Annotated in this window: 43 protein-coding genes and 1 pseudogene (1 of these 44 only partly in view); 14 read left to right on the forward strand and 30 right to left on the reverse strand. The window is 67.3% G+C overall.

Annotation, left to right across the window (positions count from 1 at the left end):
- A protein-coding gene (locus tag AC07VS_RS07600; protein WP_494750605.1) for an SOS response-associated peptidase crosses the window boundary here: on the forward strand, positions 1 to 13 show its end. The gene continues 713 nt to the left of window position 1, outside the view; the window shows 13 of its 726 coding nt (coding positions 714-726); its start codon lies off the left edge, out of view; its stop codon occupies positions 11 to 13.
- A gap of 16 nt (positions 14 to 29) precedes the next feature.
- On the opposite strand, the gene AC07VS_RS07605 is transcribed toward AC07VS_RS07600, so the two are convergent.
- From AC07VS_RS07605 to AC07VS_RS07675, 15 genes and pseudogenes are all read right to left on the reverse strand, one after another.
- A complete protein-coding gene (locus AC07VS_RS07605) occupies positions 30 to 1,052 on the reverse strand; it encodes a tRNA dihydrouridine synthase (protein WP_494657524.1) in 1,023 nt (340 codons plus the stop codon).
- A gap of 158 nt (positions 1,053 to 1,210) precedes the next feature.
- The gene (locus AC07VS_RS07610; RefSeq protein WP_494750606.1) at positions 1,211 to 2,287 is read right to left on the reverse strand and encodes a Fic family protein; all 1,077 of its coding nucleotides are present in this window, start codon (positions 2,285 to 2,287) and stop codon (positions 1,211 to 1,213) included.
- Positions 2,288 to 3,034: 747 nt separating this feature from the next.
- On the reverse strand, positions 3,035 to 4,165 hold the full coding sequence (locus tag AC07VS_RS07615) for a zinc-dependent alcohol dehydrogenase family protein (RefSeq protein ID WP_494657527.1): 1,131 nt from the start codon (positions 4,163 to 4,165) through the stop codon (positions 3,035 to 3,037).
- Positions 4,162 to 5,412, reverse strand: a complete 1,251-nt coding sequence (locus tag AC07VS_RS07620; protein WP_494750607.1) for an ABC transporter substrate-binding protein — start codon at positions 5,410 to 5,412, stop codon at positions 4,162 to 4,164. The genes AC07VS_RS07615 and AC07VS_RS07620 overlap by 4 nt, the downstream gene beginning before the upstream one ends.
- A 74-nt stretch (positions 5,413 to 5,486) precedes the next feature.
- Entirely contained in the window at positions 5,487 to 6,506 is a 1,020-nt protein-coding gene (locus tag AC07VS_RS07625; protein ID WP_492346268.1) for a tripartite tricarboxylate transporter substrate binding protein, read from the reverse strand.
- A 16-nt stretch (positions 6,507 to 6,522) separates the two neighbouring features.
- Positions 6,523 to 8,043, reverse strand: coding sequence for a class I adenylate-forming enzyme family protein (locus tag AC07VS_RS07630; RefSeq protein ID WP_492346267.1), 1,521 nt, complete (start codon positions 8,041 to 8,043; stop codon positions 6,523 to 6,525).
- Between the two features lie 6 nt (positions 8,044 to 8,049).
- Entirely contained in the window at positions 8,050 to 9,030 is a 981-nt protein-coding gene (locus AC07VS_RS07635) for a Bug family tripartite tricarboxylate transporter substrate binding protein (protein ID WP_492346266.1), read from the reverse strand.
- 27 nt (positions 9,031 to 9,057) lie between these two features.
- Complete coding sequence (locus AC07VS_RS07640) at positions 9,058 to 9,543, reverse strand: PaaI family thioesterase (protein WP_494750608.1); 486 nt, start codon at positions 9,541 to 9,543, stop codon at positions 9,058 to 9,060.
- Positions 9,540 to 10,706, reverse strand: coding sequence for an acyl-CoA dehydrogenase family protein (locus AC07VS_RS07645; RefSeq protein WP_494750609.1), 1,167 nt, complete (start codon positions 10,704 to 10,706; stop codon positions 9,540 to 9,542). The genes AC07VS_RS07640 and AC07VS_RS07645 overlap by 4 nt, the downstream gene beginning before the upstream one ends.
- Before the next feature lie 22 nt (positions 10,707 to 10,728).
- Positions 10,729 to 11,913, reverse strand: a complete 1,185-nt coding sequence (locus AC07VS_RS07650; protein WP_494657557.1) for a thiolase family protein — start codon at positions 11,911 to 11,913, stop codon at positions 10,729 to 10,731.
- A 126-nt stretch (positions 11,914 to 12,039) separates the two neighbouring features.
- A pseudogene (locus tag AC07VS_RS07655) lies at positions 12,040 to 12,354 on the reverse strand (Zn-ribbon domain-containing OB-fold protein); the annotation flags it as partial.
- Between the two features lie 27 nt (positions 12,355 to 12,381).
- Positions 12,382 to 13,287, reverse strand: coding sequence for an SDR family NAD(P)-dependent oxidoreductase (locus AC07VS_RS07660; protein WP_492346658.1), 906 nt, complete (start codon positions 13,285 to 13,287; stop codon positions 12,382 to 12,384).
- A 67-nt stretch (positions 13,288 to 13,354) separates the two neighbouring features.
- A complete protein-coding gene (locus AC07VS_RS07665; RefSeq protein WP_494750610.1) occupies positions 13,355 to 14,161 on the reverse strand; it encodes an enoyl-CoA hydratase/isomerase family protein in 807 nt (268 codons plus the stop codon).
- Positions 14,158 to 15,903 carry a long-chain-fatty-acid--CoA ligase gene (locus AC07VS_RS07670; protein ID WP_494750611.1) on the reverse strand — a complete coding sequence of 582 codons (1,746 nt, stop codon included), beginning with the start codon at positions 15,901 to 15,903 and terminating at the stop codon, positions 14,158 to 14,160. The genes AC07VS_RS07665 and AC07VS_RS07670 overlap by 4 nt, the downstream gene beginning before the upstream one ends.
- 45 nt (positions 15,904 to 15,948) lie before the next feature.
- Complete coding sequence (locus AC07VS_RS07675) at positions 15,949 to 17,490, reverse strand: AMP-binding protein (protein WP_494750612.1); 1,542 nt, start codon at positions 17,488 to 17,490, stop codon at positions 15,949 to 15,951.
- A 197-nt stretch (positions 17,491 to 17,687) separates the two neighbouring features.
- Here AC07VS_RS07675 and AC07VS_RS07680 point away from each other — a divergent pair, with 197 nt between their 5' ends.
- Entirely contained in the window at positions 17,688 to 18,101 is a 414-nt protein-coding gene (locus AC07VS_RS07680) for a DUF2306 domain-containing protein (protein WP_492346260.1), read from the forward strand.
- A 42-nt stretch (positions 18,102 to 18,143) separates the two neighbouring features.
- Here AC07VS_RS07680 and AC07VS_RS07685 read toward each other — a convergent pair whose 3' ends face one another.
- The 8 genes from AC07VS_RS07685 to AC07VS_RS07720 form a co-directional block, all read right to left on the reverse strand.
- Positions 18,144 to 19,301: an acyl-CoA dehydrogenase family protein gene (locus tag AC07VS_RS07685; protein WP_492346259.1), complete on the reverse strand. Its 1,158-nt coding sequence runs from the start codon at positions 19,299 to 19,301 to the stop codon at positions 18,144 to 18,146.
- 10 nt (positions 19,302 to 19,311) lie between these two features.
- A complete protein-coding gene (locus tag AC07VS_RS07690; RefSeq protein WP_494750613.1) occupies positions 19,312 to 20,148 on the reverse strand; it encodes an SDR family NAD(P)-dependent oxidoreductase in 837 nt (278 codons plus the stop codon).
- A gap of 26 nt (positions 20,149 to 20,174) precedes the next feature.
- On the reverse strand, positions 20,175 to 20,597 hold the full coding sequence (locus tag AC07VS_RS07695; protein WP_492346257.1) for a MaoC family dehydratase: 423 nt from the start codon (positions 20,595 to 20,597) through the stop codon (positions 20,175 to 20,177).
- Position 20,598: 1 nt separating this feature from the next.
- Positions 20,599 to 21,051 carry a MaoC family dehydratase N-terminal domain-containing protein gene (locus AC07VS_RS07700; protein ID WP_494657537.1) on the reverse strand — a complete coding sequence of 151 codons (453 nt, stop codon included), beginning with the start codon at positions 21,049 to 21,051 and terminating at the stop codon, positions 20,599 to 20,601.
- Between the two features lie 13 nt (positions 21,052 to 21,064).
- The gene (locus AC07VS_RS07705; RefSeq protein ID WP_492346255.1) at positions 21,065 to 22,267 is read right to left on the reverse strand and encodes a lipid-transfer protein; all 1,203 of its coding nucleotides are present in this window, start codon (positions 22,265 to 22,267) and stop codon (positions 21,065 to 21,067) included.
- Between the two features lie 70 nt (positions 22,268 to 22,337).
- Complete coding sequence (locus AC07VS_RS07710) at positions 22,338 to 23,315, reverse strand: tripartite tricarboxylate transporter substrate binding protein (protein ID WP_492346254.1); 978 nt, start codon at positions 23,313 to 23,315, stop codon at positions 22,338 to 22,340.
- A gap of 120 nt (positions 23,316 to 23,435) precedes the next feature.
- Complete coding sequence (locus AC07VS_RS07715; RefSeq protein ID WP_494657539.1) at positions 23,436 to 24,458, reverse strand: tripartite tricarboxylate transporter substrate-binding protein; 1,023 nt, start codon at positions 24,456 to 24,458, stop codon at positions 23,436 to 23,438.
- 225 nt (positions 24,459 to 24,683) lie between these two features.
- Positions 24,684 to 26,564: a methyl-accepting chemotaxis protein gene (locus AC07VS_RS07720; RefSeq protein WP_494657540.1), complete on the reverse strand. Its 1,881-nt coding sequence runs from the start codon at positions 26,562 to 26,564 to the stop codon at positions 24,684 to 24,686.
- 302 nt (positions 26,565 to 26,866) lie between these two features.
- Here AC07VS_RS07720 and AC07VS_RS07725 point away from each other — a divergent pair, with 302 nt between their 5' ends.
- From AC07VS_RS07725 to AC07VS_RS07735, 3 genes are all read left to right on the forward strand, one after another.
- Positions 26,867 to 27,502, forward strand: coding sequence for an NAD(P)H-dependent oxidoreductase (locus AC07VS_RS07725; RefSeq protein ID WP_492346251.1), 636 nt, complete (start codon positions 26,867 to 26,869; stop codon positions 27,500 to 27,502).
- A 164-nt stretch (positions 27,503 to 27,666) separates the two neighbouring features.
- Positions 27,667 to 29,214, forward strand: a complete 1,548-nt coding sequence (locus tag AC07VS_RS07730) for a Fic family protein (protein ID WP_494750614.1) — start codon at positions 27,667 to 27,669, stop codon at positions 29,212 to 29,214.
- 52 nt (positions 29,215 to 29,266) lie between these two features.
- Positions 29,267 to 30,571 carry a serine hydrolase domain-containing protein gene (locus tag AC07VS_RS07735; RefSeq protein ID WP_494657542.1) on the forward strand — a complete coding sequence of 435 codons (1,305 nt, stop codon included), beginning with the start codon at positions 29,267 to 29,269 and terminating at the stop codon, positions 30,569 to 30,571.
- A gap of 55 nt (positions 30,572 to 30,626) precedes the next feature.
- Here the strand turns inward: AC07VS_RS07735 and AC07VS_RS07740 are convergent, their stop codons facing one another.
- A complete protein-coding gene (locus AC07VS_RS07740) occupies positions 30,627 to 31,403 on the reverse strand; it encodes an IclR family transcriptional regulator (protein WP_492346248.1) in 777 nt (258 codons plus the stop codon).
- 152 nt (positions 31,404 to 31,555) lie between these two features.
- Between AC07VS_RS07740 and AC07VS_RS07745 the strand changes: the two genes are divergently transcribed.
- The 3 genes from AC07VS_RS07745 to AC07VS_RS07755 are packed head-to-tail and all read left to right on the forward strand — an operon-like array spanning position 31,556 to position 34,568.
- Positions 31,556 to 32,659 carry a porin gene (locus tag AC07VS_RS07745; RefSeq protein ID WP_494750615.1) on the forward strand — a complete coding sequence of 368 codons (1,104 nt, stop codon included), beginning with the start codon at positions 31,556 to 31,558 and terminating at the stop codon, positions 32,657 to 32,659.
- 14 nt (positions 32,660 to 32,673) lie between these two features.
- On the forward strand, positions 32,674 to 33,591 hold the full coding sequence (locus tag AC07VS_RS07750; RefSeq protein ID WP_494750616.1) for an N-formylglutamate amidohydrolase: 918 nt from the start codon (positions 32,674 to 32,676) through the stop codon (positions 33,589 to 33,591).
- Positions 33,588 to 34,568 carry a Bug family tripartite tricarboxylate transporter substrate binding protein gene (locus AC07VS_RS07755; protein WP_492346245.1) on the forward strand — a complete coding sequence of 327 codons (981 nt, stop codon included), beginning with the start codon at positions 33,588 to 33,590 and terminating at the stop codon, positions 34,566 to 34,568. The genes AC07VS_RS07750 and AC07VS_RS07755 overlap by 4 nt, the downstream gene beginning before the upstream one ends.
- Positions 34,569 to 34,604: 36 nt before the next feature.
- On the opposite strand, the gene AC07VS_RS07760 is transcribed toward AC07VS_RS07755, so the two are convergent.
- The 3 genes from AC07VS_RS07760 to AC07VS_RS07770 are packed head-to-tail and all read right to left on the reverse strand — an operon-like array spanning position 34,605 to position 37,894.
- Positions 34,605 to 35,678 carry an AraC family transcriptional regulator gene (locus AC07VS_RS07760; RefSeq protein WP_492346244.1) on the reverse strand — a complete coding sequence of 358 codons (1,074 nt, stop codon included), beginning with the start codon at positions 35,676 to 35,678 and terminating at the stop codon, positions 34,605 to 34,607.
- Entirely contained in the window at positions 35,678 to 36,673 is a 996-nt protein-coding gene (locus AC07VS_RS07765) for a tripartite tricarboxylate transporter substrate binding protein (RefSeq protein ID WP_492346243.1), read from the reverse strand. The genes AC07VS_RS07760 and AC07VS_RS07765 overlap by 1 nt, the downstream gene beginning before the upstream one ends.
- Before the next feature lie 54 nt (positions 36,674 to 36,727).
- Complete coding sequence (locus AC07VS_RS07770; RefSeq protein WP_494750617.1) at positions 36,728 to 37,894, reverse strand: CaiB/BaiF CoA transferase family protein; 1,167 nt, start codon at positions 37,892 to 37,894, stop codon at positions 36,728 to 36,730.
- Positions 37,895 to 38,159: 265 nt separating this feature from the next.
- On the opposite strand from AC07VS_RS07770, the gene AC07VS_RS07775 reads away from it, so the two are divergent.
- Complete coding sequence (locus tag AC07VS_RS07775; protein ID WP_492346241.1) at positions 38,160 to 39,293, forward strand: GGDEF domain-containing protein; 1,134 nt, start codon at positions 38,160 to 38,162, stop codon at positions 39,291 to 39,293.
- Between the two features lie 15 nt (positions 39,294 to 39,308).
- On the opposite strand, the gene cobT is transcribed toward AC07VS_RS07775, so the two are convergent.
- Positions 39,309 to 40,397 (reverse strand): nicotinate-nucleotide--dimethylbenzimidazole phosphoribosyltransferase, encoded by a 1,089-nt coding sequence (cobT, locus tag AC07VS_RS07780; protein WP_494750618.1) that lies wholly within the window; start codon positions 40,395 to 40,397, stop codon positions 39,309 to 39,311.
- A gap of 85 nt (positions 40,398 to 40,482) precedes the next feature.
- Between cobT and AC07VS_RS07785 the strand changes: the two genes are divergently transcribed.
- On the forward strand, positions 40,483 to 43,041 hold the full coding sequence (locus AC07VS_RS07785; RefSeq protein ID WP_494750619.1) for a DEAD/DEAH box helicase: 2,559 nt from the start codon (positions 40,483 to 40,485) through the stop codon (positions 43,039 to 43,041).
- A gap of 15 nt (positions 43,042 to 43,056) precedes the next feature.
- On the opposite strand, the gene AC07VS_RS07790 is transcribed toward AC07VS_RS07785, so the two are convergent.
- Positions 43,057 to 44,433, reverse strand: coding sequence for a glycerophosphodiester phosphodiesterase family protein (locus AC07VS_RS07790; RefSeq protein WP_494657549.1), 1,377 nt, complete (start codon positions 44,431 to 44,433; stop codon positions 43,057 to 43,059).
- A gap of 252 nt (positions 44,434 to 44,685) precedes the next feature.
- Here AC07VS_RS07790 and AC07VS_RS07795 point away from each other — a divergent pair, with 252 nt between their 5' ends.
- The 4 genes from AC07VS_RS07795 to AC07VS_RS07810 all read left to right on the forward strand — a co-directional run bounded on the left by AC07VS_RS07795 (position 44,686) and on the right by AC07VS_RS07810 (position 48,751).
- Positions 44,686 to 46,203, forward strand: a complete 1,518-nt coding sequence (locus AC07VS_RS07795; RefSeq protein ID WP_494750620.1) for a class I adenylate-forming enzyme family protein — start codon at positions 44,686 to 44,688, stop codon at positions 46,201 to 46,203.
- Between the two features lie 175 nt (positions 46,204 to 46,378).
- A complete protein-coding gene (locus AC07VS_RS07800) occupies positions 46,379 to 47,680 on the forward strand; it encodes a UDP-N-acetylglucosamine 1-carboxyvinyltransferase (protein WP_492346236.1) in 1,302 nt (433 codons plus the stop codon).
- A gap of 112 nt (positions 47,681 to 47,792) precedes the next feature.
- A complete protein-coding gene (locus AC07VS_RS07805; protein ID WP_492346235.1) occupies positions 47,793 to 48,050 on the forward strand; it encodes a DUF3297 family protein in 258 nt (85 codons plus the stop codon).
- Between the two features lie 17 nt (positions 48,051 to 48,067).
- The gene (locus tag AC07VS_RS07810) at positions 48,068 to 48,751 is read left to right on the forward strand and encodes a GNAT family N-acetyltransferase (RefSeq protein ID WP_494750621.1); all 684 of its coding nucleotides are present in this window, start codon (positions 48,068 to 48,070) and stop codon (positions 48,749 to 48,751) included.
- A gap of 60 nt (positions 48,752 to 48,811) precedes the next feature.
- On the opposite strand, the gene AC07VS_RS07815 is transcribed toward AC07VS_RS07810, so the two are convergent.
- Positions 48,812 to 49,090, reverse strand: a complete 279-nt coding sequence (locus AC07VS_RS07815) for a type II toxin-antitoxin system Phd/YefM family antitoxin (protein ID WP_494750622.1) — start codon at positions 49,088 to 49,090, stop codon at positions 48,812 to 48,814.
- Between the last annotated feature and the right edge of the window lie 131 nt (positions 49,091 to 49,221).

Consider the following 49,221-nt stretch of genomic DNA (forward strand, 5'->3'; position numbering starts at 1 on the left):
AAAAGCCCGATAGGCGCCCAGCCCTGGGCTTATCCCAGGCAGGCCTCGGCCATCAACTCGCCCTCAGCCATCGGTTCTGCCTGCACCAGCTCAGGGGGGGCGGCCAGGTGCTCGGCCATCCAGGCCTCGACCAGGCGAGCATCATTGATCAAGCGCAGCCCCTGGTAGGCCTGCTCGGCCTCGGGGTAGCGCCGGCGCAGGTAATTGAGCCACTGCTTGAGCCGCCCCGCCCGGTTGCGCGACTCCACCCGCAGCTTGACACGGGCCCAGAACAGGTGGAACAGCGGCTGCAGATCGGCCCACTGCGGGGCCTCGCCCTGCCCAGTTGCGCCATCCGCCGCCAGAATGTCCCAGGCCAGCCCGGGGTCAGACACCATGCCCCGGCCCAGCATCAAATCGTCGCAGCCCGATTCGGCGCGGCAGCGCTGTGCATCGGCCACCGTCCAGATCTCGCCATTGGCCACCACCGGGATGTTGACCACGCGGCGCACATCGGCAATGCGCGCCCAATACGCTGGCGGCTTGTAGCCCTGGGCCCGGGTGCGGCCATGCACCACCAACTGGTTGGCACCGCCATCGGCAATCGCCCGGGCACAGTCCTCGGCCGCCTGGTCGTCGTCAAAACCCAGGCGCATCTTGGCCGACACCGGCACCTCGGCCGGCACCGCGCGCCGCACCGCCGACACGATGCGGTGCAGCAGCTCCGGGTCTTGCAGCAGCGCCGCCCCGCCGCCATGCCGGTTCACCACCTTGGCCGGGCAGCCAAAATTCAGGTCGATCCCCGCCGGTCCCAGCCCCGCCAGCCGCGCCGCGTTCTCGGCCAGGCACTGTGGATCCGACCCCATCAACTGCGCCCGCACCGCCACCCCCGCCGCCGTGCGCCCGCCGTTGTCCAGCTCGGGCACGATGCGCCGGAAAGCCCGCTCAGGCAGCAGCGTGCCCGTGACCCGGATGAACTCGGACACGCACAGATCCACCCCACCCACGCGGGTCAGCACATCGCGCAACACGCAATCGAGCAGGCCCTCCATGGGCGCCAGAAGAATAGCCATGGCAAAAACGAGAAGAGAGAAAAGAACAAGATGGAAGGGATCGTGCCGCTGAAGAGAGCGCCGCTCCAGCGGCCAGGCCGATCAATGACTAAGCCTGGAAGGTGGGGGATTTTCGCCGACTTCGGATCAGAGGCCCGGCACTCGCCCAAAGCCCCGCTTCAGTCTGGGTGTGCGGCCCGCCAAGTGTTGAATTCGGAAGGTCGCAAGCCGTAACGAGCGAGCACGCCCACATGCAGGCGTCTCAGCTCTTCAATCAGCAAGGCCTGCACGTTGTCACGCTCAGGCTCAGGAACAGCCTGGGCAGTCGCCTTTCGGATGCTTTTGAGGGGGTCTTCGTCTGGGTTCTGCACCACCTCACGGAGGATCTGTCGGATGAAATCCCGCCAGGACAAGCGCAGAGGGTCAGGTTCAGCCAGTTCCTGCCTGAGTGCCAGGTATTCATGGCAGAAACGCTCGTACACCCATACATAAAGATCACGCAGCAATTCGATCCGGGTCATTTCGTACACGCCCAGCATCGCGCAGCTGTAGGCCTGTTCAGGCACATCCAGAAAGGTCAAGGGACAAAGATTGGCCCGAAACAAAGGCAGGTTGGCTGCCAGGCGTGATGTGCGCTTGTTGATGTCGGCGAAGGGCTGAAGGTAAGGCAAATGCACCATCAGGAAAAACGACTGCTCGAAGGAGTCGCCGATCTGGTTCACCTTGTGCAGCAGGGCGTCGAGCATTTCGTCAATGAGTTGCCGCGTCGACAGGGGGCGGTAAACGCTCTGACTGATGTCCACCGCATGACGGCGCAGGCGCCCTTCATCCGCTGGGTTCGGCAACAGATTTTCAGCCAGAGCACTGTGCAGGTTCATCAAGGTATAGCGATCCAAAGCCGCTTGGTCAGCGTTGTTCACCAGCATCTCGATCGCCGTTTTGTGATTCAGGATCATCTGCGTCTCGATGGCCGCCTTGCCTTGGGCCACCTTGCCACGCTCGATCAAGTCCCGGGTATCCAACCTGGAATAGGTATTGCCCTCCAGGTGGCTGGATGCCCAGGACAGATCAATCAACAAGCGATTCAAAATAGCGCGGCTGCAAGTGCCGGCAGGGGCCGCAACGGCCCAGGTGCGCCCCATCTGATGCAACTGACGGCGCAACGAATCCGACACAACGAATCCGACAAATACCAACTCTTGTTGGGCTGGTACGACTCCAGGAAATCTCGCTGGTAGCCCACCGGCCAGCGTCACTCAAGCGGCTGGTCGACATAGGCCCGTACATCGCGGCTGTCTGCGGACAGTGCCAGGCCGCGCAAAAAGCGCTCGCCAACGGCCCCGTCAGGGCCTGCCAACCCCATCAGCGCCCCCCGGCCTTCAGAAGGCCCCGCCCCGTAACGGCGAGCGCACCCCTGGCCCTGAGCAGCAATGAGCCCCTGGGCAAGCCAGCTGTTCAGAACGCGCTGCGCCGAGCGCCGAGCCCATTGCGGATGCAACACCAGCAAATCGGCCAGACCGAGGCCATGCGGCGCTGCCAGAATGCTTTGCAGCAAAGCATCTGCCTTGGCATTGCGATTGGCGGCAGGGGTGAGCGGGCTGGGAGAGGACGTGGCGCGATTTTGGCGCAGTTTCAGCACCCTAGGTCTCGCCCCGCTGAAAAGCCCAAGGGGAAAGCTCGCAGCCCGCCAAAGTCCAGAACGCCCAACTCAAGCCGATGGGCCCTTGCGCTGCCGAGCTCGATCTGCAGGCCCGTCGACTGGGCCTGGTGCTCCGCGATGGACGCCGATGTGTCAACGGCCCCCCCGGAATGATGGCAACAGGGCGTAAGCGGCCAGGGATTCGAGGGAGGAACGATGTTCGGTGAACATGGTGGTGATCTCCTGAAAGCCCGCGGTCACCGTGCCATCGATCGCAGCCACCGCAGGACGAGCGAATTCGCACTGCGTTTGACGACGTTTGATTTCATGGCACACAGCGGCTTCGACCAAGCCCCCCCTGCCCTCACCCTTCCATCATGATCACCTGCCGGATCGCCTCGCCCCGGGCCAGGCGGTCGAAGCCCAGGTTGATCTGGTCCAGGCTGAGGCGGCCGGTGAGCAACTGGTCGACCGGGAGTTTGCCCTGGCGGTACAGGGCCACGAAGCGGCCGATGTCGCGCCGGGGCACGCAACTGCCCAGGTAGCTGCCTTTGAGGGTGCGCTCTTCGGCCACCAGGTGCCACACGGGGGTGCTGAGGTTCTGGCTGGACGCGGGCAGGCCGACGGTCACGGTGGTGCCGCCGCGGCGGGTCACGCGGTAAGCCAACTCGAGGGCACGGGCCGAGCCCACCATCTCCAGGGCGTGGTCCACGCCGCCGCCGGTCAGCTCGCGCAGTTGCTCCACCGCGTTGTCGGCGCCGGCATTGACGACGTCGGTGGCGCCCAGGCGGCGGGCAAAGGCCAGTTTGTCGTCGGCCAAGTCCACGGCCACCACCCGGCCTGCGCCGGCGGCCAGGGCGCCCATCACGGCCGACAGGCCCACGCCGCCCAGGCCGATCACGGCCACGCTCTGGCCGGGGCGCACCTGCGAGGTGTTGACCACCGCGCCCACCCCGGTCATGACGGCACAGCCGAACAGGGCCGCGATCTCCAGCGGCAGCTCGCGGTCGATCTTCTGCACGCCGCGGCGCGACAGCACCGCATGCTGGGCAAAGGCCGACACGCCCACAAAGTGGTCCATGGGCTGGCCTTGCCAGGACAGGCGGCGCTCGCCGCCCAGCAGCGTGCCGGCCACGTTGGCGGCGCCCGCGGGCTCGCACAGCACGGGGCGCCCCTCCGAGCAGGGGGCACAGTGGCCGCAACTGGGCACAAAGACCAGGATCACGTGGTCACCGGGCACCAGGTCGGTCACGCCCTCGCCCAGGGCCTCCACCACGCCAGCGGCCTCATGCCCCAGCACGATGGGGGTGCGGCGGGGGCGGTCCCCGTTGATGATGGACAGGTCAGAGTGGCACAGGCCAGCGGCCACCACGCGCACCAGCACCTCGCCCGGGCCGGGCGGGGCCAGGTCGACCTCGGTGACTTCCAGGGGACGGCTTTCGGCATAAGGGGCCGGCGCGCCGATGCGCGTGAGGACAGCAGCACGGGTTTTCATGGGTTCTTCACCAGAGAGCACTTGGACTTGGACAGCGGCTGGAAGGCCTGCTCGCCCGGGAGGGTGGCCAGCACCTTGTAGTAATCCCAGGGCATCTGGGATTCGGCCGGCTTCTTGACTTGCACCAGGTACATGTCGTGCACCATGCGGCCGTCGACGCGCACCCGACCGCCCTGGGCAAAGAAGTCGTTGATGGGCAGGGCCTGCATCTTGCGAGCCACGCTCAGGCCTTCATCGCCGCCAGCGGCCTGGATGGCCTTGAGGTAGCTGGTCACGGCCGAGTAGGTGCCGGCCTGGATCATCGAGGGCATCTTCTTCATGCGCTCGAAATAGCGCCGCGACCAGGCCCGGGTCTCGGGTGTGCGGTCCCAGTAGAAGCCGGTGGCAAAGGTCATGTCCTGGGCTTCTTTCAAACCCAGCGAATGCACATCGTTGATGAACATCAGCAAGGGCACCACGGCCTGGCTTTTGCTCAGGCCGAATTCGCGCGTGGCCTTGATGGCGTTGACCGTGTCACTGGTGGCGTTGGCCAGGGCAATGGCGTCGGCCTTGGAGGCCTGGGCCTGCAGCACGAACGACGAGAAATCGCTGGCATTGAGCGGATGGAACACGCTGCCCACCACCTTGCCGCCGCTGGCCGTCACAAACTCGGTGATGTTGCCTGCCATGGCTTTGCCAAAGGCGTAGTCGGTGCCGATCACAAACCAGCTGCGGGCCCCCTTGGCCAGCATGCCCTGCGCCGCCCCGTTGACCAGGGCATAGGTGTCGTACACATAGTGGATGCTGGTGGGGCCGCAGTTCTCGTTGGTCATGGCCACCGAGGCCGTGCCGGTCAGCAACAGCATCTTGTTGCGCTCGCGGGCCAGGTTGCCCACCGCCACGGCCACGGCCGAGTTGTTCACATCGACGATGGCATCAACCCCCTCGCGGTCGTACCAGGCCCGGGCCAGCGAGGCACCGATGTCGGCCTTGTTCTGGTGGTCGCCACCGATCACCTCGATGGGCTTGCCCAGCACCTGGCCACCAAAGTCTTCGACTGCCATGCGGGCCGCCTCCAGCGAGCCCTTGCCGGCAGTATCGGCATACAGGCCCGACATGTCGGACAGCACGCCGATGCGCACCTTGTCGTCCGACAGCTTCTGCGCTGCTGCGGGGGCGCTCAGGCCGGTACCGCACAAGGCGGCGGCCAAGGCCAGCCAGATCGGCGCGCGCCGTCGCAAACAGCGGGCTTTCACACAGGGGTTCATGGTTTGTCTCCTTCTTGGTTTCAGCGTTGTGCACAACAAAAAGGCCCTCTGCGGGGCCCTGGATCACGTCAACTTCAATCCATGCGGATGTTCGCGGCCTTCACCACCTGGGCCCACTTCAGGCGCTCGGCGTGCAGCAGCTGGGCGAAGGCCTCGGGGCTGCCGGGGGCGGGCTCGGCGCCGGCGTCCTGCAGGCGCTGGCGCACCTCGGGCTGGGCCAGGGCGCGACCGATGTCGGCACTCAGGCGGGTGACCAGCTCGCGCGGGGTGGCGGCCGGGGTCAGCACGCCGGCCCAGGAATAGGCCTCGTAACCCGGCAGACCGGTCTCGGCCACGGTGGGCAAATCGGGCAACAGGCTGGAGCGCTGCACGCTGGCCACGGCCAGGGCGCGCACCTTGCCGGCACGGATCTGGGGCAACGCGGTGGGGGCATCGCTGAACATGATGGGCACCTGGTTGCCCAGCAGGTCGGTCATGGCGGGGGCACTGCCCTTGTAGGGAACGTGCTGCAGCTTGGTACCGGCCAGCATGTTGAACAGCTCGCCCGCCAGGTGGGTGCCGCCGCCATTGCCGGCCGAGGCAAAGGCCAGGGTGCCGGGGCGGGCCTTGTCGAGGGCAATCAGCTCGGCCACGCTCTTGGCCGGCAGGCTGGGGTGCACCACCAGCACCACCGGAAATCGCGCCGCAAAGCTGACCGCGGCAAAGTCGCGCTCGATGTCGTAGCTCATGCGGGGGTTCAGCGCCGGCAGCACGGTGTGGTGGATGCTGCAGACGAACAGGTTGTGCCCGTCGGCCGGAGCGCGGGCCGCCAGCTCGGCGCCCACCATGCCACCGGCGCCGGCGCGGTTGTCCACCACGGCGGGCTGGCCCCAGAGTTCGGCCAGCTTCTGGGCCAGGGCCCGGCCTGTGATGTCCACCGGGCCACCGGCCGGAAAGGGCACGATGAATTTCACCGGGCGGGCCGGGTAGGCCGGGGCTTGCGCCCAGGCCGGTAGCGTCAGCCCCGCCAGGGCCGTGGCCAGCCATTGGCGGCGGTCGATGCGGGAGATGCGGGCGATGCGGTCGGTGGAGCGCTCAAGCAGGGTGGTGAACATGGCATTCTCCTGGGGTTCAGACGGGGGCGGGTTGGTCCAGCAGGGCGCGCTTGAGCACCTTGCCGCTGTGCGTCATCGGCAAGGCCTCGATGGCGGTGATGCTGGCGGGGCGCTTGTAGGGGGCCAGCTGGTCCCGGATCAAGGCCAGCAGGCTGGCGTGGTCGGCCTCGCTCAGGGGCTGCCCGCCCACGGTCTCGACAAAGGCCAGCACGGTCTCGTTGCCGTCGGCCTCTTTGCGGCCCACCACGGCCGAGCGCTGCACGCTGGGGTGCTGGTTGAGCACGTTCTCGACCTCGCCCGGGTACACATTGAAGCCCGAGCGGATGATCATCTCCTTGAGCCGCCCCACCACATGCAGCGCACCGTCAGGCCCGATGCGACCCAGGTCGCCGGTGGCGTACCAGCCGCCCTCGCGCATCACCTGGGCGGTGGCCCCCGGGTCGCGAAAATAACCCGGCATCAGGCCCACGCCGCGCAACCAGATCTCGCCGGTCTCGCCCGCCGGCAGCTCGCGCCCGGCGTCGTCCACGATGCGGCACTCGGCCCCTTCCACCGGCACGCCGGCGGCGGTGTCTTCGCGCCACTGGCCTCGGCGCACCAGGCAGGCCGCCCCCGCGTACTCCGACAGGCCATAGCCGTGGTGCAGCGGCTGGCCAAAGCGGTCCTGCACCGCGTTCTTCAGCGGCAGGTCCAGCGGTGCGGCCCCGGTGTAGACATAGCGCAGCGCGGGCGATGGGGGCATGCCCACCAGGCCCTGCTCGTCGAGGTAGGCGAGCAGCCGCGTGAACAGGGCCGGCGGGCCCTGCAGGTTGGACACCTGGTGCAAGGCCAGCGCCTGCAAGGCATCGGCCGGATCAAAGCGGCTGCGCATGACCAGGGCGGCACCCGCATGCAGCGAAGCCGCCAGCACCGTGCCCAGACCGAAGATGTGGGTCATGGGCACACAGGCGTACGAACGATCCGCCGGCGTCAAGGCCCGCGACTCGGCCGACACGCGGGCAAACTGCAACAGCCCGGCATGCGACACCAGCACGCCCTTGGGCGCCCCGGTGGTGCCCGAGGTGAAGATGATGGCCGCCACCTGCTCGGCCAGCGGAGCCGGTTCGGGGGTGGCCTGGTCGCGCCGGGGCGTGCGGCTCAGGCCCGCCAGGGCCGAGGGCTGGGCGCCCAGGTGCTCGCCGTGCTCGCGGGCGGCGCTGCCCACCTCGCGGGTGAAGTAGACCAGCCGCGGATCGGCCTTGGCCACAAAAGCCTCGATCTCGCCGCGCGCCATGCGGGCGTTGACGCCGCAGGACCAGGCGCCCACGCGGCTGCAGGCCAGCACCAGGGCCACGTGCTCGGGGCAGTTCTCGGCGACCGCCAGCACGCGGTCGCCGGGCTGTACGCCCTGGGCCAGCAACTCGGCCTGCAGGGTGTCCACCATCGTGCCCAGTTGGGCATAGCTCAGCGTGTGGTCGGGCAGGTGCAGGAACACCGCCTCAGGCGTGGCCGCCAGGCGTTGGTCAAACAGGTGATGAAGTCGAGAGGGTGTCGTCATGGCCACTCATTCCACCTGGATGCCCTTGGCCACCGTGCCCCACAGGGCCAGATCGCGGGCCGCACGCTCGGCCAGCAGCTGCGGGTTGCCGGTCCACAGGTCGTAGCCCTGCTCGATCAGCTTGGCCTTGAGCTCGTCCTGGGCCAGGGCCCGGCGGGTGGCCTCATTGAGGCGGGTCACCAGCTCGGGCGCCATGCGGGCCGGGCCGTAGAGGCCGTACCAGCCACCCACGTCGTAGTCGGCGATGCCCGACTCGACCATGGTGGGCACCTCGGGCAGCGAGGGGTTGCGCTCGCGCGAAGTGACGGCCAGCGGCCGCACGCGCTGGGTGCTGATGTAGTTGCGGGCGCTGCCGATGATGTCGAACATCATGCTGAGCTGGCCCCCGATCACATCGGTCATGGCGGGCGCATTGCCCTTGTAGGGCACGTGGGTCAGCTTGATGCCGGCGCGCAGGGCGAACAGCTCGCCGCTGAGGTGGTTCGACGCCCCCATGCCGGCCGAACCATAAGCCAGCTTGCCCGGATGGGCCCGGGCGTAGGCCACCAGTTCGGGCAAGGTCTTGAAGGGCTGGTCCTTGTTGATCACCAGCACGTTGGTGTAGCTCACCAGGGGTGCGATGGCCGTCAGGTCCTTGCTCACGTCAAAGGGCATGGACTTGAGGATGTGCGGGCTGATGGTCAGCGTGGGGCTGGCGCCAAAGTACAGCAGCAGCCCGTTCGGGGCCGCCTTGGCCACGGCATCGCCGCCCATGCTGCCGGCGGCGCCGGGGCGGTTTTCTACCACCACGGGCTGGCCCAGCTCTTTGGACAGCGCGGGCGCGAACAGCCGCGCCGTGGCGTCCACCGGGCCGCCCGCCGCATAGCCCACCACCAGGCGGATGGGCTGCCCACCGCCCTGTGCCTGCACTGGCGTGCTCAGCAACAGGGGGCTCAGGCTGCCCAGCGCCAGCAGCCAGCGCCGCGACCTTGAGAAGAATGTCGGCATGTCTTGTCTCCGTTGTATTTCTTGAATTCAGACCCGCACGTAGCGGAAGGTGCCCATGGCGCGGGCCACCACCTGGCCGCTGGCGTCTTCCACCCGGGCCTCGCAAAAGCACACCGAGCGCCCCCCGCCTTGGCAAGTGGCGTGGGCCAGCAGGCGGCCACGCCCGGGGCGGTGAAAGCTGGTGCTCATGTCGATCGTGACCACCGCCTTCTGAAAGCCCGTGGCCGATAGCGCTGCACTCGACATGGCGCTGTCCATCAGCGACATCAGCACGCCGCCATGCACCACCCCGAAGTTGTTGGTCAGCTCGGGGCGCAGATCAAGCGACAGCCGGGCCACCCCACCCTCGGCGAACTCGCGCTGCAGGCCCAGCAGGTGGTTGAACGCCACCCGGGCGAACAACGCGCGGGTGTCGGTGGCGATGTCGGTGGCGATGTCGATGGCCGCCTCGGGGCTGCCGGGCTGCGGGCCGGTGTCGCCCGGGCCAGAGCGCTCAGCCAGCCCGGACTTCATGCGCGGGCCTCGCGCACCATGTTGCGGGCGATCACGATCTGCTGGATCTGGCTGGTGCCCTCGTACAGGCGGAACAGGCGCACGTCGCGGTAGAAGCGCTCGATGCCGTACTCGGCCAGGTAACCGGCCCCGCCCAGGATCTGCACCGCACGATCGGCCACGCGGCCACACATCTCGCTGGCAAACAATTTGCAGCAGGCAGCCTCGGTGGACACGTTGCGGCCTTCGTCACGGCGTCGCGCCGCGTCGATCACCATGCACTCGGCGGCGTACAGCTCGGTCTGGCTATCGGCCAGCATGGCCTGCACCAATTGAAACTCGGCGATCGGCTGGCCGAACTGCTGGCGCTCGACCGCGTAGCGCAGGGCATCGGCCAGGATGCGCCGGGCCACGCCCACGCACACGGCCGCCAGGTGGATGCGGCCCTTGTCGAGCACTTTCATGGCGGTCTTGAAGCCCCGCCCCTCCACCCCACCGATCAACTGGCGGGCCGGCACGCGCACGTTGTCAAAGATCACATCGCAGGTGTGGGCGCCCTTCTGGCCCATCTTGCGGTCGATCCGGCCCAGGCTGATGCCCGGCGAGTGGGCATCGACGATGAAGGCCGACACCCCGCCCGCGCCCTTGTCGGCCGGGTTGGTGCGCGCCATCAGCGTGAAGATGCCGGCCTGCGGGGCGTTGGTGATGTAGCGCTTGCTGCCGTTGACGAGGTAGTGCTCGCCCTCGCTGTCCACCCCTTTGATCGCGGTGGTGCGCAGCGAGGCGGCATCGCTGCCGGCATCGGGCTCGGTCAACGCAAACGAGGCCATCAGCTCGCCGGTGGCCAGGCGCGGCAGGTACTCGGCCTGCTGCTCGGGCGTGCCGTCCATCAGGATGCCCTGCGAGCCGATGCCCACGGTGGTGCCGATCACCGAGCGGAAGGCGGGCGAGGTCTGGCACAGCTCGAAGAGCACACGCACCTCTTCCTCCATGGTCAGCTCCAGGCCGCCATAGGCCTCGGGGATGGTCAGGCCGAACAGGCCCATGTCACGCATCTCCTGCACGATGGCGGAGGGGATGGCATCGGTTTCGGCCACTTCGTTCTCGGCCGGCACCAGGCGCTCACGGGTGAAGCGGGTGACGGAATCGAGCAGGGCCTGGAAGGTTTGGGGGTCTCGGATCATGGGGTGCTTCTCGGGTTGGGGGTCACAGCGCGTCGGCCGTGCCCAGGATGGCGGTGGCCTGGCTCGACAAGGTGCCGCCATTGCCATGGGCCAGGGCGGTGGCCACGCCGGGCACCTGGCGGGCACCGGCTTCGCCGCGCAACTGCCGCACGGCCTCGATCAGGGTGAAGATGCCGTACATGCCCGGGTGCACGCACGACAGGCCGCCCCCGTTGGTGTTGACCGGCAGGCGCCCGCCCGGGGCGATGGCGCCGTCCTGCACAAAGCGCCCGCCTTCGCCCTTGGGGCAGAAGCCCAGGTCTTCGAGGAACAGCAGGGTGTTGATGGTGAAGGCGTCGTACAGCTGCAGCACGCCCATGTCCTTCGGCGTCAGGCCGGCCATGGCAAAGGCCTCGCGGCCCGACTGGCTGGCTGCCGTCACCGTCAGGTCGTGCATGGACGAGATCTGGCGGTTCCAGTTGGCGGTGGCATTGCCCAGCACATAGACGGGCTTGCGGGGCAGGCTCGCGGCCCGGTCGGCGCGGGTCAGCACGAAAGCCCCACCACCGTCGGTGACCAGGCAGCAGTCGCGCACCGAGAGGGGATCGGACACCCTGCGGGCCTTGAGCACGTCGTCGATGCTCAGCGGGTCGCGCATGAAGGCCTCGGGGTTGAGCTGCGCCCAGGCCCGGGCCGCCACGGCCACCTCGGCCAGGTCTCGGCGGGTGGTGCCGTACTGGTGCATGTGGCGCCGCGCCGCCAGCGCATAGGCCGACAGCGGCTGCATGGGCTCGTAAGGCGCTTCAAAGGGCTGCGGGTCCATCACGCGGCGGGCCTTGGCAATCTCGCTGCGGCCAAAGGTGGCCGTGCGCTGGGTGCTGCCGTAGCAGACCAGCACCGCGTTGCACTGGCCGGCCTGCAAGGCCATCATGGCGGGCAGCAGGTGGGCCACGAAGCTGGAGCCCCCCACCATGGTGCCGTTGATGTAGCGCGGGTTCAGGCCCAGGTACTCGGTGACGGGCATGGGCCACATGGTGGACAACACGCTGGCCGTGCACAGGCCGTCGATGTCGCGCATCGTCAGCCCGGCATCGGCCACGGCGGCGCGGGCGGCGTGGGCCAGCACCTCCATCTCGGTGAAGCCGGTGGCCTCACCACAGCCAAACGTGGCCACCCCGGCGATGACGGCACTGCCACGCAAGGCCCTCAAGGCCGGCGGCGTGTGCACGGTCGGAGCGGAAGGCCTGGCAGGTCCGCTCGGCACCGGGACAGGCGTTGTCGCAGCCGGCTCTTCGATCGGGTCGAACACCACGATGCCGCCCTGCCCCTCAGCCTGCAGAACACGGGCCTTCACCCGCTGGCCCACCTGCACCGAGTCCGCGGGCTGCCGCTCGACGCGGCTCATCAGACGCACGCCTTCATCGAGGTCGATCAGGCAGACGTTGTAGTCCCCACCGGCCTCGGGCTTTCGGCGCACCACCGTGGCGGAATACACCGTGCCCTGGCCGGAGGGCGCCACCCACTCGGGGTCGGCGGCGCCGCAATGCGGGCAGACTTCGCGCGGAAAGTACACATGCTGGCCGCAGGCGGCGCAGCGCTGGATCATGAAACGGCCCTGGTCCAGCCAGGCCTGATGCCGGGCCTGAACGCCCTGGCGTTGCTCACTCATGTTGGGCTCCTTGCAAGGGTGGGGGCTTTAGATCGGGTCCCAGGTGAACACGTCACCCGAGCGGTCCAGGGGGTAGAACATGGCCTTCAGGGCGGGCAGTGCGTGGCTGGCCACGCTCTCGGGCGTCCAGCCCTCGCTGCGGTGCACCGAGCGCACGGGCCGCGGCTGGCTGATCAGGAAGATCTCGTTGTTGCGCACGGCAAAGATCTGGCCATTGGCATACGAGGATTCATCGCTGGCCAGGCACACGGCCAGTGGCGCGATCTTGGCCGGCGTCATCTGCTTGATGCGCTCCACCCGGGCCTTTTCGGCGTCGGTCTCGGTGGGGATGCTGCCGATCATGCGGCTCCAGGCAAAGGGCGCGATGCAGTTACTGCGCACATTGAACTTCTGCATGTCGAGCGCGATGGACTTGGACAGCGCCGCGATGCCCAGCTTGGCGGCCGAGTAGTTGGCCTGGCCAAAATTGCCGATCAGCCCCGAGGTGGAGGTCATGTGGATGTAGTTGCCCGAACCCTGCTCCTTGAAGTGGGTGGAGGCCGCGCGGCTCACGTAGTAGGCGCCGTACAGATGCACCTTGATGACGGCGTCCCACTCATCCAGGCTCATCTTGTGGAAGAAGCGGTCGCGCAGGATGCCGGCGTTGTTGACCACCACGTCGATGCGACCAAAGCTATCGAGCGCCGCCTGCACGATGCGACCGGCGCTGGTCGCATCGCTCACGCTGTCGGTGCTGGCCACCGCCTCGCCGCCCAGGGCGCGGATCTCGTCCACCACCTTCTGGGCAGGGCCGGCGTCGTTGCCCTCGCCTGCAACCGAGGCACCGATGTCGTTGACCACCACGCGGGCCCCTTCACGGGCCATGGCCAGGGCGATGTCGCGGCCAATGCCGCCCCCTGCGCCAGTGACCACCACCACTTTGCCTTCGACCATGCGGGACGGGTTGTTTGGATTCATGTTGTTCTCCTTGGGTTGCTGGGATGTCAGTCAAAAAATAGGATCAGGACGCCGCCTGTGCCGGCCACTGGAACAGCGCCGGCTGCTTGTCGAGAAAGCGCTGCACCGCCACGCGATGCGCCTCGGTGCCCATGGCCAGGGCCTGGGCGTTGGCCTCCATCTCCAGCAGGGTGGGCAGGTCGTGCCCGGGCGCGGACAGGGTGCGCTTGACCAGGGCCACCGCCATGGGCGAGGCCTGCACAAAGCTGGCTGCCAGGGCCTGGGCCCGGGCCTGCAGCTGCTCGGGCGGCTGCAGCTCCATGGCAATGCCCAGGCGCAGGGCCTCGGCCGCATCGACCTCGCGGGCCGACAGCATCAGCTCGCGGGCGCGCTGCACGCCCACGATGCGGGGCAAGGTGTAGAAGGCCGCGCAGTCGGGCACCAGGCCCACGCGCATGAAAGACATGCAAAAGCGCGCCCGGGGGGTTGCAATCACAAAGTCGGCCAGCAGGGCCAAGCTGAAGCCAGCGCCATAGGCGGCCCCATCGACCGCGGCAATCACGGGGCGGTCGAGCGTGATCAGTTCCTTGAGCCAGTCGTGCAGGCTTTGCAGGCGGGCGCGCCAGCCGGCGTTGTCCAGGCCCACGGTGGCGATGTTGCGCAGATCACCGCCGGCACAGAAGTGGTCACCGGCCCCGGTCAGCACCAGGGCGCGGATACCTGGGTCGGCGCGCAGATGAGCCACCACCTGGCGCATTTCCTCGCGCATGGCGGGGTCGAAGGCATTGCGCCGCTCGGGGTTGTGCAGCGTGAGCGTGGCCACCTGATCGCGCACGGCAAAGCGGATGCGCTCGAAGTTGTCGGGGTTCATGGGGTCTCCTGAAGTTCTGCCTGGGATGGGGCCGGCTTGGCGCCGACGCTGTGCCGGTGCGCCTCTTGCAATTCGCGCCACAAAATCTTGCCGGTGCCCGACTTGGGCAGGGCCGGCACAAACTCGACCAGGCGCGGCACCTTGTAGGCCGACATGCGCTCGCGTGCCCAGGCCGTGAGCTGCTCGGCGCTCAGGGCGGCCTCATGACCGGGTCGCAACACCACCAGGGCCTTGACGGTCTCGCCGCGCTTGGGGTCGTCCACGGCGATCACGCAGGCTTCGAAGATGGCCGGGTGCTCGTACAGCGCGCTTTCCACCTCGGCCGGCCAGACCTTGAAGCCCGAGGCATTGATCATGCGTTTGAGGCGGTCGCGCATGAAGTAGTACCCGTCTTCGTCCACGCTGGCCAGGTCGCCGGTGCGGAAGAAGCGCAGGCCGTCGCGCTCAAAAAAAGCGGCCTCGGTGGCTGCTGCATTGCGCCAGTAACCCAGCATCAGCTGCGGGCCGCTGGTGACCAGCTCACCCACCTCGCCCGCGGGCAGGTCCTGGCCCGTGGCCGGGTCGACGATGCGCGACACCACCCCCTGCGTGGGCACGCCCAGGCATTGGCGCTTGCCGCGGTGCAGCGGGTTGGCATGCAGAAAGGCCGCGGTCTCGGACAGGCCGTAGGCCTCGTTGTAGGCCAGCCCGAAGCGATCGGCCAGCAGGGTGGCCACGGCCTCGGGCATGGCGGCGCCGCCGCCTGAGAGCAGGCTCAGGCTGCTGAGGTCGCGGGCCATCACGTCGGGCTGGGCGAAGAACTCGATCACCATGCTGGGCGGCGCGGTCCAGACCGAGACGCGGTGTTGCTCGATCAGGCGCGCGGCGCTGGGCGCGTGCCAGCGCGGCATCATGACCAGGGTGGCACCCAGGGTGAGCGGCATGTTCATGCCGTTTTGCATGCCCAGCATGTGGAACAGCGGGGCCACGCTCAAAAACACCGAATCGGCATGCAGGCTGCGCCACACCTGGGAGGCCAGGTTGGACGCCAGCACCGTGCCATGGGTGTGCATGCAGCCCTTGGGGTGGCCGGTGGTGCCCGAGGTGTAGGGCAGCACCGCCAGGGCCTCGGGGCCGGGGTGCAGCCAATCCGGCTGCCAGCCCTGCGCCACGGCCTGGCTCAGGGCTTCCTCCAGTCCGTACAGGCCCGGGCCCTGCAGGGCCTGGCGCGGCTGGTGGAAGGGCTCGGGCCAGGGCGAGCCCGGGGCCCCCACCTCGGCCGGGTGCATGGCATCGGCATAGGCATGGACCACGGCAGCGTCAATGGCGCCTGCCTGCAGCAGGGGCTGCAGACGGGGCAGCAACTCTTGCGCCAACAAGGCCACGCGGGCGCCGGTGTCCTGTTGAAACCATTGCAACTCAGAGGGGGTGCTCATGGGGTTGACCGGCACCACCACGGCGCCCAGGCGCAACACGGCGTGGTAGGCCAGCACGTACTGGGGGCAGTTCTGGCTCATCAGCAGCACCCGGTCGCCAGGCTGCACGCCCAACCGGCGGTTCAGCCAGGCAGCCAGGGCGTTCACCCGCCGATGCAGCGCACCGTAGGAGAGGCTCTGTCCACAGAACAGCAGCGCAGGCTTGTCCGGGTAGCGCTGGGCGGCCACCTCCAGGTAGTGGCTGAGGCCCACGGCGCTGGGGCGAAATGCGTGCGGCACGCCGGGCGGCCAATGCCGGAGGTGGGGTGCTGGGATCGGTGCATTCAAGACAGGGTCTCCTGGAGGTCGTGCGCTCTGGGTGCGGCGGCGGGCTCAGACCAGCCGGTTGGCATGGCCGGCCCAGTAGCGATCGCGCAGCAGGCGCTTGTAGAGCTTGCCGGTGGGGTGGCGCGGCAACTCGGCCTCGAAGTCGACCGAGCGCGGGCACTTGACGTGCGACAGGTGCTGCTGGCAAAAGGCGATCAGCTCGGCGGCCAGGGCGGGGCCGGCCTGGGCCATGTCGCGGGGTTGAACCACCGCCTTGACCTCTTCGCCAAACTCCTCGTTGGGCACGCCCAGCACGGCCACATCCATGACCAGGGGATGGGTGACCAACAGGTTCTCGACCTCTTGCGGGTAGATGTTGACCCCGCCCGAGATGATCATGTAGGCCTTGCGATCGGTCAGGTACAGATAGCCTTCGGCATCGACATGCCCCACATCGCCCAAGGTGGTCCAGCCGCGGGCGTTGGTCGATTCAGCGGTCTTGGCCGGGTCGTTGTGGTACGCAAAGGGCTTGCCCTCGGCAAAGTACACGGTGCCGGTCTCGCCCGTGGGTACCGGCTCGCCCAACTCGTCGCAGATGCGCAACTGGCCAATCACGGCGCGGCCCACCGTGCCGGGGTGGGTCAGCCAGTCGGCCGAGCCGACCAGGGTCATGCCATTGCCTTCGGTGCCGGCGTAGTACTCCCACAGCACCGGCCCCCACCAGGCAATCATCTGCTGCTTGACGGGAATGGGGCACGGCGCGGCCGCATGGATGGCCACGCGCAGCGAAGACACATCAAAGGCCTGGCGCTGCGCCTCGCTGAGCTTGAGCAGGCGCACGAACATGGTGGGCACCACCTGGGTGTGGGTCGCCCGGTGCTGCTGCACCGCGGCCAGGTAGCGCTCGGGGTCGAAGTGCTCCATCACCACCACGGTGCCGCCCAGGCGCATCACGCTCATGCAAAAGCGCATCGGAGCCGCGTGGTACAGCGGCGCAGGCGACAGGTAGACGGTGTCGCCCGCCATGCCGAACACGCGCTGGCAGATGCCGGTGAGGGCGGGCACGGCCTCGACCTCGGGCGAATCGGGCGGCACGAACACGCCCTTGGGGTAGCCGGTGGTGCCGGAGGAGTACAGCATGTCGCCGCCCGCAGTCTCGTCGGCGATCGGTGTGGTCGGCTGGGCCGCCAGCGCCGCCTCGTAGGACTCGAAGCCGGGCACGGTGCCGTCGATCATCAGCCGGGTGCCCACACCTGGGATGTGGGGCAGCAGCTCGGCGGCCTGGGCTGCCAGGGCCTGAGAGCTCACCAACAGACGGGCCTGGCAGTTGTCGAGGATGTAGGCCGCCTCGGCCACCTTGAGCCGGGTGCTCATTGCCGTGTAGATGATGCCGGCGCGCTGGGCGCCCCAGCACAGCTCGAAGAAGCCCAACTGGTTCTCCAGCAGCAGGGCAATGTGGTCACCCGCCTTCAGACCCCGGGCACGCAGCAGGTGGGCCACCTGGTTGGCGCGGGCGTCCAGTTCGGCATAACTCAGGCGCTGGCCGCTGTCGGCCATCACCAGGGCGGCTTTATCGGGCTGGGTGCGGGCATGGATTCGGGGATGCATCAAAGGACCTCCTGAAAGTTGAGTCGCGCGTCAGGCGTGCTGCCCAGGCGCTCGGTCACCGGCTTGAAATTCAGACGTTTGGCGCTGCCATCCAGGCATCTGGCGAAGCGCAAAGGCAAGTGGTCGAAAAGCAGATGCCAGCGGCGCAACAGCCCCGCACACTGCGGGCCATCTGCTGTTGAAACCCCTGATCTGCCATGCAACTCACACCCACCATCGCCATCCACCTGAGTGCGGCCCTGGGCGCCCTGGCCCTGGGCCCGGTCGCGCTGTGGGCCCGTCAAGGCCACACGCAACGCCCCTGGCTGCACCGCGCCGCGGGCTATGCCTGGGTCACGCTGATGCTGATCACGGCCAGCTCGGCCCTGTTCATCCGCGATTTCAGCCTGCCCAATCTGGCCGGCTACACCCCCATCCACCTGCTGGTGCCGGTGTGTTTCTCGGGCCTGTTCGGGGCCTTCTGGTTTCTGGCCCGGCGCAACATCAGCGGCCACCGGCGCTGCATGCAGTCGCTGTACTGGATGGCCTGCGTGGGCGCCGGTGTGTTCACGCTGTTGCCCCAGCGCTACCTGGGCCAGCAGGTGTGGGGCCAGTGGCTGGGCCTGCTGTGAGGATCGAGCGCGCCTGGGCTTGAACATGGCGATGTTCCAGGTTCAGAGCGTGCGCGAGATCAGCTCTTTCATGACCTCGCTGGTGCCGCCGTAGATGCGGTTGACGCGCGAGTCCACGTAGGCCCGGCAGATGGGGTACTCCATCATGTATCCGTAGCCGCCATACAGCTGCAGCAACTCATCGAGGCAGCGGCCCAGCTCTTCGGTGCTGAACAGCTTGGCGATGGCGGCCTCCTGCAGGCTGAGCTTGCGCCGCAGGTGCTCGGCCAGGTACTGGTCGACCATCATGCGCACCGCCGTGGCCCGGGCCTTGATCTCGGCCAGCTTGAAGCGGGTGTTCTGAAAATCGAACAGGGGCTTGCCAAACACCATGCGCTCCTTGGTGTAGCGGATGGTCTCGGCCAGCATGGCCTCCAGCTTGGCGGCGGCGCCGATGGCGATGATCAGGCGCTCCTGGGCCAGCTCGGTCATCAGGTAGCTGAAGCCCTTGCCCTCTTCGCCCAGCAGGTTGCTCACCGGCACCCGCACGTCGTCAAAGAACAGCTCGGCGGTGTCGGCCGCCTTCAAGCCCATCTTGTCGAGCTTGCGGCCCTTGCGAAAGCCGGGCCGGTCGGCCTCGACCAGGATCAGCGAGGTGCCCTTGGCGCCCAGCTCGGGCTGGGTCTTGGCGACCAGCACCACCAGGTCGCAGTTGAGGCCATTGCTGATGAAGGTCTTGGCCCCGCTGATCACATACTCGTCGCCCTCGCGGCGGGCCGTGGTGCGGATGGCCTTGAGGTCGCTGCCGGCGCCGGGCTCGCTCATGGCGATGGCCAGGATGGTCTCGCCGCTGGCGCAGCGCGGCAACCATTGCTGCTTCTGGGCCTCGGTGCCCAGGCGCTCGATGTAGGGCGCGATGATGTCGGAGTGCAGGTGAAAGCCGGGGCCGCTGGCACCCGCGCGGGCCACCTCTTCGACCAGCACGGCACAGTGGCCGAAATCACCACCGGCACCACCGTAGTCGGGGCTGATCGCGGTGCACAGCAGGCCTTCGCGGCCGGCCTTGAGCCAGGTCTCGCGGTCGACCCGGCCGGCCTCGTCCCACTCGGCCTGGCGCGGCAGGCATTCGCGGGCCACGAAGCGGCGCACCGTCTCGCGGTAGGCCTCGTGGTCGTCGCGGAACAGGGTGCGCGGAAAACTCAAGACGCTTTGCTCATCCATGGTGGGCTCCTCAGGGCCGGCCGCCGCCGCACACCAGCACCTGGCCGCTGACGTAGTTCGACTCGGAAATGCAGAACAGGTACACCGCACCGGCGGCCTCTTCGGGGGTACCGCCGCGGCCCAGGGGGATCAGGGCCTCGGCGTTCTTGAGGATCTGCGGGTTCACGCCCACCTTGATCTGCTGGCCGGCGATGTCGATGCTGGCGCCGGCGGTGGCATCGGCCTCGGTCAGGCGGGTCTTGATCAGGCCAAAGGCCACGCTGTTGACGTTGACCTTGTAGCGCCCCCACTCCTTGGCCATGGCCTTGGTCAGGCCATTGATGCCCGCCTTGGCGGCCGCGTAATTGGCCTGGCCGGCGTTGCCGTACACGCCCGAGGTCGAGGAGATGTTGACCACCTTGCGGAACACGTCCCGCCCCTCTTCGCTTTCACGCCGGTTCGCTTCACGGATGAAGCCCGAGGCGGCGCGCAGGATGCGGAAGGGGGCCGTCAAGTGCACGGCCAACATGGCGTCCCACTGCTCGTCGCTCATCTTCTGAACCACGCTGTCCCAGGTGTAGCCGGCGTTGTTGACGATGATGTCCAACCCGCCATAGGTGTCGACCGCCGCCGCGACAAAGCGCTCGGCAAAGCCGGCCTCGGTGACGCTGCCCACGCAGGCCAGGGCCCGCCCACCTGCAGCCTCGATCTCGGCCACGGTCTGGCGGGCCGGGGCCTCGTCCAGATCGTTGATGACCACGGCGGCGCCTTCACGGGCCAGCTTGAGGGCGATCTCGCGTCCGATGCCGCGGCCCGAGCCGGAGACCAGGGCCACCTTGCCCGCCAGTTTGTTCAGTGCATTGCTCATGAGGGGGTCTTTCAAGGGTTCAGATGTCAGGGCAAGGCGATCACGGCCTCACCGGCCAGCTTGATCACGCCCTCGGGGTTGGTGGTGCTGAGGGCCAGGCGCACGCAGCGCTCACCCCGGCGTTCGAACTTCTCGGTGATGTGGCCCGCGCAGCGGATGCGCTCGCCCACCTGGGTCATGGCGGCAAAGCGCACGCTGTACTCGCGCAAGGCGCTCTGCGGCACCCAGTTCGTGAGCACGCGGGCCAGCCAGGCCATGGACAACATGCCGTGGGCGATCACATCCGGCATGCCGGCGGCCTTGGCAAAGTCGATGTCGACATGGATCGGGTTGTGGTCACCCGAGGCGCCGCAGTACAAGGCCAGCGTGTGGCGCGTCAGGGGCGGGGTTTCGAATTCAGGCAGGGCATCGCCCACGTTCACCTCGTCATAGCGTGCAAGCAGACTCATCTCAGGCTCCTACCGGGTTGCGGATCACGGTCACGGCGCGCAGCTCGGCCACCAGCTCGTCGCGTTGGTTGCTCACGCGGGTGCCGCGCACCACGAACTCCAGCGCCCCGCCTTTCTTGTCGTAGATGTCTTCGATGCGCTGCTCAAAGGTCAGCGTGTCGCCCGCATAGGCCATGCGGTGGTAGTGGAAGCCCTGCTCACCGTGCAGCAGGGTGCGGTAGTCCATGCCCAGCAGGTCACGGATGGCGGCCGGGTCGGGCGACTCCATTTCGAGGCAGAACAGAAAGGTGGGCGGCACCGGCAGACCAGGGTGGCCAGCGGCATGCGCCGCGGCCTCGTCGCTGTAGATCGGATCGGTCTGGCCGGTGGCCTTGGCAAAGAAGCGCAGTCGGCCGGCCTCGACCAGGGCGCTGAAGCGGGGCATCACATGCCCGATGAATTGCTTGTCGATCATGGTGGGTGCCCCTTCAAACCGCCTGGTACAGGGTGACCACGCAGGCCCCGCCCAGGCCCAGGTTGTGCTGCAGCGCCAGGCGGGCGCCTTCGACCTGGCGCTGCTCGGCCTGGCCACGCAGCTGCCACACCAGCTCGGTGCATTGCGCCAGGCCGGTGGCGCCCAGCGGATGGCCCTTGGACAGCAGACCGCCCGAAGGGTTGGTGACGATGCGGCCACCATAGGTGTTGTCACCGTCCAGGATGAACTTCTCGGCCGTGCCTTCAGGGGTCAGGCCCAGGGCTTCGTAGGTGATCAGCTCGTTGGCCGTGAAGCAGTCATGCAGCTCGACCACGTCCAGGTCTTCGGGGCCGATGCCGGCCGCCTCATACACCTGGCGCGCGGCCGCCGCGCTCATGTCATAGCCCACGACCTTGCGCATGTCGTCACTGTCAAAGGTGCTGCCGGTGTCGGTGGTCATGGCCTGGGCGGCGATCACCACACGCTGGTCCAACCCGTGCCGCTTGGCAAAGTCGGCCGAACACACCACGGCTGCGGCCGCCCCGCAGGTGGGCGGGCAGCACTGAAAACGCGTGAGCGGATCGAACACCGTGGCCGAGGCCATCACCTCGTCCAGGGTCAAAGGTTGGCGAAACAGGGCCAGCGGGTTGCGTGCCGCATGCTGGCGGGCTTTGACCGAGATGCGACCAAAGGTGTCAGCCCGGGCACCGTACTGGCGCATGTAGTCGCGCCCGGCACCGCCAAAGAACTGGGCGGCGCGCGGGGTTTGGGGTTCGTAGCCCTGGTGCGCATCCATGGCCTCGGCAAAGCGGGCCATCGGCGATGGGCGATCGTCCCAGGCGCCCTTGAGCGCGCCGGGCTGCATCTGCTCGAAACCCAGGGCAATGGCACATTCGACCATGCCGCTGGCCACCGCCTGGCGCGCCAGGAACAGCGCGCTGGAACCCGTGGAGCAGTTGTTGTTCAGGTTGAACACCGGGATGCCGCTCAGGCCCACGCCATAAAGGGCCGCCTGCCCGGCCGTCGAGTCGCCGTACACATAGCCCACATAGGCCTGCTGCACCTTGGCGTAATCAACACCGGCATCGTCCAGGGCCAGGCGCGCAGCGCGCGCGCCCATCACCGTGTAGGGCTCGCTGGCACCGGGTTTTGTGAAGGGGATCATGCCCACGCCCACCACATGGACGGCACGTTGCGAAGCTTGAACAGCACTCATGAAGGTCTCCTATGGGCCCGCCACGGGCCCTGGGTTCGGGGAAACAGAAAAGAAGCGGGCGTGCGCGCGGCTACTCGATGACGATGCGGGCGTCGCGCACGATGCGCTCCCACTTGGGCAGGTCGTTGTTCAACACGGCCTGCAGCTGTTCGGGCGTGCCGCCCACCGGGGTCAGGCCCATGGCCTTGAGGCGGCCATTGAGTTCGGCGCCAGCCACGATGCGCTGCACCTCGGCCGACAGCTTGTCGACGATGGGGCGCGGCGTGCCGCCCGGCAGAAAGACCCCAAACCAGCCGTTGGACTCGAAACCCTTGAGGCCCTGCTCACCCAGCGTGGCCACCTCGGGCAGGGCCGGGTGCCGCTGGGTGCCGGTGATGGCCAGCACGCGGATGCGGTCCGAGCGCAGGTGCGGGGTGATCGAGGTGACGTCGACAAAGGCCGAATCCAGCTGGCCGCCGAGCAGGTCGTTCACCTCGGGCCCGGCGCCCTTGTAGGGCACCGGAATCAGCTGGAGGCCGGCCGCCATCTTGAGCAGCTCGCCGTGCATGTGCGACGAGGTGCCGTTGCCATAGGTGCCATAGTTGAGCTTGCCGGGCCGCGCCTTGGCCAGGGCGATGAATTCGGCCAGTGTCTTGGCCGGTGAACTGGCCGGCACGATGAACAGGTCGGACGAGGTCGCCAGTTGCGACACGGGGGCGAAATCGCGCAGCACGTCGTAGGGCACCTTGGCATAAAGTGCCGGCGACTGGATCATCGCCGTGATGCCGACCAGCACGGTGTAGCCGTCGGGTGCGGCCTTGGCCACGATGTCGTTGCCCAGCATCCCACTGGCCCCGGGCTTGTTGTCGACCAGTACCGGCTGGCCCCAGCTTTGCGCCAGCTGGGTGGCCAGGATGCGGGCCAGGATGTCGGTCCCCCCGCCTGCCGGATAGGGCACCACCAGACGGATTGGCTTGGCCGGGTAGGCTTGGGCCAAGGCCCCGGAACCGCCTGCGGCCAGGCCCAGGCCAAGGACTGCCGCAACGGCAGATCGACGAGAAATACGCATGACTTGTCTCCTGGATTTGACGATCCGACCCGCCTCTTCGAGCGGATTCAGGCCTTCAGTTTGCGCATTTCAGGAGGACAGGCCAATCGCCGATTGAGCCAATTTGATTGGCAGAAAAGATCAGTGCAGGCTGACGTTGGCCGCTCGGGCCACCTGCGCCCAATGTGCGGAATCGCTGCGCAGCGTGGCCGCCAGTTCGGCCGGGGTACTGCCCACCGATTGAATACCCAGGGTGCTCAGGCGTGCAGCGAGATTGGGGGCCAGGATCACACGTCTCAGATCGGCCGCCCAGGCCTCGGCTCGCTCGGCGGCGCTCGCCTTGGGCAAGAACACAGCGTACCAACCGCTCGCATCGAAGCCCGGGTAACCGCATTCGGCCAGCGTGGGCACTTGAGGCAAGGCCGGGTCGCGCTCGCGCCCGGTGATGGCCAGGGCCTGCAGACGCCCGCTCGTGACGTGGGGCAGGCAGGTGGTCACATCGATGAAGCCCCCCACCACCACGCCCCCCAGCAGGTCTTGCAACAAGGGGGCCCCCCCCTTGTAGGCCACAGCCACCAGATCGAGGTGGGTCGCCAACTTGAACTGCTCGGCCAGCAGGTGCGAGGTGGTGCCAGCGCCGAAATTGCCATAGCTGTCACGGCCGCGCCGGCCCTGCGCCCAATTCACGAAGCCCGCCAGGGTGGGCACGACGTCGGGTCGAGGCAGAGTCACCCACACCAGGGGGGTACGCCCCACCAGAGACACCGGGGTCAGATCACGCTCAATGTCGAAGGGCAGTTTGGGGTAAAGCGCTGGCAGGATGCTCAGAGAGGCGATGGCCATCACGGCGGTATGCCCATCTGGCAATGCCTTGCTGGCCGCATCAAGCCCCAGAATGCCGCTGGCACCGGGGCGGTTGTCCACCATCACGGGACTTTGCCAAAGCGCTGACAATTGCGGGCCCAGGCTTCGGGCCAGGTTATCTGCGCCTCCACCGGGCGCAAACGGCACGATCAGGCGCACGGGCTTGCCCGGGACGGCCAGGGGACTCCGCCTTGCGTCGGAACGGGCCGTGACGGTCTCAGCCGCGCGGGCCTGCAACCCAACTGGCGCAGCAGACAAGGCCAGCATGCGCAGCAGCGCGCGACGATGGGAAAAAGACATGGGGTGCTCTCCTGCGTGAAACGCAGCTGGTGTGGCACCGCCGGGCATCGGCGGTCGTCAATCAGCCACGCCGGGCCAGCTTAGAAAGCCACCGTGCAGCGGTACTGCCCGAGTGTCAAAGACAGCCGAAGCTGGGGTCCTGAATCGACCGAAGGCCTGACAAGCGTGCCAAGGCCCACCCAGGCGCCGCCCATGAGCACCGCAACCTGATGCCAGGAGCCCCCGTCAGCGCAGCCTGGGCGTCTGGTGGGCGTCGCGTGCCAGCGCCGGTGCGGACGCCCGGCCCGCCCCGGCGTAGGGTCGGGCCCCGCCGTCGTCCAGCACGAAACCAGCCACCGCATCGGCCAGCTCAACCGCCTGCTGCTGCAAGGACTGCGCGGCGGCGGTGGCCTGCTCGACCAGGGCTGCGTTCTGCTGGGTCGCCTGATCCATCAGGGTGATGGCGCTGCCGATCTCGGCGATGCCGGTGCTCTGCTCCTGGCTGGCCAGGGTGATCTCGCCCACGATGGAGGTCACGCGCTGCACGCTCTTGACCACATCGTCCATGGTGGCCCCAGCCTGCTGAACCAGCCGGCTGCCCTTGTCGACCTGCGACACGGATTCACCGATCAATTCCTTGATCTCCTTGGCAGCGGTGGCACTGCGCTGGGCCAGGGTGCGGACCTCGGACGCCACGACCGCAAAGCCGCGCCCCTGTTCGCCCGCCCGGGCGGCTTCAACCGCCGCGTTCAACGCCAGGATGTTGGTCTGGAACGCGATGCCATCGATCACGCCAATGATGTCGGAAATCTTGCGGGCCGAATGCTCGATGCCCTGCATCGTGTTCACGACCTCACCCACCACCGAGCTGGCCCGAGAAGCCACCTCGGACGCGCCGCTGGCAAGCACATTGGCCTGTTGGGCGTTCTCGGCGTTCTGCTGCACGGTGGCAGTGAGCTGCTCCATGGCTGCCGCGGTCTCCTCCAAGGAACCCGCCTGCTGTTCGGTGCGCGCCGACAGGTCATGGTTGCCACTGGCGATCTCACGGGTGGCCACCCGCACGGATTCCGATGAATCGCGGATGCGCAACAACACATGGGCAATCTTGTCGACGAATTGATTGAAGGACCGGCCGATGTTGGCCAGTTCATCGTCACCCTCGGCCGCCAGGCGCCGGGTCAGATCGCCCTCGCCCGACGCGATGTCCCGCAAGGCCCCCTCGACCAGGCCCAGCCGGCGCAACAGGCGCTGGACCGCGCCGGTCAACAAGGCGATCGACACCAGCACACACAACAAGGCCATGCCGGCGGCCACCATGATCAGATTACGCACCGGGCGGGTGGCGTCAGCCTGGTCGATGGCGATGGCGAGCAACCAGGGGGTGTCCTTGACCTTGGCGGCGTAAAGCATCTGGCTGGCGCCATTGATCTCCACCACGCTGTGGCCCCCCTGATCACTCAGGGCCGAGAGCATCGGCAGCTCCAGACCCGCAGCGATGGCCGACGCCGGCTTGAGGATGGTGTCGGGTTTGGAGTACGCCAGCACCTTGCCCTCGCCATCGAGCAAGAATGCAAAGCTGTTGGGGATGGGGTGGATCTCCATGATCTTGCGGGCCACGGTGTCCAGGTGCATGTCGGTCCCCACCACGGCAAGCGGTTTGCCCTTGGGGCCCACCGGTTCGACAAAACTGATCGTGAGTTTGCCGGTGCTCACATCGACATAGGCCGGTGTCAAGGCCGGCCCACCCACCTGCACCGCCTGCTTGTACCAGGGCCGTGCCGTGCCATCGTAGGTGTCGGGCATCGGGTGGGCGAAAACATTTCGCTTGTCGTCGTAAACGAAGTAGGTGTCATCAAAAGCACCCGCCTGTTTGGCAGCCAACAGAAACGGCACAGGCTCGGCCTGCCCGACCGCGGTTTTGAGAGAGCCGGTGATGCGCTGCTTTTCTCTCACCCATTCGGTCAACTCGTTGGCATGGGTCTGGGTCAGTTGATGCAGGCGATCGTCCAGACTGGCCCCTGTGTCACGCTGAACCACCATCAGGGTCGCCAGCGTCAAGACCAACAAGGAGACCACGGTGATCGCCACGCAGATGGCAATCAAACGGGCACGAAGGGTTTTGAGCATGGCATCACCTCTAATTTGTGAGTTTTCGTGACATACGTACGGCTGCTGATGACAATAACGTACATCGCCTGCCGACTCAATCGGGATTCGCGGCCCATCGCTCTGGGGGCTGTTCACGACGCAGAAGCTCGCGAGATCACCTGGTCACTTAGGTGACTAAACACAACAAGTAGCCTTCGATTACCGAAAATATTGCGTTCTAAGCAAGAAATTTCGGCGGGTGGCAGAATGCAACGCACGCCCGGCGCCGGTGACGGACCGCCGGGTCAAAACACCTCCCAACCTTTCTCTGAGTCAACACCATGAACCTGAACGATTTGCTCAAGTGGCGCTATGCCACCAAGAAGATGAACCCGCAAAAGGCCGTCCCCCAGGACAAGGTCGACAGCATCATCGAAGCCGTGCGCCTGACCGCCACCTCCAGTGGCCTGCAGCCCTACGAGCTGATCGTGGTGACCAACCCCGAAGTGCGCGAGAAGATCAAGGCCATTGCCTGGAACCAGGGCCAGGTCACCGACGGCTCGCACCTGATCGTGTTTGCGGCCTGGGACAACTACACGGCTGAGCGCATCAACCACATGTTCGACCTGACCAATGACGAACGTGGCTTCAAGAACGAAGGCTGGGAAGCCTACCGTGCCAAGCTGCTGGCCATGTACCCCGGCCGTGACGCCGAAACCAACTACCAGCACGCCGCCCGCCAGGCCTACATCGGCCTGGGCACCGCGCTGATCGCCGCCGCCGCCGAAGGTGTGGACGCCACCCCCATGGAAGGCTTCGACCCCGCCGCGCTCGACGAGATCCTGGGCCTGCGCGCCAAGGGCCTGCGCAGCGTGATCATCCTGCCCCTGGGCTACCGCGAAGAAGACAAGGACTGGCTGGTCAACCTGAAGAAGGTGCGCCGCCCGAACCCCCAGTTCGTGAGCGAAGTGAAGTAAGCACCGCGTCCCGCCTGTGAGCCAACGGCCCGTGCCCGCCCCTGTGGTGGTCACGGGCCGTTGGCTTTGGGGCTCGGCTTCTAATCAAAAAATTGGCTTTCACTCCAAAAGTAATCAGAATCTCAAAGATTTAATCGATTTTTGGGTGAACGCCCGATTTGTATATGCCAGACGTGATGGGCTACGGTTGGTTGGCAGAGCGGTATGGCGTGAAAACGGTCCAGCCCCTGCGCACGGTCAGCGTGATTGCCAAGTCGCGGTCGACCGTGCGCGAAGGCGGCTTCGTTCACGAACAATACCCCGCCAGCGCCCGCCCGGCCGAGACCCTGGCTGGACACCTCACCTTTGCTTTCAAACATGAGGGCTTGCATCTGGAGTTTCTGGCACGTCTGTTCCAGCGCCTGCCAGCGACCGATCTCGAAGCCTGGATTGCCCTCGAACCGACGGGGCAGTATGCGCGCCGTGCCGGCTTCTTCTACGAGCTCCTGACCGGCCGGACACTTGATTTTTCAGGCGTGACCGTGGGCAACTATGTCACCGCGATGGACGAATCGCAGTACCTGACCTCCACATCAGCGACCAACAACATGCGGTGGCGCGTGCGTGACAACTTGCCCGGCACACGTCACTTCTGCCCTCTGGTACGGCGCACAGCCGCCGTTCAGCAAGCAGAAAGCTACCCCTGCGCCAAGCGCCTGGACGAACTGGAGATGGCGTTTGGCGCTGACCTTCTGCAACGCAGTGCCGTCTGGCTCACCATCAAGGAAAGCCGGGCCAGTTTTGCGATCGAACACGAAGAACAGCATGTCGATCGCGTGCGACGCTTTGCTGCCGCCATGGAGCGCTGGTGCGGCCAGTATGAGGACCCTCTGTCAGAGACCTCCCTGACTGCGCTGCAGTCCGAAATCCTCGGGCCGCGTGCAACACGCTACGGTTTACGACGATCGGCGGTGTTTGTGGGCGAGGTTGATGGCTTTCACGAGCTTGTTCACTACATCGCCCCCCACTGGGAGGCCGCTCCCCAACTGCTGTGCGGCTTGCGCGACTGCGCTACCCGCACCCTCGGCGCGGGCGCGCTGGTGCGGGCGGCGGTGCTGTCTTTCGGCTTCGTCTACATCCATCCCATGTCGGATGGCAATGGCCGCATATCGCGCTTTCTGATCAATGACGTGTTGCGACGCGATGGTGCCATACCCGCCCCCTTCATTCTTCCGGTTTCCGCCACGATCAACAGCTCAGTGATCAAACGCCGGGGTTACGACCAGGTCCTTGAGGTGTTCTCGCGCCCCTTCATGCGCCGCTATGGCGAAGCCTGGCAGTTGAGTCGCGAACAGCAGGCCGAAGACGGCGTCCGCTACAACCTGGAATTCGAGGCCTATGAGGATGCCCTGAGCGCCTGGCGCTACCCCGACCTCACCGACCACGTCGAATACCTGGCAGACATCGTGCGCACCACCCTGGAGGTGGAAATGCACAAGGAGGCCGGCCATCTGCGTCAGCTCAGGCTGGCCCGGGACCAAGTGAAACAGGTGATCGAAGGCCCTGACGCCGACATCGACCGGATCATCCGCTCGGTGCGTGACAACGCTGGCAAGGTCTCTCATAAACTCGCCAAGGAATTCCCCGCTCTGGCCGATGAGAACACCGCCGATGCACTGGTTGCTGCACTCCTGCCCGTGCTGCGCAGCACGCCCCCGGGAAGCCTCCCCTGAAGCGAGACAGGACAGGCCTTGACAATGAAATACGCCCTGAAGGATTCCGCCCATGCCCGAATTTGCCGCGCCTTTGACCATACCGACCAACCCCACGACCCCGTCCCCCCCGCCACCCCCGTGGCCCGACGCCCACGCCAGCGACCCGCGCACCCTGGGCTGGATGCAGGGCTCACCACCGCCGGCCGACAAGATGGTCCGTTTTGACGACGGCAGCTTTCTGCGCTTTCCGGAACTGCGCTGGAGCCTGAACCACCTGCGCGAGTTGGTGCCCACCGTGGCCATCGATCGGACACCAGGGGCCCCCAGCGCGCTGCCGCTGGCGCTGCGCGACGACCTGCATGACTTGCGCTTCAGCTCGATGCACGGCGAATCGATGAGTTGGCGCGACGCCCTGCTGCGCACCTACTACGACGGCATCCTGGTGCTGCACCAGGGCCGCGTGGTGCAGGAGGATTACTTTGGCGAGGGCGCGCCGGAGCGCGGCCACGCGCTGTTCTCGGTCACCAAATCCTTTGTCGGCACGCTGGCCGCCCTGGCCGTCCACCACGGCCGGCTCGACCCCCAACAACCCGTGGCCGAACTGCTGCCCGAACTGCGCGCCAGTGCCTACGGCAGCGCCAGCGTGCGCCAGGTCATGGACATGCTGACCGGGCTGGACTATTCCGAAGACTATGCCGACCCGAAGGCCGGCATCTGGGACTTCTCGCGCGCCGGCGGCCTGCTGCCGCGGCCCGAAGGCTATGCCGGCCCGCGCAGCTATGGCGAGTTCCTGGCCACCCTGCGCCAGCAGGGCGAGCACGGCACGGCCTTTGCCTACAAGACCGTCAACACCCAGGTGCTGGGCTGGCTGCTGGAGCGCCTGCAGGGCCAACGCCTGGCCGAGCAGATCTCGCAACAGCTGTGGCAGCCGCTGGGCACGGCGCACGATGCGGCCATCTCGCTGGACGCCACCGGTGCGGCCTTTGGCGGCGGAGGCATGTGCGCCACCGTGCGCGACCTGGCCCGGTTTGGCGAGATGATGCGCCTGCGGGGTCGCTTCAACGGCCACCAGGTGCTGCCCGAGGCGGTGGTGGCCGACATCGAGGCCGGCGGCCAGCGCAGCCACTTTGCCCAGGCCGAGGGCTATCGCGCCACGCTGCCGGGCTGGTCTTACCGCAGCATGTGGTGGGTCAGCCACAACGCCCATGGCGCCTACATGGCGCGCGGCGTGCACGGTCAATGCATCTACATCGACCCGAGGGCCGAGATGGTGATCGTGCGCACCGGCTCGCACCCGGTGGCCAGCGGCGTGGGCAACGACCCGATCACCCTGCCCGCCTTTGCAGCGGTGGCCGAGGCCTTGATGCGCACCTGAACCGCGCCCTGAACCGACACCGGCCCCAAGACGTGGCGGTGCCCACGCCACACCCTCAGGCAGCTGCCCCGGGCCCGGCCTCGCCCGCCAGGGCAAGCGACATGCGCCGTGCCGCACCGCACAACTGGGCCACCAACTGCGCCTGGCCGGCCTGCAGGCGCTCGGCAGGTCCGGTGATGCTGAGGGCGGCCAGAACCTGGCCGCTCTTGCCCCGAACCGGGGCAGCCAAGGCCCCGAAGCCAGGGGTTATTTCACCCATCGAAACACTATAGCCCTCGGCATGGATGCGACTGATCTCCTGGGTCAGCCGGCTGCGGTGGGTCAGGGTCTGGGGGGTGTAGCGCGGCAGCTCGCTTGAAAACAAGGCCTGCCGCACCTCGTCCGGCGCATAGGCCAGCAGCAGCTTGCACGAGGCACCGGCATGCAGCCGGCGCCGACTGCCGGCCTGGCTTCGAATGGGCTGATCACAGGCCCGCTGCCAGCGGTCGATGCACACCGAGTCCAGCCCGTCACGCACGCGCAGCTGCACGTTCTCGCCACACTCACCGCCCAGCGCCAACAGGTGGGGCCGGGTCAGCCCCACCAGGTCGATCTGCTCCTGGGCGGCCACGCCCAGGTACAGGGCCTGCACGTCCAGGTGGTAGGTGGGGCTTTTGCCCAGGCGGGTGACCAGGCGCCGTTGCTCCAGGGTGAACAGCAGACGAAAGGTGCGAGCCTTGGTGTTGCCCGAGCGCTGGGCCAGTTCGCTCACGCCCAGCCCCGGGTTCTGGGCCACCAGCAGCAGCAAGGCCACCGCTTCGTCAACAGCAGAGACGGTGTAGTCAGTTGTCATGGCGCCTGCCTGCCTTCGTTCATATGTTTCACTGGTTGAAAAACTATCCGGCAATCTATCACCAAACGGGATTTATCTCTGTATTCATGGCCATCTAAAACATAGGATATCCATCGCCGGCACATCATTTCAACCAACGAAACAAATACCCCATGAAGAACCCTTCTTCCCATCTGCTGACCCTGGCTGGCGCCGCTGCGTGGCTGGTGCTGGGCTCAGCGGCCTGTGCCGCCGACGACACCCCGGAGACCGACAGCCCCCGCCCCCGCAGCAGCCTGAGCCTGTACGGGCGCATGGACCTGAGTGTGGAGACCGTGCAGGCCGGCGCCAAGTCGAATGTGGGCTACGGCACGGCCGGCGCCCACCGCACCCAGATGTCTGACAACACCTCACGATTGGGCTTTCGGGGGGTGGAAGACCTGGGCGCGGGCCAGCAAGCGGTGTTTGGCATCGAATTCGGCATCAACGCGCCCAACGGAAGCCTGGTGTCGCCACCGATGCGCAACGCCTACGTGGGTCTGCGCGGGCCCTGGGGCACATTGAACATGGGTCGGCTCGACTCGGACACCCCCACCGGCTCGCCGCTGTACTCGCAGGCGGCGCGCAACCTGCGCTGGATCGTGCACGACGCCGGGGTGGTGGCCATCGGCACGCGGATCCTGAACGGCAACAACCGGGTGTCCAACGCGATCACCTACAAGACGCCCGATGCCAGCGGCTTCCATGCGGTGGCGCGGGTCAACCTGGCAGGGCCCGATGCCACCAACCCCACGACCAACCCGGCTCTGAAATCGCCTGATGATTTCAAGCAATACCAGGTTGCGCTCAACTACAAGAATGGCCCCTGGGGACTGGGCACGGGCTACGGCTGGGATGAGAAAAAGGGGGGCTTCCTGGCCAACGATTTCAAGAACAAGACCCAGGCCGTGGCCAGCTACGAAGCCCCGAGCTTCAAGACCTATGCGCTGTTGAGCCAAGAGCAGTTCAATGCCGCGCCGGGCGCCCGCTCGGCCGTCAAGGTGTGGCTGATCGGGGCCACCGTGCCCTTTGGGGTGCATCGGGTCACGGCCAACCTCATGCAGCGCGACGTACAGACCGACCCGGCCGGCAAACTCAGGAATTTCCAGGCCGACTACAGCCACAGCCTGAGTGCGCGCAGCACCCTGTATGTGTTTGTTGACCGCGACGTGAGCAACAGCCATCTGCCCAACAGCCAGGCCACCGGCATTGGCGTGGGCATGCTGCATCGTTTCTGAAGCCGGAGCTGAACTTGAACCTGCTGCCCCTGAAATCGGGCCCGTCGCCGGCCTGCGATCTGCTGCCAGCGCGGCCCGACGCGCCGCACCTGCCCTTGGTGATCGACTCTCCGCACAGCTGGCCCCACTGGCCCGCGGAGGTCCCGACCCTGGCCCCCTGGGCCGCCATCCGGACCTCCTGGGACGCCCACGTGGACGCTCTCTGGGCCCAGGCGGTGAATGGGCGGGCGCCCGTGCTGTCAGCTCGCTTTCACCGCTCGCTGATCGATGCCAATCGAGCCCGCGACGACATCGACCCCGCGATGCTGGACGCCCCCTGGCCCGGCCCGCTGGCACCCAGCGACAAGTCCGAGCGCGGGTTTGGCCTGATCCGCCGCCTGGCCCTGCCCGGGGTGCCGATGTACCACCAGGCCCTGGCCGTGAGCGAGGTCGAACGACGGATCAGCACCTGCTACGACCCCTACCATGCCACCCTGGCGGCGCTGATCGACGACACGCGCCAGCGCTTTGGCCATTGCCTGCATCTGGATTGCCACTCCATGAAATCGGTGGGCAACGCGATGAACCACGACGCCGGGCGGGCCCGGCCCGATGTGGTGGTGAGCGACCTGCACGGCCACAGCGCCGCGCCCGCAGTGACCCAGGCCGTGGCGGCAGGCCTGCGTGCCCAAGGCCTGTGCGTGTCCATCAACGACCCCTACGAAGGGGCCGAACTGATCCGCCGCCATGGCCAGCCCGCCCGGCACTGCCACAGCCTGCAGATCGAACTCAACCGGGCCCTCTACATGGACGAGACCCTGTGCACCCTCACGCCGGGCCATGGCCTGCTGGTGCAGGCCTTGCGCCACATGCTGGACAGCCTGTCCGGTGAACTGAATGACCTGCTGCAAACCCCGCTGAAGCCCACAAGCGCTCCCACGGAGACCCCATGAAAAAAGCCATCCGCCCCCTTCTGAACCGCCTGCACGCCCTGGCCTGTGGCCTGGCCCTGAGCCTGGTCGGCACCGGTGCCCTGGCCGCCTACCCCGACAAGCCGGTGCACATCGTGCTGCCCTTTCCGGCCGGGGCGGCGGCCGACACGGCCATGCGCGTGATCGCCACCCGGCTGGCCGAGCAATGGAAGCAGCCCGTCATCATCGACAACAAGCCCGGCGCACCGGGCTTTCAGTCGGTGGCTTCGGCCCCGGCCGATGGCTACACCCTGATCCTGGGAGCGGGCTCGCACATCGTGACCGAGCCCATGATCAAGACCCGCCTGGCCTACCAACCCGAGCGCGACCTCACCCCGGTGGGCATGGTGCTGACCAACACCCCGGTGTTCACCGCCACACCCTCGCTGGGGGTGAAGTCATTGGGTGATCTGCTGAGCCTTCTGAAGCGCAAGCCCGACGAGCTCAACTACAGCTCGGGCGGCGTGGGCAGCCCCAACCACCTCGCCATGGAGGCTTTTCAGCAGGCCACCGGGACGCGGCTGGTCAACATTCCCTACAAGGGCGGCGCGCCCTCGGTCAACGACCTGGTCGCGGGTCATGTGCAGGTGGGCATCAACGCCATTCCCAGCGTGATCCAGTACATCCAGGTGGGCAAGTTGCAGCCGCTGGCCGTGGCCGCACCGCGGCGCCATGCCAGCCTGCCGCAGGTGCCCACCTTCACCGAGCTGGGCGTGAACGGGCTCGACTACGAGATCTGGTACGGGCTGTTCGCGCCCGCCAAGACCCCCAAGGCGCTGGTCCAACAGATCAACCAGGCCTTGCAGGCCAGCCTGAGCGACCCCGGGGTGGCGCGTCAGCTGAAATCCCAGGGGGCTGAGCCCAGCCCGGGCAGCGCCGAGTCGCTGGCGGCCTACATCCGGCGCGATGCCGAGAAATGGCGCGAGGTGATCCGTCGCAGCGGCATCCGCCCCGAGTGAAGCCTGGGGCCCGACTCAGCGCTGCCGGCTGAGCCCTCAGTGCGGCAGGGCCGTCATGGCGGTGCCCAGGGCCACTGCCGGGGGAGGCGGTCGCAACAGGGTCTGCCGGTAGACGCCCGGAGCCAGACCGGTCCAGCCCTTGAAGGCGCGGTGAAAGGTACTGGCCTCCGAAAAGCCAAGGCGGTTGGCAATGTCCAGCAGGGTCAGCTCGGGCTGGCCCAGGTACTCGATGGCCGCATCGCGGCGCAGGTCGTCCTTGATGGCCTGGTAGCCCAACCCCTCGTCGCGCAGCCGCCGGCGCAGGGTCTGCGGGGTCATGGCCAGGTAATCGGAGACAAACTCGAGCGAGGGCATCTCGCCCGCCAGATGGCGCCGCAGCAGGCGGCGGATGCGCTCGCTCAGGCTGGTCTGGTCGCGGTAGCGGATCAGCAGGCTGGCGGGCGCCTGGTGCAAGAACTCCTGCAGGCTTTGCGGTGTCTGCACCACCGGCAGGTCCAGCCAGCGGGCTTCGAAGCAAAAACCCACCCAGGGGTGGTCGTACACCACCGGGGCTTGAAACAATCGCCCGGCATCGCTGCTGTAACCCTGGTCGATGGGCCGGTACATGACCTCCAGCACCGGGATGCGGCGCGCCACCAGCCACGAGGCCAGCCCATAGGTGAAGAAGCAGAAGGTTCGATCAGCGTAACCGCGCTCGACCGCCCGTTCGCAGCGCCCCACCAGGCGCATCTGGGCCTGGCCCTCGTGCACCACCAGGCGGGGCACGAAGTCGGGCAGCACGCGGTGGTAGTAGGCCAAGCCGGCGCGCAAGGCCTCACCGAGCGTTCGGCACTGCACCAGCAGGCGGCACATCTGGGCAAAGTGTCCCAGCGGCACCGCCTGGCTGCACAGGCCCCACAGTTCATCGCGGGTGTGGCGGCTCAGCAGTTTGATCAGTGCCGCGTACTGGGCCTGGGTGACGCGCGACAGCGGTGAATCGAGCAGCGCCGGCACAATGCCGGCGCGGCGAAGCAGGGCCTGCACATCGACACCGCGGCCGCGCACCCCCTGCAGGATCTGGCTCACCTGCAGGATGGCAATGGTGTGTCGGGTCACCTCGGTCGATGGCATCAGTCGAGTTTAAGGCCCAGTTCCTGCACAAACACCTTCTCGCGGGCCGTCTGCTCGGCCGCGTAGCGGCTGTAATCCTCGGCACTCAGGTACAGCGGCACCTGGTCGTTCTGCTCCAGGGCGCGGTTGAAAGCCGGGTCGGCCATGGCCTTGCGAAAAGCGTCGTGCAGCACCTTGACCACCTTCGGGTCCATGCCCTTGGGCCCGGCCAGGCCAATCGGTGAATTGACCACCAGGTCAAAGCCCAACTCGCGCAAGGTCGGCACCTCGGGCCAACGCTTGAGGCGTGCCTCGCCCAGCGTGGCCAGCACCCGGGCCTTGCCCGACTCGGCCAGTGCGCCCCAGCCCGGGTCCGAGATGACCATCAGATGACCGCCCAACAGGGCCGCGGTCTCTTCGGCCATGCCTTTGTAGGGAATGAAATTGAACTGCACCCCGGCGGCCCGGGCCAGGCGCTCCATCGCGATGTGGCCGCTGCTGCCACGCCCCGTGCTGCCAAAGCTGATGGCGCCGGGCTGCTTGCGCGCATCGGCCAGCAGATCCTGCACGGTCTTCCAGGGCGCGTCCTGGCGCACCAGCAGGCCGTTGGTGTAGCCGGTCAGGCAGATCAGGTAGCTGAAATCGGCCACCGGGTCGTAGCTGACCTTCATGAGGTGGGGCAGGCGGAACAGCGTGGCCGCGATCAACGAAATGGTGTAGCCATCGGGTGCCGCGCTCTGGGCCATGGCAGCCGGCCCCAGGGTGCCGCCCACGCCGGGGCGGTTGACGATCACGATGGGCTGGCCCAGCTCGCGCTGGGCGGCCAAGGCCAGCGCCCGCAACTGCACATCGGTGGCCCCGCCGGGCGGAAAGGGCAGGATCAGCGTGATGGGCTTGGTGGGAAAGGCCTCGGCCGCCTGCAGCGTCGGGGCCACGGCCAACGACATCAGCAGGGCCAGGCCCGCACCCAGGCACGCCCATGGGCGCGCCAGCGCTTTCCAGAATCCTGTCTTCATGGTTTTGTCTCCTTGGTTTTGATCATGAGCATCCGTGAGCAACCGTGAGCAGGCTCAGGCCACCGCCCGCTGGGCCCGCAGGGCCTGGATTTCGTCCGCGTTGTAGCCGGCCTGCGCCAGCACCGGGTCGGTGTGCTCGCCGGGCCGGGGGGCCGGCTGCCTCAGGGCAAATTCGAAGCCGCTCATGCGCACCGGGCAGGCCAGTTGGCGCTGCCCATCGGCTAGCTGCAGCACCATGCCGCGGGCCTGGAACTGCGGGTGCTCCAGCGCCTCCTCCAGTTTCAGGATGGGGGTGACGCAGCAATCCACGCCCGCCAGGTGGTCGGCCCACCAGGCCAGGGGCTGGGCGCCGATCACGGCCTGCAACTCGGCCCGCGTCTGCGCGCAACCGGCCGGCGTGTCCGGCTGGTGGCGGGCCTGCCAGTCAGGCCGGCCGATGTGCTGGCAGAACCGGTCCCAGAACTTCTTTTCAAGGGCCGCCACGGCCAGGTAGCCGCCACAGGCCGCTGTGTACACCGCATAGCAGGGCAAGGCCCCGGTCAGCTTGCCCTGCCCCACCGGACTGGTGTGCCCCTGGGTGTTGACCGCCGCCAGCGGCAACACGGCATGGGCCAGCACCCCATCAGCAACGGCGATGTCGACATGACGCCCCAAGCCCGTGCGCTGGGCATCGAACAGGGCCGCCAGGATGCCCATGACCGCCGTCATGCTGCCCCCGAGCAGATCAGCCACCGGCACGTTGGACAAGGCGGGTGGCTGCCCCGCTTGCCCGATCTGGTCGGCCACGCCGCTCAGGCCGGCATAGTTGAGATCATGGCCTGCTGCATCGCGCAGCGGGCCCGTCTGGCCATAGCCGGTCACACTGCAGTAGACCAGGCGCGGGTTGATGGCGGCCAGCACCGCGTAGCCAGCGCCCAGGCGCTCCATCACCCCCGGGCGAAAGCCCTCGACCAGCACATCGGCCTCACGCACCAGGCGCAGCAACACGGCCAGGCCGGCGGGCTGTTTCAAGTCCAGACACAGGCCCTGCTTGTTGCGATTGACGAGATCGCGCACGGCCCGCGCTGCATAGTCGCCCGCCCCGGTGTCTTCGATCTTGATCACCTCGGCACCCAGGTCGGCCAGATGCTGGGTGCACAGAGGCCCAGGCAACAGGCGGGTCAGGTCGAGCACGCGCACGCCCGCCAAGGGGGCAGCCTGGGCCGGGCTGGCAGAGGTCACGGGAGGAGCATGGGTCGGAGTCATGGCGGCGGGTGGGTGAAGGACCGGGCCAGTCTAGGCAGCCCTGCCTGCCCCCCGCAATGGCCGGCAAGATCAAAGCCATTGGCCGGAATGTTCAGTGCGCCAACCAAGCGACAAAGCCGGGAAAACCAGCAGATTTGAACCCCGCCACCCGTGTAAAGGCTTCGTATACTGAGATGCGAACCGCCTGTCGCCCAAGGGCTTGACCGGGCGCCACACCCTTGATCTGCCAGAAAGCCACCCTTTGTCTGCACTCGACGCCCGGTCGATCATGATGCTGTCGGGCCTGCTGGCCCTGCTGATGTCGCTGGTGCTGATCTTCATGCGCCGCAGCTACCCACGCCACCTGCGACGAGGGCTGGGCCTGCTGGCCAGTGCCCCCCTGCTGTGGTGTGGCAGCACCGTGCTGTTCGGCCTGCGGGGTCACCTGCCGGAGTTGTTCACGGTGGTGCTGGCCAACGAGATGCTGATGGGCGGCGTGCTGGCCTACCACGTGGGCAATCAGTTTTTCTTCACCGGCGAGGCCCGCTGGAAAGGCTGGACCCTGACGGTGCTGGCCTGCCTGCCGCTGATGATCTGGTTCACCTGGGTGACCCCCTCGTACGACGTGCGCCTGGCCCTGTTCACCAGCGTGATGGGGGCCCTGTTCCTGACCCAGATGCGCTTCATGATGCGCCAGCCCGTCAGCTTCAGCCAGACCGTGGTGGTGCTGGTGCTGGGCCTGCAAAGCGCCATTCTGGGGGCTCGCCTGATCAGCGTCTTTCTGGGGCACGCGGGAGAAGGCCTGATGGAGCCCGGCCTGATGCAACTGGCCTACTTGTCGGGCAATGCGGTGTCCATCCTGATGCTGACCGTGGGTTCGGTGCTGTGTGCCACCGAGCGTCTGCGCATCGAGTTCGAACACCTGGCCAGCCACGACACCCTGACCCAGACATTGACCCGGCGCGCCGTGCTGCAACGCGCCGAAGAGGCGCTGGCCCGGCTGCGTCGCCATGGCGACCCGGTCTCACTGATGATGCTGGACCTGGATCATTTCAAGGCCATCAACGACCAGTTTGGCCACCAGCAAGGCGACGCTGCCTTGGTCGACTTCACGGCCCGGACCCGGCGCATGCTGCGCCAGACCGACCTGCTGGGCCGCTACGGTGGCGAAGAGTTTCTGGTGCTGCTGCCCGGCACTGACGCGGCCACCGCGCTGGCGGTGGCCGAACGGGTGCGCCAGGCCCAGCCGGCACCGCCCGCGCTGGGCTGCACCGTGAGCATCGGGGTGGCCACGGCCGTCGAGCCCGGCGAATCCATCGACGCTTTGCTGGCCCGTGCCGACAAGGCGCTGTACCAGGCCAAGAACGAAGGCCGCAACGGCGTGCGCCAGGGTTGACCGGGCGGGCCGAGATCAGCCCTGCTGTTGCGACACGCCGGCCGACTCAAAACTGGCCATTTCGGCCAGCACCCGGCAGGCCGAATCCAGCAGCGGCCAGGCCAGGGCCGCGCCCGAACCCTCGCCCAGACGCAGGCCCAGGCTCAGCAAGGGTTCGGCTTTCAATTGCTGCAGCATCAGGGCATGGCCGCGTTCACCCGATTGATGGGCGAACACGCAACGCTGGCGCACGGTGGGGGCCAATTCGCAGGCCAGCAGCACCGCGGCGGTGGTGATGAAACCGTCGACCACCACCACCCGGCGCTCGGCCGCCGCCTGAAGCACGGCGCCGACCAGGGTCACCACCTCGAAGCCACCGAAAGCAGCCAGGGCCCGCAGGGGTTCATGGCGGCCGATGTCGGCATGGCGCGCCATCACCTGCTCCAGCACGGCCACCTTGCGGGCCACGCCGGGCTCGTCCAGCCCGGTGCCACGGCCTGTGCATTCGGCGACGGGCCGGCCCGTGGCCCAGGCCAGCAGCAAAGAGGCCGACGAGGTGTTGCCAATGCCCATCTCGCCCAGCAGCAAGGTATTGCCGGGCAGGCCGGCCAGCACCTCACGGCCCTGGCGCAGCGCCTGTTCGCATTGGGCGGCGGTCATGGCAGGCCCCTCGACCGCGTCGGCCGTGCCCGGCGCCACCTTGCGCAGCAGCAGGCGCGGCGCCCCGGCAGCCGGCTCGGGCCGGGGCGCGAAATCGCGGCACACGCCGCAATCGACCACGGTCAGGTCCAGGCCATGCTGGCGGGCCAGCACGCTGACGGCCGCGCCGCCGGCCAGAAAATTCTCGACCATCTGCCAGGTCACGTCCGCCGGGTAGGCCGAGACGCCACGCGCCGCCAGGCCGTGGTCGCCCGCACACACCAGCATCTGGGGCTGGCGCAGGGCCGGGGCCTCACTGCCCAGGATCTGGCCCAATTGCAAGGCCAGTGACTCCAGCTGTCCCAGGGCACCCAGGGGCTTGGTCTTGTGATCGATCAGGTGCTGCAGGCGTGCGCTGAGGACGGCATCGTGCAGATCGGGCACAGCAGGAATCAGGGGCAAGGTCGAAGGTGAGGCCAGGGACATGGGTCAACTCAAAATGGCGAAAACCCGCATTGTCCTCCGCCGGCAGACCGGGGTCGGCGGTCCGACAAAGCGACAATCGGCGGCCATGCCCGCGCTGCCGCCCTCATTTTCTGCCTTGCCCACCTCCGCGATCCCGCGCCGCCCCGGCCTGCGCACCGTGCAAGGCCGGCTCACGCCCTGCCTCACGCTGCAGACCCTGGGCCGCGGCGACGGCCTGCTGGGCTTGTGCCGCGACGGCGTGTTCGGGCCTCGTGGCGAACAGGTCACGGTGGCCTGGGTCGACTGGCTGTACCTGGTGAATGACCAGGCCCTTTGGCAGACCGCAGCCCCGCGCAGCGTGCTGGGCCAGCGCCCCCTGCCCACCGAACGCCTGAGCGACGCCAGCGGCCAGGCCGTGCTGCTGCACCGCGATCTGGCGGCCGAAGCCCAGGCCACCGATCGCCTGCGCACGCTGGGCCTGCACCCCTTGAAGGCCGAGCAACTGCAATGGCGTTCACCCGAGGCCGAGGCACAGGCCTGGACGGATGAGCGCGCCCAGGGCCTGTGGTCACTGCCGCAGGAGGAGGCCTTTGGCGACTTCTGGGCCGACGAGGTGCCCCGGCTGCAAGCCGCTGGTTGGCGCATCGTGGTGAAACCCGGCTTTGCCCACCAAAGCGTGCCGGTGGAAGCCTGGCGCCTGCTGATCGAACCCGACACCGGCGAGCTGCTGGGCCGCGAGGTGGCCGGCCGCCTGGGCCCCCGGGCACCTGAGTCCGCCCCCCTGGGACTGCCGGCGCGCAGCGGGGCCTGGTTCATGACCCTGGGCGTGGTGATCGAAGGCCAGACCCTGGATCTTGGGCCCATCCTGGCCGACCTGTTGCGCCGTGACGCCCGCTGGCTGAGCACCGAGCGCCTGCGCGGCATCGATGACCTGAGCGTGGTGGCCCTGCGTGCGCCCGGCGGCAAGCGCCTGGAAGCCCCTGCCAGCACCCTCAAGCCCATCGTGGCCGCCCTGCTCGACCTGCTGAGCGACCCGCGCCAGGCGGCCGGCCCCTGGCGCCTGCAGGCGTGGGACCTGCCCCGCCTGGAACAGCTGCGGGCCCCCCTGGAGGCCAGCGGCGCCGCAGCGGCGACCGCCCCCGTGCCCTGGCATGTGCAGGGTGAAGACACCCTGGGCCCCTGGGTGCAGCGCCTGCGCCAGGCCGGCAGCCCGCCACCGGTGGCCGCGCCCGCAGGCTGGCCCCTGCCCTTGCGCCCCTACCAGTTGCAAGGCCTGGCCTGGCTGCAGTACCTGCGCGAGCAGGGCCTGCATGGCGTGCTGGCTGACGACATGGGCCTGGGCAAGACGGCCCAGACCATCGCCCACCTGCTGCTGGAGTACCAGGCCGGCCGCCTGCAACGCCCCGCCCTGGTGGTGCTGCCGGCGTCGCTGATCTTCAACTGGCAGCTCGAACTGCAGCGCCTGGCCCCGGCGTTGCGCGTGCTGACCCTGCACGGCAGCGAGCGCACCGAGCACTTTGCCCACCTGGGCCAGTACCAGGTGGTGCTGACCAGCTATGCCCTGGCCTGGCGCGATGTGCGGGCCTTGCGTGAGCAACCCTGGCAGTGGGTGGTCCTGGACGAGGCTCAGATGGTCAAGAACGCCGACAGCCGCAGCGCCAGGGCCTTGCGCCAATTGCAGGCAGAACACCGCCTGTGCCTGACCGGCACCCCGCTGGAAAACCACCTGGGCGAACTGTGGTCGCTGTTCGACTTTCTGATGCCGGGCTTTCTGGGCACGGCCCGGCATTTTCAGCAGCACTGGCGCAAGCCCATCGAAGTCAACGGCGAGACCCTGCGCGCCCGCCTGCTGGCTGCGCGCGTGCGGCCCTTCATCCTGCGCCGACGCAAGGACCAGGTGGCCACCGAACTGCCCCCCAAGATCGAGATCACCCGCAACGTGACGCTGCAGGGCGTGCAGCGCGAGCTTTACGAAAGCGTGCGCGTGGCGGCCGACCACCTGCTGCGGCGGGTGCTGCAGCGCCAGGGCTTTGCCAGCTCGCAGATCACCCTCCTGGATGCCCTGCTCAAGCTGCGCCAGGTGTGCTGCGACCCGCACCTGGTGCCCGGCCTGCCCGTGCCCGCCGACCTGCTGGGCGCCAAACTGGAAGACCTGCAGACCCTGCTGCCCGGGTTGGTGGATGAAGGCCGGCGGGTGCTGGTGTTTTCACAGTTCACCGGTTTGCTGGCCCGGGTGGGTGACTTGCTGGACGCCCAGGGCATCGGCTGGCTGCGCCTGACCGGGGACACCCCGGTGAGCGAGCGGGGGAGCCTGGTCCAGGCCTTCCAGGCCCAGCAGGCGCCGGTGTTTCTGATCAGCCTCAAAGCCGGCGGCACCGGCCTGAACCTGACCGCCGCCGACACCGTGATCCACCTCGACCCCTGGTGGAACCCCGCCGTCGAGCAGCAGGCCACCGACCGGGCCCACCGCATCGGCCAGACCCAGAGCGTGTTCGTCTACCGCCTGGTGGTGCAGGGCAGCATCGAAGAACGCATGCTGATCCTGCAGCAGCGCAAGGCCCAGCTCGCCGAAAGCCTGCTGGGCAGCGACCCGGCCGAGGCCGGCAAGTTCAGCGTGACGGAGCTGGAAGGCTTGCTGGCGCCGCTCGAGGATTCAGCCGGCTGAACGCCGGCCCGGCCCTCACAAGCCGCGTTCCTTGCGGAACGCTGTGCGCGCGGCAAAGGCCGTGTTGGCAAAGTCGGAGAACACGCCGTCCACGCCAGCACGGTAGAAGGTCAGGTACTCGGCGGTCGGGTCGCCCTTGTAGAAGCCGGCCAGGTACTTCTGCTCGTTGCGGAAGGTGTAGACGTGCACGAACAGGCCTGCCGAGTGGGCGTCGTTGATCAGGCTGGTCGGGGTGACCGAATTCACATCGGCCAGCGAGCCGGTGTAGCCCGTGGTGGTCGGGAAAGGGGACACCTTGAGGGCCATGACCTGGGGCTTCCAGGGGCCGATGCCATCGGCATAGGTCTTGATCTCGGCCAGGCCGGCGGGGGTCAGCATGCTGCCGAAGTAGCGGCCATCGCCGTTGACGGTCCAGCTGTAGGGGCGGCCGTCGACAAAGTTGTACTCGTCGCTGGTCTGATAGATCATCTCGCCCGTCTTGTAATTGACGTCGTTGCCGTCGATCAACTGCACGACCCGGGTGTTCAGGCCGATCGAGCGCATGTACTTGAGGCTGGCCGGGTCAAACGACTGCACAAAGATCGGGGCGGTCTTGCTGTTCAGGTTGTTGTCCTTGATCAGCTTGACGATGGCGTCTTCAAACGGGTGGGTGCCGGTGCCGCAGCCATTGGCCATGGCCTGGGCATTGTTCCAGTAGGGGTTCTTGGCCTCGGGATAGACCGTGAGGGTGCGGCCCGTGCTGGCACTCTTCGCCTTGGCGATGTCGATGATCTCCTGCATGGTCAGGACGGGGTACTTGCCATTGAGGGCGGTGGGGCGCTCGTTGCGGGCATCGTAGGTGGTGCCGCCGATCCACTGCTTGAGTTCGGCCACCGTGAAATCGGTGATTGACCAGTCGCCGGTGTGGTCCTCGCCATCCACCACCAGGGACTTCAGCACCGACTTCGGGTCGCTGCTCGTGCGGTCGCTCAGGTAGGTGGCGGGGCCGCCGTACTGAGCCAGCGAATAGGTCACGGGCACCTGCACACCGGGCACGGTGCGCTTGCGCGCGGCCACCACGGCATTGGTCTGGGCCACGGTGCTGATGTTGGTGTTGTCGCTCAGCCAGGGATTGTGGCGCGCCACCAGCACGCAGTCCTTGGTGAGGTGCAGGTCTTCTTCCAGCGAGTCGGCCCCCGCGTCGGCGGCCCCTTCGTAGGCGGGCTGGGTTTCTTCGGGGTACAGGCCGGGCAGGCCGCGGTGGCCGATCACCAGGGGCTGCGTGCCATCGAGGGTGGTGTAGACGTGCAGGTCGCTGCCACCGCCGCAGGCCGACAGGCCCATCAAGCCAACCAACAGGCTCAAGGTGAAGCCGGTTCGCACGCGGCGTGTCTGAAGGGATGCATTTTTCATGGTGTTTTCCTCGCTCCGTGGACAAAACACCATGCTGGAGCCGAGCTGTGACAGGGCGATGTAAAGCCCCGGTCAACAGCGTGTGAAAAATTGGCTGCAAACCTGAACAGCCCGGGCAGGCCATCCAGCCGACCTCCCCGACAAACCAGACCCCGCCACCGATGATCGCGGCCGAACTGGATCCGGACACCTCGGAGTGGCGCGAAACCTAGACTGGATCGCTTTCAAAGCCCCACCCGACGGAGACACACCATGGACCTGATCACCCTGCTGCACGCCACAGCGCGCAGCTTTCCCGAGCACGATGCCATCCGCTACCAGCATCGCGGCACGCCTTACTCGGACTTTGTGCAACAGACACGCCAGGCGGCCCGTGTTCTGAAGGACCTGGGCGTGCAGCCGGGGGACAACGTCGCCCTGATGTGCCGCAACACGCCGGGCTTTCTGCAGGCGGCCTACGGCGCCTGGCGCCTGGGGGCCCGCGTGGTGCCAGTCAACCACAAGCTGGCCGCGCCCGAACTGGCGCACATCCTGGGGCACTGCCAGGCGCGCCTGTGCCTCATCGATGGCAGCCTGGCCGGCGTGCTGGAGCGGTTGGACCAACCGGTCATGGCCCTGAGCACCGACACCCCCCACCCCGGCCTGCCCTGCTTCGACACCCTGCTGGCCGCCGCCCAGCCGCTGCCCGATGCCGACAACGCCCCCCTGTCGGGCGACCACCTGGCCGAGATCCTGTACACCTCGGGCACCACCGGCAAGCCCAAAGGTTGCCTGCACACCCACCACACCGTGTTCCAGCAGGCGCTGGCCTGCGCGGCCAGCATCGGCATCGGCAACGACACCCGCATGCTGGTGGCGATGCCGATCTGGCATGCCTCGCCGCTCAACAACTGGACCCTGGGCACCCTGGCCGTGGGCGGCACCGTGGTGCTGCTGCGCGAGTACCAGCCCCAGGCCTTCATCGAGGCCATTGAAGCCGAGAAGATCACCATGACCTTTGCCGCCCCGGTGGCCCTGCTGGCACCTTTGAATGGGGTGCCGGATCTGCGCGCCCGCGACCTGTCCAGCATGCGCCGCTGGATCTACGGCGGTGGGCCCCTGGGGCGGGACATGGCCTTGCGCCTGATCGAGGCCTATGGCACCGAGAATTTCGTGCAGGTGTATGGCATGACCGAGACCGGCCCGTTGGGCACCGCCCTGTACCCCGAACACGCCCTGGCCAAGGCCGGCTCGATCGGTCGTGCCACCACCACCGGGGTGCAGATGCGCCTGGTGGACCTGGACGGCCAGCCCGTGCCCACCGGCGGTGTGGGCGAGATCCAGTTCCGCACCGAAGCCATGATGAAAGGCTATCTGAACGACCCGGAGGCCAGCGTGCAGGCCTTCACGCCGGACGGCTGGTACCGCACAGGCGACCTGGCGCGGGCCGATGAGGACGGCTTTCTGTTCATCGCCGACCGAGCCAAGGACATGATCATCACCGGAGGCGAAAACGTTTACTCCAAGGAGGTCGAAGACGCCCTGGGGCCCCACCCGGCGCTGCTGGACGTGGCCGTCATCGGTCGGCCCCACCCTGAATGGGGCGAAACGGTGTGCGCCGTGCTGGTGCTGCGCGAGGGCTTGCAGGCCAGCGCCGAAGAACTCAGCACCTTCCTCGCCCCCCGGCTGGCCCGTTACAAAATCCCACGATATTACGAATTCAGGCCCGAACTGCCCCGCACGCCCACGGGCAAAATCATGAAGCACCTGCTCAGAAGCCCGGCGCTGTGAGTAGATGGTGACGCTCCCAGGGCTGCCGCGCCCGGTGGAGTGTGTAAACCGTCACGCCGACCCCTGTCCCGACCGGGCGTTTGGGGTCGCCAGCGGCAGCCAGGGGGCTGCGGCTGGTACATTGCCAGGGCTTTGCAACGCCAATGGGCGTATTTCGCTTCAGTTTCCCCAGACCATGTCCAATCTCATCGTGCACGGCGGCACCCCCCTTCGCGGCCGCATCATCCCCTCTGCCAACAAGAACGCCGTGCTGCCTGTGCTGTGCGCCACCCTGCTCAGCGACCAACCCCTGAAGTTGCTGGGGGTGCCCGACATCACCGACGTGCGCAAGATCCTGGACATCTTCCGCACCCTGGGCAGCGAAGTGAGCATGGACCACGCGAGTGGTGTGCTGGAACTGCACCACCAGAACACCTGTTTCGACCCGACGCGCCATCACCTGCCCGAGGAAATGCGCTCGTCCATCATGCTGGTGCCGCCCCTGCTGGCACGCTTTGGCGTGGCCCGACTCGAAGACAACGTGAAGGGTTGCACCCTGGGCGTGCGCGAGATCGACCCCCATGTCGAGGTGTTCCAGCAGTTTGGCGGCCGGGTCGAGCGGGCCGAAGGCTCGCTGCTGGTGCACAGCCCGGGCCGGCTGCGGCCGACCCAGCACTGGCTGGATTACGCCTCGGTCACCACCACCGAGAACTTTGTGCTGTGCGCTGCGGTGGCCGAGGGCACCTCGACCCTGACCAATGCGGCCTCCGAGCCCCATGTGCAAGAGTTCTGCCGGTTCATGCAGATGCTGGGCGTGCCGATCGAAGGCCTGGGTACCTCACGCATCACGGTGCATGGCGGCGCCCGCCTGGGCGGTGGCGAGTTCCGCTTTGACGAAGACTTTCACGAGATCACCACCTTCCTGGCCCTGGGGGCGATCACCGGCGGCGACGTGGTGGTGCGCAACAGCGCGCCGGACAACTTTCCGCTGATCGACCGCACCTTTGCCAAGTTTGGCGTCAAGATCACGCACGAAGACGGCTGGTCACGCGCCAGCGTGCCCGGTGAGTTGCGCGTGCAGACCCCGTTCACCAGCAATGTGCTGACCAAGGTCGAGGCCGCGCCCTGGCCTTACTTTCCGGTCGATCTGCTGCCCATCTTCATTGCCCTGGGCGTGCGAGCCCAGGGCAACACCATGTTCTGGAACAAGGTCTACGACGGGGCCCTGGGCTGGACCGGCGAGCTGTCCAAGTTCGGCGCCCATGTGTTTTCGTCCGATCCGCACCGCCTGATCACCTTTGGGGGCAAACCCCTGAGCCCGGCGGTGGTCGAAAGCCCCTACATCATCCGGGTGGCGATTGCCCTGTTCATGGTGGCGGCCAGCATCGAGGGCCGCTCGGAGATCCGCAACGCCACCCCGATCCGCCGCGCCCACCCGCATTTTGTGGAAAACCTGCGCAGCCTGGGGGTGCAGGTGGACTGGCAGAACGAAGAGTGACCGCGGCTGGCGACCCAGCCGCCCCTTGAGCACGGCCAACAGCCCTGTCCGAAGGGGCGGTCCAAATGCGGGACAATTGCCACTTTACGCATTGAACCGTCCGAGACCTTCCATGAGCGACACAGCCCCGCAACGCCCTGAACTGCCCGACCACCTGTCCATCGACCCGCGCAGCCCGCACCACCTGGCCGCGGTGTTCGAACACGACATCGGCATCCACTTCAATGACAAGGAGCGCTTCGACGTCGAGGAATACTGTGTCAGCGAGGGCTGGATCAAAGTGCCCGCCGGCAAGACCCGCGACCGCAAGGGCCGCCCGCTGCTGATCACCCTCAAGGGCAAGGTCGAAGCCTTCTACAAGTCAATCTGACGCCGGCCACGCCCACCATGGACCTCACTGCACTGGACAATCCTTTCTGGAGCAGCCTGAACGGGCCCCATGCAGCGTGGTCGCAGGGTTCGGCCCGAGCCCGACGCTATGCCCCGGGCTTCACGCCCTTGCTGGGGTTTGAGCGGCCCGATGCCCCCGATTTTTCGGACCTCACCCCGCTGTGCGAGCTGGGTGAGCGCTTTTACTGCAAGGCCTGGGCTGGCGAAGCGCCCCCCGATTGGCAGGTGCTGGTCGAGGCGCCGGCTCTGCAGATGGTGTGGACCGCCGAGCCCCCTTCGAACCCACCCCCGGTCGATGCCAGGCGGCTGGGCCCTGCCGACCAGGCGGCCATCGAGGCCCTGGTGAAAGTCACCCAACCCGGCCCTTTTGGACCGCGCACACGCGAAATGGGTGAGTACTGGGGTGTGTTTGAAGCAGATCGCCTGATCGCCATGACCGGCGAACGCCTGCACCTGGGCCCTCTGCGCGAGGTCAGTGGCGTGTGCAGCGCGCCCGAAGCCCAAGGCCGGGGCCTGGCCAGGGCTCTGATCGAAACCGTGGTGTCGGCCCAGTTGCAGCGCGGGCAGACCCCGTTCCTGCATGTGATGGCAAGCAATCAGCGGGCGGTGCGGCTATATGAGCACATGGGTTTCAGAACCCACCAGACGGTGCTGCTGCGGGTGGTGGCCCGGCAGGGCTGAGCTGGCGCCACATTGACGCCATCAAGGGCGACGCTTCAAAGACTTCGGAACCGGAACGACTCATCGGACCGGAGCAGACTTGGACCTCAGGCGAGCCAGCACTTGCGCCGCAGGCTTCAACCAGCCCTCCGCCACGTCCTGATTGCCCAGGGCCAAAATCTTCAGCAGCGCCAATGACTCCTGGGTCTCCTCATAGGAGGCCACGTCCTGCAAGACGGCTTTGGCTTGTCCATTTTGAGTGATGAGCAAGGGCTCACGGCTTTCGGTCAGTGGCAAAAGAACCTCCGCAGCATGGGCCTTGAGGTAGCTGATGGGTTTGACCTGAGATGAATAGCGCACGGCAAACCACCGAACTTTAACCGGACTGAATGTAGTCTCTTAAGTGAGCCAAAAAAAAGGCCCATGTCCGAAGACATGGGGCCTTCATCGCGTCAACGATCAGAGCTGGCTGATCAACTCAGGCACGGCCA

It is taken from the genome of Curvibacter sp. GW821-FHT01G03 (assembly GCF_059422285.1).

What these genes read in the sequence shown, in the direction of transcription:
- AC07VS_RS07605 (WP_494657524.1), bottom strand. Translation starts at nt 1,052, where the DNA reads ATGGCTATTCTTCTGGCGCCCATGGAGGGCCTGCTCGATTGCGTGTTG.
- AC07VS_RS07615 (WP_494657527.1), bottom strand. Translation starts at nt 4,165, where the DNA reads ATGAAAACCCGTGCTGCTGTCCTCACGCGCATCGGCGCGCCGGCCCCT.
- AC07VS_RS07620 (WP_494750607.1), bottom strand. Translation starts at nt 5,412, where the DNA reads ATGAACCCCTGTGTGAAAGCCCGCTGTTTGCGACGGCGCGCGCCGATC.
- AC07VS_RS07625 (WP_492346268.1), bottom strand. Translation starts at nt 6,506, where the DNA reads ATGTTCACCACCCTGCTTGAGCGCTCCACCGACCGCATCGCCCGCATC.
- AC07VS_RS07630 (WP_492346267.1), bottom strand. Translation starts at nt 8,043, where the DNA reads ATGACGACACCCTCTCGACTTCATCACCTGTTTGACCAACGCCTGGCG.
- AC07VS_RS07635 (WP_492346266.1), bottom strand. Translation starts at nt 9,030, where the DNA reads ATGCCGACATTCTTCTCAAGGTCGCGGCGCTGGCTGCTGGCGCTGGGC.
- AC07VS_RS07640 (WP_494750608.1), bottom strand. Translation starts at nt 9,543, where the DNA reads ATGAAGTCCGGGCTGGCTGAGCGCTCTGGCCCGGGCGACACCGGCCCG.
- AC07VS_RS07645 (WP_494750609.1), bottom strand. Translation starts at nt 10,706, where the DNA reads ATGATCCGAGACCCCCAAACCTTCCAGGCCCTGCTCGATTCCGTCACC.
- AC07VS_RS07660 (WP_492346658.1), bottom strand. Translation starts at nt 13,287, where the DNA reads ATGGTCGAAGGCAAAGTGGTGGTGGTCACTGGCGCAGGGGGCGGCATT.
- AC07VS_RS07665 (WP_494750610.1), bottom strand. Translation starts at nt 14,161, where the DNA reads ATGAACCCCGACAACTTCGAGCGCATCCGCTTTGCCGTGCGCGATCAG.
- AC07VS_RS07675 (WP_494750612.1), bottom strand. Translation starts at nt 17,490, where the DNA reads ATGCATCCCCGAATCCATGCCCGCACCCAGCCCGATAAAGCCGCCCTG.
- AC07VS_RS07680 (WP_492346260.1), top strand. Translation starts at nt 17,688, where the DNA reads ATGCAACTCACACCCACCATCGCCATCCACCTGAGTGCGGCCCTGGGC.
- AC07VS_RS07685 (WP_492346259.1), bottom strand. Translation starts at nt 19,301, where the DNA reads ATGGATGAGCAAAGCGTCTTGAGTTTTCCGCGCACCCTGTTCCGCGAC.
- AC07VS_RS07690 (WP_494750613.1), bottom strand. Translation starts at nt 20,148, where the DNA reads ATGAGCAATGCACTGAACAAACTGGCGGGCAAGGTGGCCCTGGTCTCC.
- AC07VS_RS07695 (WP_492346257.1), bottom strand. Translation starts at nt 20,597, where the DNA reads ATGAGTCTGCTTGCACGCTATGACGAGGTGAACGTGGGCGATGCCCTG.
- AC07VS_RS07700 (WP_494657537.1), bottom strand. Translation starts at nt 21,051, where the DNA reads ATGATCGACAAGCAATTCATCGGGCATGTGATGCCCCGCTTCAGCGCC.
- AC07VS_RS07705 (WP_492346255.1), bottom strand. Translation starts at nt 22,267, where the DNA reads ATGAGTGCTGTTCAAGCTTCGCAACGTGCCGTCCATGTGGTGGGCGTG.
- AC07VS_RS07710 (WP_492346254.1), bottom strand. Translation starts at nt 23,315, where the DNA reads ATGCGTATTTCTCGTCGATCTGCCGTTGCGGCAGTCCTTGGCCTGGGC.
- AC07VS_RS07715 (WP_494657539.1), bottom strand. Translation starts at nt 24,458, where the DNA reads ATGTCTTTTTCCCATCGTCGCGCGCTGCTGCGCATGCTGGCCTTGTCT.
- AC07VS_RS07720 (WP_494657540.1), bottom strand. Translation starts at nt 26,564, where the DNA reads ATGCTCAAAACCCTTCGTGCCCGTTTGATTGCCATCTGCGTGGCGATC.
- AC07VS_RS07725 (WP_492346251.1), top strand. Translation starts at nt 26,867, where the DNA reads ATGAACCTGAACGATTTGCTCAAGTGGCGCTATGCCACCAAGAAGATG.
- AC07VS_RS07730 (WP_494750614.1), top strand. Translation starts at nt 27,667, where the DNA reads ATGCCAGACGTGATGGGCTACGGTTGGTTGGCAGAGCGGTATGGCGTG.
- AC07VS_RS07735 (WP_494657542.1), top strand. Translation starts at nt 29,267, where the DNA reads ATGCCCGAATTTGCCGCGCCTTTGACCATACCGACCAACCCCACGACC.
- AC07VS_RS07740 (WP_492346248.1), bottom strand. Translation starts at nt 31,403, where the DNA reads ATGACAACTGACTACACCGTCTCTGCTGTTGACGAAGCGGTGGCCTTG.
- AC07VS_RS07745 (WP_494750615.1), top strand. Translation starts at nt 31,556, where the DNA reads ATGAAGAACCCTTCTTCCCATCTGCTGACCCTGGCTGGCGCCGCTGCG.
- AC07VS_RS07755 (WP_492346245.1), top strand. Translation starts at nt 33,588, where the DNA reads ATGAAAAAAGCCATCCGCCCCCTTCTGAACCGCCTGCACGCCCTGGCC.
- AC07VS_RS07760 (WP_492346244.1), bottom strand. Translation starts at nt 35,678, where the DNA reads ATGCCATCGACCGAGGTGACCCGACACACCATTGCCATCCTGCAGGTG.
- AC07VS_RS07765 (WP_492346243.1), bottom strand. Translation starts at nt 36,673, where the DNA reads ATGAAGACAGGATTCTGGAAAGCGCTGGCGCGCCCATGGGCGTGCCTG.
- cobT (WP_494750618.1), bottom strand. Translation starts at nt 40,397, where the DNA reads ATGTCCCTGGCCTCACCTTCGACCTTGCCCCTGATTCCTGCTGTGCCC.
- AC07VS_RS07785 (WP_494750619.1), top strand. Translation starts at nt 40,483, where the DNA reads ATGCCCGCGCTGCCGCCCTCATTTTCTGCCTTGCCCACCTCCGCGATC.
- AC07VS_RS07790 (WP_494657549.1), bottom strand. Translation starts at nt 44,433, where the DNA reads ATGAAAAATGCATCCCTTCAGACACGCCGCGTGCGAACCGGCTTCACC.
- AC07VS_RS07795 (WP_494750620.1), top strand. Translation starts at nt 44,686, where the DNA reads ATGGACCTGATCACCCTGCTGCACGCCACAGCGCGCAGCTTTCCCGAG.
- AC07VS_RS07800 (WP_492346236.1), top strand. Translation starts at nt 46,379, where the DNA reads ATGTCCAATCTCATCGTGCACGGCGGCACCCCCCTTCGCGGCCGCATC.
- AC07VS_RS07805 (WP_492346235.1), top strand. Translation starts at nt 47,793, where the DNA reads ATGAGCGACACAGCCCCGCAACGCCCTGAACTGCCCGACCACCTGTCC.
- AC07VS_RS07810 (WP_494750621.1), top strand. Translation starts at nt 48,068, where the DNA reads ATGGACCTCACTGCACTGGACAATCCTTTCTGGAGCAGCCTGAACGGG.